Raw genomic sequence first — 51,119 nt, 5'->3', positions numbered from 1 at the left:
GTGATCCCGACCCCGCCCGCCCTGCTTGACACCGGGCAGACGCAATTGCGCCATGAGGGCAAGAGCTGGCGGATCGAACGGGTGGCGGGCACCGGCCGTGCGCTGGCGATGCTGGTGGATATCGAGGCCGAACGTCGCGCGGCGGAAGCCCATGCCGACAACGAGATGATCGATATTCTCGGCCACGAGCTGCTTAACGGCCTGTCGCCGATCGTATCGCTGGCCGACAGCGCGCAGGTGGCGGCCGAACGGGGCGATGCGCGGCTACCGGCAATCCTGGCGACGCTGACCCGGCGGATCGAGGGGCTGGAACGCTTCACACGGGCGTATCGGATGCTCGCCAGGCTGCCCGATCCGGTGCGGGCCATGGTGGATATGGGAGAACTCGTCGGCGATCTCTCTCGTCTGTTCGCCGAGCGTTTCGGCGACCGGGTGACGCTGTCGGTCGACATGCCCGAGGCCGCGACCGGCTGGTGCGACCGCGACCAGATGACTCAAGGGCTATGGGCGCTGCTCCACAATGCGGCCGAAGCCGCCTTGGCCGGGACGGTCGACCCGGCGGTGACGCTGGCCGTCGCCGGGCAGGCGGACCGGCTGGTGATACGCGTATCGGACAGCGGCCAAGGCGTCCCCGCGCCCGAGCGGGCACGGATTTTCCGTCCCTTCCACACCACCAAGCCGGAGGGTTCGGGCATCGGCCTGACGCTGGCCCGCCGGATCGCGCAGGGACATGGCGGGGAACTGACCTTGCTGCCGGTGGCGGTGACGACGTTCGAGTGGGTCGTGCCGGACGTCAGCTTTCCGCGCCGGCAAGCGGAGGTGCCACCGCAAAGCGCCAGCGAAGGGATATCCCACTATTGAAACGGGGAGATCGCTCCACCGGCTTCGCTCGTCTCTGACATCCCGCCGATCATTCATCCAGCGCTTCAGCAACCCGCAAGGCCAAGCCGATGGATCGGCTCATAAAACCCGTTTAACGGGTTGAACGCCCCTCGCTCCGCATGTCATGCTGCGACCTCGCGCGATTCGCGTTGGCATTGCCCCTCGCCTTTCGCTGATATGCCGGTCGTGCCGCCTTGTCGCCATGGCCACTCCAACCGCTGCACCCGAAAGGTCCCCGATTGGACATCGTCACACTCAGCCTGTTCCTGCTTCTCGCCGTGGTGTTGAGCGGGGTCGTCTCCCGCCTCCTGCCCTCGGCCCTCCCCCGCCCGCTCGTCCAGATCGCCCTCGGCGCGGTGATCGGTGGCATCGCGCAGATCCGCGTCGAACTCGACCCCGAAATCTTCTTCCTGCTCTTCGTGCCGCCGCTCCTCTTCCTCGACGGCTGGCGCATTCCGAAGGACGAGCTGTTCCGCGACGCGGGTGCGATCCTGGGATTGGCGCTGGGGCTGGTATTCCTGACGGTGCTGGGCATGGGGCTGTTCATCCACTGGATGATCCCCGCCATGCCCTATGCGGTCGCCTTCGCGCTCGCCGCCGTGGTGTCGCCGACCGACCCGATTGCGGTGTCCGCCATCGCGCAGAAGGTGCCGATCCCCAAGCGCATGATGCACATATTGGAGGGGGAGTCGCTGCTGAACGACGCCTCGGGTCTGGTCTGTCTGCGCTTCGCGGTCGCCGCCGCGCTGACCGGGGCCTTTTCGCTGACCCATGCCGCGCTGACCTTCGCCTGGATGGCGGTGTCGGGAGTCGGTCTGGGCGTCGCCATCGCCTGGGGTACGATCACTGCCAAGAGCCTGTTCGCAAGGCGTTTCGGCGACGATAGCGGATCGAATATCCTGGTCAGTCTGCTGATCCCCTTCGCCGCCTATCTGGTCGCCGAGCATGTCGAGAGCTCGGGCGTGCTGGCGGCGGCGGCGGCGGGCATCGCCATGTCCTTCACCAACGTGTCGTCGGGGGTGAAGGCCGCGACCCGCATCCGGCGGCAGGCGGTGTGGGACATGCTGCAGTTCACGCTGAACGGCATCATCTTCGTGCTGCTGGGCGAGCAACTGCCGCAAGTCTTCGCGGGCGCGCGCGATACGGTGATGCTGACCGGGCATGACTCGTTGTGGTGGCTGGGCCTGTATGTGCTGGCGATCGTCGCGGGACTGGCGGCGCTTCGCTTCGCCTGGACCTGGGTCGCGCTGCGCCTGACCCTGTTCCGGCAGCGCGGGACTCCGGGCCGCACCAGCCCGCCGCGCCGGGTCATCACCGCCATGTCGGTGGCGGGTGCGCGCGGCGCGATCACGCTGGCGGGTGCGCTGACCCTGCCGCTGACGCTGGGGGACGGCACGCCTTTCCCGGCACGCGATCTGGTGATCTTCCTGGCGTGCGGCGTCATCCTGTCCTCGCTGGTCATCGCCAGCCTGACCCTGCCGCTGCTGCTGCGCGGCCTCGCCCTGCCCGTTCAGGACGGCATGAGCGAACTGGACCACACCCGCGTCGCCGCCGCCAAGGCCGCCATCGCCGAGTTGGAGCGGCTCCAGCACGAGATGGCCGAGGGTCGCGACGATGCCGACCAGTATGTCGAGATCGCCTCCCGCCTGATGGACGGCTATCGCAGCCGGATCGACACGCTGGAGGGCGATGTCGATCCCGATGCCAAGCGACTGGAGGATGTCGAAAGGCGGATGCGGCTGGCCGCGATCCGGGCCGAGCGGCGGGTCGTGTTCGACCTGCTCAACGCGCGCGCCATCGGGTCGGAGACCGCGCAGCGGCTGGGGCGCGAGCTCGATCTGGTCGATACCCGTCTGTCGGCGCAAAGCTGACGGCCTTCGATCTTTCGCCTTGCGTCGGGCGGCGAATTATCGTGTCTCGTCAATGGGGTTTGCATCGATAAGGGGATAAGATGCGGGGGGAAGAAATGCTGGGGGAAAAGGCGAAGGCCTGTCTGAACTGCGGCACGGCGCTGGTCGGCCATTACTGTCACGCCTGTGGCCAGTCGTCGCACATCCACCGCACCTTGGGCGCGTGGTGGCATGATTTCAGCCACGGTGTCCTGCATATCGAGGGGCAGGTGTGGCGGACGATGGCGATGCTGGTCGCCAAGCCCGGTGAACTGACCCGCCGCTATATCGCGGGCGAGCGACGGCGTTTCCTGTCCCCGCTGGCGCTTTATCTGTTCAGTGTCTTCCTCTTGTACATTGCCTATTCGGCCCTGGGGGGCTTCGCGACCTTCCATGCGCCCGGCACGCAGGAGGCCGCGACCGAACTGCGCGCCGAGGTCGCCAAGGTCGACCAGCGGATCGCGGTGATCGACCGCGATCGCGCCGCAGCCGTCGCCGCCAAACGTGACACCGCCCTGCTCGACAAGGAGCGGGCGGAACTGGTCGACCAGAAGCAAAGCATGGACTTCACCGCCAGAGCCATGACGCTGGGCGCTGGAAACCAAACCAGTTCCAGCCAGGATGAGCATCGGGAGCAGGTCATCACCGGCTGGAAATCGCTGGATGCCAAGATCGTCCATGCCATTCGCGATCCCGAATTCCTCCTCTTCAAGATGGAGGCGAACGGTTACAAATTCTCCTGGGCGCTGATCCTGCTGTCGATGCCGTTCATGCGCCTCTTCTTCCTGTGGAAGCGCGGGCTGGCGATGTTCGACCATGCGGTGTTCGTCACCTATTCGCTCAGCTTCGTCAGCCTGCTGATGGTGTCGATGATCCTGTGGACGAAGCTGGCGCATCTGCCGGGGGTGGCACTGCTGATGCTCGCCTTTCCCGTGCATCTCTTCCTCCAGATTCGCGGGGCCTATCGCCTGGGTCCGGTATCGGGTCTGCTGATGACGCTGGTCGTCTCGGTCATGGCGACAGTCGTTTTGCTGATCTGGATCATCGGCCTGCTGGCGTTGGGCATGGCGCATTGATCCGCCAATCCATTGCAGACGCAATGGGATAGACGATCGCACCAGAAAAGAGGTGGACGCCCCCCGTTCACCTCGCCATGATACCAAAACATACCATGAGAATACCGGCGCACGACAAGCCGGTGATGACGGGGGTGACGGATGGCGAGAAAGAGCCTGGCGCGATCGGGGACCTGCCCCGCTGTCGTCGCGCGTCCGCGCTATGCGCCCTTTTCTGGTCCAAGCCATAGTCCTGCATCCTGCACGCGGTCGGCCCGACCCGGCGCAGCGATGCCGCTTTCGGGGAAATCGCTGTGAAACATCGTCTCGGTCTGATCCTGGCCGCGCTCGCCCTGCCCTTCCCCGCCCTGGCCGCCCCGAAGACGGTGGCGACGCTCGACCGGTGGCAGGTGCGGATCGATCCGAAGGACGCCGCCGCCGCCAGCGCGCATCCCCAGGCGGCGAACTGGCTGGCCGCGACCGTGCCTGGCAGCGTGCAGCAGGACCTGATCGCCGCCAACATCGTGCCCGATCCCTATAAGGGTGCGAACGAGGCCCCGATCCAGTGGGCGGGCCTGACCGGGTGGCAGTATCGCACCAGTCTGGACGTGACACCGGAGATGCTGCGCCGCGATCACCTGGACCTGGTGTTCGACGGGCTCGACACCTTCGCGACCGTGACGGTCAATGGCCAGCGCCTGCTGTCGGCGGACAATGCGCACCGTCGCTGGCGCGCGGATGCCAAGCCGCTGCTGAAGGCGGGCGCGAACGAGATCGTCGTCACCTTCGCCTCGCCGATCAAGACGCTCCAGCCGATGGTGCTGGCCGAGAAGCATCCGCTGCCCGGCGAATATGACTCGCCCTATGGTGACGAGCCCAAGGGCGTTCAGACCTCGCCCTATATCCGCAAGCCGAAATACCAATATGGCTGGGACTGGGCGCCGCGGATCGTCGATATCGGTATCTGGCGTGCGGTCCGCCTGGAGGCGTGGGATGCCGCGCGGATCGACAATCTCCGCATCGAGCAGGAGGCGCTGACCGATGCCGAGGCGCGCATCCTCGCCCGTGCCTCGGTCGTCGCGGACCGCGCGCAGACGGGGCGGATGGACGTGACCGTTACCGGCCCCGACGGCAAGCGCATCCGGGTGCGCCGCGATGTCGCGCTCCAGCCGGGCGATAATGACGTGGTCGTCCCCGTCGCGATCACCAAACCGCAGCGCTGGCAGCCGGTCGGCTTCGGCGCGCATCCGCTCTATAGCGTGAACGCCGCGCTCGCCGGGGCCGATGCGATCGAGAAGCGTACCGGCCTGCGCACGGTCGAGCTGGTCCGCAAGGACGGCAGCTTCGGTCTGAAGATCAACGGCAATGTGATCTTCGCCAAAGGCACCAACGTCATTCCCTTCGACGCCTTCCCGTCGCGCGTCGCCGCCGCCACCGAGCGCCAGATGCTGGAAAAGGCGGTTGCGGCGAACATGAACATCGTCCGCATCTGGGGCGGCGGCTATTATCCCGAACACAGCTTCTACGACGCCGCCGACGAACTGGGCCTGATGGTCTGGCAGGACTTCATGTTCGGCGGCGCGGTCACGCCCCCCGACGCCAAGTTCCGCGAGAATGTTCGGGTCGAGGCCGAAGAACAGGTCGCGCGCCTGCAATCGCACCCCTCGCTGGTCATCTGGGCGGGCAACAACGAAGTGCTGTCGGGCTGGGAAAACTGGTCGGATCGCAAGGCATTCAAGAAGGCGGTCGGCCCCGACGAGCAGGAACGGATCGGAACCGGCATGGCCGTGCTGTTCGACCGCGTGCTGCGCGATGCGGTCATCAAGAATTCGCCCGGCATCCCCTATTGGCCGGGCTCGCCCTCGACCGATTATGAGGGGCCGACCGACACCGACAAGGACGGCGACCGCCATTTCTGGGACGTTTGGTCGGGCTCCAAGCCGGTCGAGCGCTATACCGACAGCTGCCCGCGCTTCATGTCGGAATATGGCTTCCAGGCTTTCCCGGACCTGTCGACCATCGCGACCTTCGCCGATCCGGCGGACTTCCGCATCGACAGCCCGGTGATGAAGGCGCACCAGAAGTTCCTGGCTGGCGAGGGCAATGAGCGCATCACCTTCTACCTGAAGCAGAATCTGCGCGACCCGCGCGATTTCGCCGATCTGGTCTATCTGTCCCAGGCAATGCAGGCGCGCGCCATCGGCTTGGCCGCGCGGCACCACCGCGCCTGCCGCCCGGTGACGCTGGGTTCGCTCTATTGGCAGCTCAACGACAGCTGGCCCGCGATCAGCTGGTCGAGCATCGATTGGACCGGCCATGACAAGATGCTCCAGCACGAGGTCCGCCGCTTCTTCGCGCCCCAGACCATCGTCGCGGAGACCAAGCCTGGCGCGACGCGGATCGCCTTGGTGTCCGACGCCACGACGCCCAAGCCGCTCGGCTGGCGCGTCACCGGCTATGGCATGGACGGCCGCAAGCTGGGCTCGCAAAGCGGCAGCGTGACCATGGCCGCCGCTTCCGCCAGCGATGTCGCGACGATCCCCGACGCGACGCTGTTCGCGGGTGCCGCGCCGGAAAGCAGCTACGGCGTCGCCGAACTATTTGACGGCGACAAGGTTGTCGCCCGCCAGATCATCGAGCGGAAGGTGCCGCGCGACATGCTCTACCCCGCGCCGGGCATCATCGCGCGCTGGGCGGGCAAGCAACTGACGCTGACCGCGCGCAATCTCGCGCGGCAGGTGCAGGTCAATTTCGGCACCACCGCCGCCGAACCGTCCGACGACGGTTTCGACCTGTTGCCTGGCGAGAGCATCACGCTCACCATTCAAAGCGACGCGGACGCCGCCACCCTGGCGCGCGAGCTCAAAATCTACACCCTCGGTCCGAAGGACGCCCAGTGATCCCGTTCCTCCTCCTCGCCGCCGCCGGTCAGGCCGCCACCCCCGCCCTTCCCCCGGAAGCGCAGAAGCTGACCGTCGCGCAAAAGGCGGCGCAGCTGGTCAACGAAGCCCCCGCCGAGCCCGCGCTGAACCTTCCCGCCTATGACTGGTGGAGCGAGGGACTGCACGGCATCGCGCGCAACGGGCCGTCGACCGTATTCCCGCAGGCGATGGGCATGGCCGCGACCTGGGACCCCACGCTGATCCAGAAGGTCGGCGATGTCGTCGCGGTCGAGGCACGCGCCAAGTTCAACTCGCAGCCGCTGAACGCCGATCGCGGCCTGTACCAGGGGCTGACCATCTGGTCGCCCAACATCAACATCTTCCGCGATCCGCGCTGGGGCCGGGGCCAGGAGACCTATGGTGAGGACCCGTTCCTCACCAGCCGCATCGGCATCGCCTTCGTGCGCGGCCTGCAAGGCCCGGACCTGAAGCATCCCAAGGTCATCGCGACCGTCAAGCATATGGCGGTCCATTCCGGTCCGGAGGGCGGGCGCGACAGCTTCGACGTGATGGTGTCCCCGCGCGATCTGGAGGCGACCTACCTCCCCGCCTTCCGCGCGACCGTGACCGAGGGCAAGGCGCTGTCGCTAATGTGCGCCTATAACGCGATCCACGGCACGCCGGTCTGCGCCAACCCGATGCTGCTGACCCAGCGGCTGCGCACCGACTGGGGCTTTAACGGCCTCGTCGTGTCGGACTGCGATGCAGTCGGCAATATCTGGATGTTCCACCATGCGCAGCCTGATGCACCGGCAGCGGCGGCGGCCGCCTTGCGCGCGGGTACCGACCTGAACTGCGGCACCGCCTATCGCTCGCTGCCCCAGGCGGTGGAGCGCGGCCTGATCACCGAGGGCGAGATCGACACCGCGCTGGCCCGCGCGCTGGCGGTGCGGCGGATGCTGACCGTGGACAGCCCCTGGAACCGGATCAAGGCAAGCGAGGTCGGCACCCCCGCCCACCGCGCGCTGGCGCTGGAGACGGCGCGCAAGGGCATCATCCTGCTCGACAACCCGAACGATATGCTGCCGCTGAAGGGCAAGAAGGTCGCCGTGTTCGGCGCCGACGCCGATGATCTGGGCGTGCTGGAGGGCAATTATCACGGCACCGCGATCAACCCCGTCACCCCGCTCGACGGCATCCGCGCGAAGTTCGGCCGCGATGTCCGCTATGCGCAGGGCTCGGTGCTGGCCGAGGGTGCGTTCGTCGGCGTGCCCGAAACCGCGCTGTCGGCGAACGGCAAGCCCGGCCTGACCGTCGAGACGATGGGTGCGAACGGCCAGTGGTCGGTCGCGGGTCAGGATCGCCGCATCGACTTCAACTATACCAAGACCGCACCCTTCCAGCGTCGCTGGACAGGTACGCTGACCCCGCCGGGGCCGGGCCAGTACAAGCTCCGCCTCGACGGCCCCGCCTGCTGGCACGCCTGCCCCGCGCATGACGCGGTGAAGCTCTACATCGACGACCAGCTGGTCGTGGACGATGTGATCGGCGGCAAGAAGCTGGAAACCACCATCGACGGCTCGGCCCCGCGCCGTATCCGGGTCGAGATCGACCATAAGGGCGGTGACGAAGGCCTGCGCCTGCAATGGCTGCCGCCCGCCGAAGCACTGACCGCCGAGGCGCTGAAGGTCGCCGGAACCGCCGATGTGCTGATCGCGGTCGTCGGCCTGTCGCCCGATCTGGAGGGCGAGGCACTGGGCGTCTCGGTCCCCGGCTTCGCAGGCGGCGACCGGACCGAGGTCGTCCTGCCCGAGCCGCAGCGCAAGCTGCTCGCCGCGCTCCAGGCGACCGGCAAGCCCGTGGTCGCGGTCATCATGTCTGGTTCGGCGGTGTCGCTGGGCGACTTCAAGCCCGCCGCGACGCTGGCCGCCTTCTATCCGGGCACCGAAGGCGGCACCGCGCTGGCCGAGATCCTCAGCGGTGACGTCAACCCGTCGGGCCGCCTGCCCGTCACCATCTACAGTTCGACCGCCGACCTGCCCGCCTTTGCCGATTACGGCATGAAGGAGCGCACCTATCGCTACTTCACCGGCAAGCCCGCCTGGGGCTTCGGACACGGCCTGAGCTATACGAAGTTCGATTATGGCCAGCCGACCGTCACCGCCAGCGTCGCGGTGGGCCAGCCGGTCGATGTCGCGGTGCAGCTGCGCAACATCGGCCAGCGCGCCGGAGAGGAAGTGACCCAGGCCTATCTGGTTCCGCCCGCCACCGACGAGAAGCTGGTGCTGACCGACCCCGTGCTGCAACGCCAGCTGGTCGGCTTCACCCGCGTCGCACTCAAGCCCGGTCAGGCGGGCACGGCGCGCTTCACCATCGATCCGCGCATGATGAGCCAGGTGTGGCGCGACGGCACCCGCCGCATCCTGCCCGGCACCTACAAGCTCTATATCGGCGGCGGCCAGCCGGGTGACGGCGCAGGCCAGTGGACCCAGTTCACCGTGACCGGCACCGCGCAGGACCTGCCGAAATGACCCCGAACCGTCGTGAACTGATCGCCGGGGGCGCGGCCCTCGCCGCCACCCCGGCCTTCGCCGCCGCGCCGTCGCTTATCAGCAAGCGCCCGCCCGTCGCTGAGCGCCGTTTCGCGTCGAAGGCGGTCGAGGCGGAGATCACCCGCATCTCGAAGATGATCGCCGATCCCGAACTCCGCTGGATGTTCGGCAACTGCTATCCCAACACGCTCGACACCACCGTGCTGTCGCTGGGCGAGGTGAACGGCAAGGCGGATGCCTTCGTCATCACGGGCGACATCCCCTGCCTGTGGCTGCGGGACTCGGCGGCGCAGCTGCGGCCCTATCTGCATCTGGTGAAGCGCGATCCGGCGCTGGGGCGGCTGTTCCGCGGGCTGATCGGGCGGCAGGCGCGGTCGATCCTAATCGACCCTTACGCCAATGCCTTCATGCAGGACCCGACCGCTAAGACCAACCTCAGCTGGGCGTTGAAGGACGATACCGAGATGAAGCCCGGCGTCGCCGAGCGGAAGTGGGAGATCGACTCGCTCTGCTACGCGATCCGGCTGGCGCATGACTATTGGCGTGAGACGGGCGACACGACGCCGTTCGATGCCGAGTGGAAAGCCTCGGCACGGGCCATCGTGAAGACCTTTCGCGAGCAGCAACGGAAAGAAGGCCCCGGTCCCTATCGCTTCCGCCGCTCCGCGCCCGAGCCGACCGAGACGCTGTATCGCGGCTATGGCCTGCCGACGCGGCCCAACGGCATGATCCATTCGGGCTTCCGCCCCTCGGACGATGCCTGTCTCTACGGCCAGTTCGTTCCTGCCAACCTATTCGCGATGACGACGCTGCGCGAGCTGGCGGCGCTGTCGAACGCGGTCGGCGAGCCCGCACTGGCGCAGGACGCCACCGCGCTGGCCGCCGAGGTGGAAGGCGCACTCAAGCAGTTCGGCACGATGACGCTGCCGAGCGGCGAGCGCGTCTGGGCCTATGAGGTCGACGGCTATGGCAATGCCGTCTTCATGGACGACGCCAATGTGCCGTCGCTGTCGGGCTTGGCCTATCTCCGCTGCGTCGATGTGGCCGATCCGCTGTGGCACCGGACGGTCGCGGCATGCTGGAGCAAGGCCAATCCCTGGTATTTCGAGGGCAAGGCGCTGACCGGTATCGGCGGTCCACATACCGGGCCGGGCCAGGTCTGGCCGATGTCGATCATCACCCGCGCGCTGACTTCGAGCGACCCTGCGCTGCTGCGGTCGAGCCTGTCGATGATCCGTGGGTCGCATGGCGGTACGGGCTTCATTCACGAAGGGGTCGATATCGACGATCCCGCCAAGTTCACACGCGACTGGTTCGCCTGGGCCAATGGCCTGTTCGGCGAGCTGGTCGTCCATGTCGCGGCCACCCGGCCGGAAGTATTGCGGGAGACGTTCGCATGATTTTGACCCGCCGCTCGCTCCTCGCCGGGACCGCGATCGCCAGCCTGCCGATCGGAAGCGTCGGCGCCGCCGTGCCGATGCCGGTCGCGCGTCCCAATCTGTTCGTCGGCACCGGCGGTGATGGCCATACCTATCCGGGCGCGGTGATGCCCTTCGGCATGGTGCAGCTCAGCCCCGATACCGATGTCGAGCGCTGGGATACCTGTTCGGGCTATCACCTTGGTGACGGCTCGATCATGGGGTTCAGCCATACGCATCTGTCGGGCACCGGCATCGGCGACATGCTCGACGTCCTAGTCGTGCCGACGCGCGGCGAGCTGAAGCTGGTGCCAGGGCCGCTGTCGGACCCCGATGCAGGGTATCGCCAGCGTTACTCGGACGAACAGGCGCAGCCTGGCTATTATCGGGTGAAGCTCGAATCCGGCGTGCTCGCCGAACTGACCGTCACCGAGCGGACCGGTTGGCATCGCTACACCTATCCCAAGGGGCCGGGCCATGTGCTGGTCGACCTGTCGCACCTCGTCCTTGACAAGAGCGACGCCAAGCCGCTCATTACCGACGCCGAACTGACCATCGAGCCCGACGGCACGATCACCGGCACCCGCCGCGTGTTCCGCTGGGCCAAGGGACGGCGCATCTTCTTTGCGATGCAGCTGTCGAAGAAGCCGACCCGCATCCAGCTTTACGGCGACGGCGACACGCCCGCGAACGGCACCGCCGTCAAGGGCAACCGCCTGAAGGCCGCGCTGTTCTTCGACGAACTCGGCGATGCGCCGCTGCTGATCCGCTGCGGCATCTCGGCGGTCGACGTGGCGGGCGCCAAGGCGAACCTGATGGCCGAGGCGAAGCATTGGGACTTCGACCGCACCCGCCGGGCGGCCATGACCCGCTGGGCTGAGGCGCTGGGCGGTGTCCGCGTCGAGGGCGGAACGTCGGACCAACAGGCGATCATGGCCTCCGCCAATTACCACACGCTCGTCGCACCGACGCTCTTCTCCGACGTGAACGGCCGCTATGTCGGGCTGGACGGAAAGGTGCACACCGCCCCCGCCGGGCAGTTCGCCTATAGCACCTTCTCCACCTGGGACACCTACCGGGCGCTCCACCCCTGGCTGATCCTGACCCAGCCCGCCCAGGCCAAGAAGCTGATCGACGATATCATCCGCCAGACGCAGCAAAGCGCCTATGGCCCGCCGGTCTGGACGCTGCAGGGCAAGGAGACGGGGATCATGATTGGCTGGCACGGCACGCCGATCATGGCCGAGGCGATGGTGAAGGGCATTCCCGCCGATTATGCCGCCGCCTGGCCCGGCATCGCCAAGCGCAGCTTCGACTTCTCCGCGCCCGACATGGACAATAGCAAGGGCCGCGACCTGTACGACTCCAAGGGCTATGTCCCCGCCGACGTCTGGTTCGAGAGCGTCAGCCGGACGCAGGAATATGCCTATGACGACTGGGCCGCGTCGCACATCGCGCGTCGCGTCGGCCAGACGGCGCAGGCCGACCGGCTGCTCAAGCGCTCGGGCAACTGGCGCAACGTCATCGATCCGTCGATCAATTTCGCGCGACCCCGGTTCAGCGACGGCAGCTGGTGGAAGGATTACGACCCCGTCCAGCTCGGCCATATGCCCAAGCCGTGGTGGCGCGATTATACCGAGGCGAATGGCTGGCAGGCGACGTTCCTCAACCAGCATGACGTCTATGGCCTGATCCGTCACATGGGCGGTGACGCCAAGTTCGAGGCGAAGCTGGATGAGTTGTTCAGTGCTCCGTCCACGCTGCCGAAGAACGCGCCGCCGGACATTTCCGGCCTGGTCGGCCAATATGCTCATGGCAATGAGCCGGACCAGCATGCGGCCTATCTCTACTCCTATGTCGGCGCGCCCTGGAAAACCCAGCGCATGGTCCGCCGCCTGCTGACCGAGATGTACAAGAACGCGCCCGACGGCATCATCGGCAATGACGATTGCGGCCAGATGAGCGCGTGGTTCCTGTTCTCCGCGCTTGGCTTCTATCCGGTCGATCCGGTCAGCGGTGCCTATGTCTTCGGCGGACCGCTGTTCGACCGGGCACAGCTGATGGTCGGCGGCAACAAGACGCTGGTCGTGGAGGCGAAGGGCAATGGCCCGGATACGCCTTATGTCCAATCGGTGACCTGGAACGGTCGCCCCTGGACGAAGAGCTGGATCGACCATGCCACCCTGGCGAAGGGCGGCACCCTGTCCTTCACCATGGGGGCTCAGCCCAATCCCGCCTTTGGCCGCGATCTTAAGGATCGCCCGCCGTCCTTCGACCACCAGCCCGCCTGATCCCTCCCGGAGCCGAATTGAAGATGACCGATTTCTCCCGCCGCGCCGTTCTCGCCTCCGGGCTGGTCGCCTCCGCCGCGCCCGCCTTCGCGCAAAAGGGGGCGGCTGCGCCTGCTCCCTATGGCGCGGTCCCCTCGGCGCGGCAGTGGCGCTGGCATCAGCGCGAGCAGTACGCCTTCATCCACTTCGCGATGAACACCTTCACCGACAAGGAATGGGGTTATGGCGACGAAGACCCCAAGATGTTCAATCCGAGCGACTTCAGCGCGGACCAGATCGTCGGGGCCGCCAAGGCGGGCAATCTGAAGGGCATCATCCTGACGGCGAAGCATCATGACGGCTTCTGCCTCTGGCCGACCAAGCTGACCGAGCATTGCATCCGCAACTCGCCCTACAAGAACGGCCAGGGCGATATCGTCCGCGAGATGTCGGACGCCTGCAAGCGCGCCGGGCTGGCCTTCGGCATCTATCTCTCGCCCTGGGATCGCAACCGGGCCGACTATGCCCGTCCGTCCTATGTCGAATATTTCCGCAAGCAGGTGGTCGAACTTTGCACCGGCTATGGCGAACTGTTCGAATTCTGGTTCGACGGGGCCAATGGCGGCGACGGCTATTATGGCGGCGCACGCGAGACGCGACAGATCGACGCGCCCAAATATTATAACTGGCCGTCGATCATCGCGCTGGTCCACCAGTATCAGCCGATGGCCTGCACCTTCGATCCGCTGGGTGCCGATATCCGCTGGGTCGGCAATGAGGACGGGATTGCGGGCGATCCCTGCTGGCCGACCATGCCCAACCACCCGTACGTCCAGTCGGAGGGCAATTCGGGCGTGCGCGGGGCTCCGCTGTGGTGGCCTGCCGAGACCAACACCTCGATCCGGCCCGGCTGGTTCTATCATGCCGACGAGGACTCAAAGGTCCGCTCGCCGGAAAACCTGGTCGGCTATTTCGACACGTCGGTGGCGCGCGGCACCAACATGAACCTGAACCTGCCGCCCGACCGGCGCGGGCGTATTCCCGATCAGGACGTGAAGATCCTGAAGAGCTTCGGCGACGCCATCCGCGCCAGCTTCGCGACCGATCTGGCGCAGGGCGCGGTGGCCAGCGCCAGCCATGTGCGCGGCAAGGGCTATGAGGCCGCCAAGGTGCTCGACGGCCAGCGCGACACCTATTGGTCCGCGCCGGACGGCGTGACCACGCCCAGCCTGACGCTCGACCTGCCACCGGGTCGCCGTTTCGACCTGATCCGCATCCGCGAATATCTGCCGCTTGGGCTACGCGTCACGCGCTTCGCGGTCGATGCGGAAGTGAACGGCCGGTGGCAGCAACTGGCCGAACATGAGTGCATCAGCGCGCAGCGGATCATCCGCCTGCCCCAGCCGATCACCGCACGCCGCGTCCGCCTGCGCATCGTCGACGCGCCGGTCTGCCCCGCGATCAGTGAAGTCTCGCTGTTTCAGAGCGTCGCGCCGGTCCCCGTCCCCGCCATCGTGTCGAGCGACCCGACCGTGCTGGCGACGACCGACTGGACAATCGTCTCCGCCACCGCGCCGGGGGCCGAGAAGCTGCTCGACAACGACGCCAAGACCATCTGGGTGCAGCCCGCGCCAGTGGCGGGCAAGCCCGCCAGCGTCACGGTCGACATGGGCCAGGTGCGCGATGTCGCAGGCTTCAGCCTGACCCCCTCGCGCCAGGTCATGATCGACGCCGCCCCGCCGCGTGGTTACGTTGCGGAGACGAGCGTCGACGGCAAGAGCTGGACCCCAGCCGGCGCGGGCGAATTCTCGAACATCGCCTATGCGCTCTCCACCCAGCGCCTGCCCTTCACCGGCGTCCGGCCCGTCCGCTATCTGCGGCTGACCTTCGCGGAAATGTCCAAGCCCGCCGCCAAGCTGGCCATTGCGGGGATCGGCGGCTTCACCAAGCGCTGAGCTACCCTCACATCCTGACCATCCCGGCGGAGGCCGGGGTCCAGCGGCACGACGATGGAGTGACATACCGACGCCGACCCGACTGGATCCCGGCCGTCGCCGGGATGGGGCTTGGGTTTTGTGGGGACCCGGTCGAATAAAAATCCGCCGAAACGGGATGGTATTTGCCTTTTGTGCGTTGCAACATGACGCGACGCAGAAGGAGGTATGCCATGACCGACCGTCTCGAACCCCATCTCCCGCCCCGCCCCCGCATCGCCCTCGCCCTGCAAGGCGGCGGCGCGCACGGTGCCTATGGCTGGGGCGTGGTCGAGCGCCTGCTCGACGAGGATATCGAGATCGTCGGGGTCAGCGGCGCCAGCGCCGGGGCGATCAACGGTGCGGCGATCGTCTCGGGCTATGCGACCGGGGGCGCGGTTGAGGCGAAGGCGGCGCTGGAGCGCTTATGGGGCCATGTCGCCGATGCATCGCCGCTCGCTCCGCTCGATGTCGGCGCGCTGGGCGGTCCGTTCTTCGAGCCGCTGCTGCGCAAATCGCTGGACATCGCCAAGCTCTCCAGCCGCTATGTCGCGCCCTTCCTGCCCGGCGTGCGCGATATGCGTGCGCTGCGACAGGCGGTCGCGGAAAGCATCGACCTGGACCTGCTCGGCCGCCAGACGCAGCTGCCCTTCTATGTCGCGGCGACGCATATCGCGAGCGGATCGGCACGGCTGTTCACCGGTGAGGATGTGACGCTGGACGCGCTGATGGCCTCGGCCTGTCTGCCCGATCTGTTCGCGGCGGTGGAGATAGAGGGCGAGCAATATTGGGACGGCGGCTTCACCGCCAATCCCGCGCTGGAGCCGCTGCTGACCGAGGCGATCGGCGCGACCGACATGATGATCGTCCAGATCACGCCCTTCACCGTCGAGGATGTCGGCGGATCGGTGGGAGAGGTGATGCGGCGGGTCAGCGACATCAGCTTCAACGCGTGTCTGCGCCGCGACCTGCGCGCCCTGTCGGAAATCCAGGATGTCGCCCGCGCCGAAACCTCACGCGATCCCCGGATGCAAGCGATCGCACGGGTCAACCTGCACCTGCTGTCGCCGCCGCCCGAACTGGCGGGACCATCGGGGACGAGCAAGGTCGACACACGCTGGTCGGCGCTTCAGGACTTGCGCGCGATGGGCCGTGCGCAAGCCGAAGAGTGGCTGGCCGCCCATCGCGACATGCTGGGCCGGGCATCGTCCTTCAGGGGATTGCCCGAGGACATGTTGCGGTCCTGAACCGCTTTTCCATTTTTGATCGCTCCGGCGGAACACTGGCCGCAGGCACCTGTTGAGGCAGGCCGGGATAGCCCGACCAGCGACAACAGGACAGGAGCGCCCGACATGGCCAGGTTCCAAGGCAAGATCGTGATCGTCACCGGCGCGGCCTCGGGCATTGGCGAAGGCGCGGCCCGCCGCTTTGCGCAGGAAGGCGCCACGCTGGTGCTGGGCGATACGGATGGTGCGGGTCTGCAGAAACTGGCAGGCGATCTCGCCCCCGCGACGGTTGCGACGCGAGAAACCGATGTGTCCAGCATGGCCGATTGCGAGGCGCTGGTCGCATTGGCCATCGAACGGTTCGGGCGGATCGACATTCTGGTCAGCAATGCCGGGGTCGATCATCTCGGCAAGCTCGACGAAGGCGACTTCTCGGCCTTTGCGAAGGTGATCGAGACCGATCTTTACGGCGTGGTGCAGATGGCCCGCGCCGCGATCGACGCTTTGCGTCAGTCGAAAGGCTGCATCATCAACATGTCCTCGGTCTCCGGGCTCGGCGGCGACTGGAACCACAGCTTCTATTGCGCGGCCAAGGGGGCCGTGACCAACTTCACCCGCGCGCTGGCGATGGACGAGGCGGCGAACGGCGTGCGCGTGAATGCGGTCAATCCGTCCCTGACCTACACCGCCCTGACGGCGGGGATGAAGGAACAGCCCGAGCTGATCGCCAAGTTCGAGGAACGCATTCCGATGGGCCGCGGCGCGCAGCCCGAGGATATCGCAGGGGCCATCGCTTTTCTGGCGAGCGAGGACGCACGCTTCATCACCGGCGTGAACCTGCCCGTGGACGGCGGCCTGAGCGCATCCAACGGGCAGCCGCCGTTGAGCTAATGTTCGCAATTATTGATATCGATCAAGATGAGGTCAATACAAATGACACTCACGTCAATCGAATGCAATCTTTCCGCTATCCGATTGGGAGCCAATCAATATTTATAACGTTGTCGCTCCATAACGAAAGGGGCGAGATTGTTTATCCTGCATCTGGCACTTGGTGGGTGTCTGAAATCGCCACCTGTCCATTATGGCATCACCGCCGATACGGGCGGCCATATCGCCTATATCCTGGATGCCGCCGCCGCGCAGGCCAATAATATTGATACACATCAAGTGTCCATCGTCACCCGGCTCTTCGAGGAGCCGGGATTACCGCTTGACCACGCCCGTGCCACCGAATGGCTTTCACCCAAGCTGAGCATCGACCGGATCGCCACCGCCAATCGCCGCTATCTGGAAAAGGACGCACTGGCCGACGATCTTGCCGCCTTCACCGAAGCATTCTGCGCGCATCTCGCCCGACTGCCGCGCCTGCCCGACGTGATCCATGCGCATTTCTCCGACGCCGCCGCCGTCGCGGCCGAGGCGCGGCGGCGCTTCGCCATTCCCTTCGTCTATACCCCGCATGCGCTGGGCATCGACAAGCGCCGTCATCACGGCCCCTCGCCCGCGCTGGACGGTCGCATCGCCGCCGAACGTACCGCCATCGCGAGTGCCGATGCGCTGATCGTCTCGACGGAGGACGAGGCCGAGCGCCAAGTCCAGGCCTATGGCATTCCCGCTGGCGGACGAATCCACCGCATCGCGCCCGGCGTGCCGAACCATGAGGGCGGTCGTCCCGGTTGCCCGACGCTCGCAGATCGTCTGGGCGAATGGCTCGACGAACCTTCCAAGCCGATCCTCCTCGCCATCGCGCGCCCTGTCGCCAAGAAGAATCTGGGCGCGCTTGCCCGCGCCTATGCCGCCTCGCCTGCATTACGCGACGTGGCCAATCTGGTAATCCTGGCGGGGCAGCATGACGGCCCAGGGTCGGCCGAGGAGCGCGCCGTGCTGGCCGAGTTGCTGGCGCTTGCCGACAGCCCCGAACTGCATGGTCGTTTCGCCCTGCCGCCACGGCATGACGGACATGACGTCGCGGCGCTCTATGAGCGTGCAGCGGCGGGCGGTGTGTTCGTCAATGCAGCCCTACACGAGCCCTTCGGCCTGACCCTGATCGAAGCGGCGGCGGCGGGCGTGCCCGTAGTCGCGACGCGGCATGGCGGCCCCAGCGAGATCGTCGCCGCGCTGGACCATGGCCTGCTGGTCGAACCGCGCGACGAAGACGCCATCGCCGCCGCCTGCCTGACCATCCTGACCGATCCCGATACCCATCGGCGCATGAGCGCGAATGGCCGGTCGGGCTCCACCCTCTATGCCTGGGATCGCTACGCCATGGAATCCACCGCGCTCTATGCCCATCTGCCGCGCACCCCCGGCCTGCTGGCCAGCGATATCGACCATACGCTGACCGGATGCCGGGTCGGCGCGCATGATTTCGCGACATGGCGTCAGGCGAGCGACCTGCCCTTCGTCGTCGCGACCGGACGCTCCTTTGCGATGGCGCGGATCATCCTGTCGCAATGGGGCATTCCCGAGCCGGACGCCTTCATCACCGATGTCGGCACGCGCATCATGCTGAAGGGCCAGCGCGGATGGCAGGAATGTCCCGTCTTCGCCGCACGCCTGGACGAGGGATGGGACCGCAAGGCTGTTGTCGCCGCGCTCAAGCCGTTGCGCCTGCGCCCCCAGCCCCGCGACACGGCGGGACCGCACAAGGTCAGCTATTTCGGCACGGCCGAGGATGCCGCGCGCGTCCGTGAGACGCTGGCCGAACAGGGACTTTCCGCCAAGACCGTCTTCTCGCACGGGCGATTGATCGACGTGCTGGCTCCGCTGGGCGGCAAGGCGGCGGCGGTGGCCGCCTATGCCAAGCGGCTCGACCTGCCGATGGGGGCGTGCATCGCGGCCGGGGACAGCGGCAACGATGTCGACATGCTCGATGCCTGCGGCCATGCGATCGTCGTCGGCAATGCCGGGCACGAACTGGCCGACCTGCCCGAGCGCGACGGCCTGATGCGGGTCACCGCGCACCATGCCAATGGCGTGATGGAGGGGCTGGAAAAGCTGGGCCTGACCGCGCCTATGCCGACCCAGGCGACGGCGGCGTGAACCGTCCCTTCGGTTATTTCGTCCATCACCAGGGGCGCGGCCATGCCGAACGCTGCGCCGCCATCCTGAACGCGCTGCCGCCCGAGCGGCCCGTCACCATCTTCTGCGCGCGCGACGACATCTTCCCCCCGCTGCCGCCGCAGGTCGAGATCGTCACCATTCCGTCGCTCTTCGAGCCGACCGGGCTGGAGGCGGGCACGATGGACGCGGTGCCGACGCCGGAGACGCTGCACTGCGCGCCGCTCGGCTGGCCCGGCATTCGGCATGCCATGGCCGTGATCGCGGGCTGGTTCGACCGCGCCGACCCCGCGCTGATGATCTGCGACGTATCCGCCGAGATCGCGCAGCTGGCGCGGATCTGCTCAGTCCCACATGTAAAGATCCTCCAGCATGGCGACCGCAGCGATGCCGGGCACCGCGCCGCCTATGACGGCGCCGCCGGATTGCTCGCCGCGTTCGACGAGGCGCTGGCCCAGCCCGAATGGGACGCCGCCATGCGCGCGAAGACCTGCTTCGTCGGCGGGCTGGGCGTCGACACCCGTATCCCCGAGCGCGAGCTGGCGCGCCAGCGGATCGGCGTCGGCGCGGACGAGGAAATGATCCTGGTCCTGTCGGGCGGCGGCGGCGGCGGTTTCGCGCAGGCGCCGCTCGGCGTTGGCGCGCGCAGCCGCCCCGGCGCCCGCTGGATCACCATCGGCCCGGTCGCGCGCGACTGGCATGCGACAGAGCCCGCCAATATCGAGCATCGTGGCTGGGTCGACAATCCGGCCGACCATGTCGCCGCCGCCGACCTCGTCATCGCCTCGACCGGCAACACCACCTGCCAGCAGATCCTGGCCGCCGCCCGGCCGTGGCTCGCCATTCCCGAATGGCGCTATTTCGACGAGCAGCATCGCAAGGCGGAGGCGCTGGCCACGGCCGGTGTCGCCTGTGTCCGACCGCATCTGCCGTCCTCGGCCCAGTCCTGGACCTCGGCGCTGGCCGAAACCCTCAGCCAGCACTGCGCCGTCCTGCAGCGCGCGATGATCGCCGACGCGCCCGCCCAGACCGCCGCCGACTGGCTGGAGGCGCTGTCGACGCGACTCTGGCCGACCGACCTCACCCATTCCCTTTCCCAATCCACCGGAGCCTCTTCATGATCTCGGTCGTCACGCTCGCCGGGGGCCGCCCCGAACATCTGCGCAACGTCGTGATCGGCCTGACGCGCCAGACGATGCTCCCCGCCGAGCTGATCGTCGCGGTCATTCAGGACACGCCCTACGACCTGCCGGAGGCGCCCTTCCCCATCCGCCAGATGATGGTCTCCGGCCCGCGCCTGCCGCTGGCCACCGCGCGCAACGCGGCGGCCGAGGCGGCGGTCGGCGACAAGCTGGTCTTCCTCGATATGGACTGCATTCCGACACCCGAACTGCTGGCCGATTATGACCGCTATCTGGATCAGGAAGACGGGCTGCTGATGGGCGAGGTGATGTACCTGCCCGGCGGCGCGACGGCGGGCGACTGGCGGTATGAGAGCTTCGCCAAGGTCGCGGTACGCCATTCCGACCGGCGCGGCCCGCCACCGAAAGGGATCGAGCGGTGCGAGGATTATCGCTGTTTCTGGTCGCTCAATTTCGCGATGCGCCGCGACACCTTCCTCGGCACCGGCGGGTTCGACGAGCGCTATGCGGGCTATGGCGGCGAGGATACCGATTTCGGCAAGGTGGTGGACAAGGCAGGCGTGCCCATCGCCTGGATCAAGGGCGGCCTCGCCTATCACCAATATCACCCGCACCACATGCCGCCGGTCCATCATATCGACAGCGTGGTCCGCAATGCCGAGCTGTTCGAGGCGAAATGGGGATACCGCACCATGGGCCACTGGCTGCACGCCTTCCGCCTGATGGGCCTGATCGACGACACGCCCGGCCGCCCGATCCGGATCCTGCGCCGCCCTGACGAAGACGACCTGGCGCTGACCGGGCAGCAGAGCCATCAGCCCTATGCCAATACCGCCAGCGTCATCCGCCTGCTGGAGGAGCGCGCCGGCAAGCCCCGCGTCGCGGCATGAAGATCGCGCTGCTCGCCCATGTCCGCCAGCCCATCCGTCAACCGTTCCTGGGCGGCATGGAAGCCCATGGCTGGTATCTGGCCGAGGGGCTGGCGGCGCGCGGGCATGAGGTGGTGCTGTTCGCCAGCGGCGACAGCGACCCGCGCTTCACGCTCGATCCGGTCCTGCCGGTCCATTACGAAGCCGTCTTCCCCTGGGCCGAACATCGCGGCAAGCCCGAGCTGATCGCGCATGTCGATGCGGGCTATGCCGCCGCTTGCGACCGGATCGCACGCGGCGGCTTCGACGTGGTGCACAACAACAGCCTGCATCGTTTTCCGCTGGAGCAGCGCCGGACCGCGCGAACGCCGACCGTCACCTCGCTGCATGTGCCACCCTATGACGCGCTCCACCATTTCGTGTCGATCAGCCCCAGCCCGACCCATAAGCTGACCGTCACCTCCGCCCGGCAATTGCAGGCCTGGTGGCCGAACGGCGCGCCGCCCGAAGCCTCCGTGCTGCACAATGCCATCGCCCCCGACGCCTGGCCCTTTGTCGAGCAGGGCAATGGCGAGGCGGTGTGGTGCGGGCGGATCACCCCCAATAAGGGCACGCATCTCGCCATTCGTGCCGCGCGGGAAGCGGGCGTCGCGTTGACCTTGTTCGGCGCGGTCGAGGACCCGGACTATTTCGCCACCGAGGTCGAGCCGTTGCTGGACGGCGGCATTCGTTATGGCGGGCATCTGGACGGGGCGGCGCTGGCACGGGAACTGGGGCGGGCCTCGGTATTCCTGTTCACCCCCTGCTGGAATGAGCCATTCGGCCTGGTCGCGATCGAGGCCATGGCGTGCGGCCTGCCGGTCGCGGCCTTCGATGCGGGCGCGGCGCGCGAGGTCGTGGGCGAGGCCGGATGCATCGCCCCCGCCGGGGATGTCACCGCGTTGGCCGACGCCCTGATCCGCGCCATGGCCATTTCGCGCAGCACCGCCCGCCGCCGGGTGGAGACGCATTTCGCCCGCGACCTGTGGCTGGACCGTTGCGAGGCGCTGTATGCCAGTGTCCGCAGTGCCTCGCCAAGCGCCATCGCGGCGTGAGCGAGGATGTGATCGCAGGCCAGCGAGAGGCGCTGCTCGACCTGTATCGCCGTCACGTCACGCCGGGAGAGCCCTATGCGCTGGTCGATTTCCCCGACCATCCCAATGTCGGCGACAGCGCGATCTGGCTGGGCGAGATCGCTTTGCTCCACGCGATCGGCGCGGGCGATCCGGCCTCTATCTCGCGCTGGGACGATTTCGACGAAGCGGCCTTCCGCACGGCCTGTCCGACCGGCCCGATCCTGATCCATGGCGGCGGCAATCTGGGCGACATCTGGCCGCATCACCAGCATTTTCGCGAATATCTGATCGAACGCTTTCCCGATCGCCGGATCGTCCAGCTGCCCCAGTCGATCCACTTCCGCGACGAAGCCCATCGCGACCGGTTCGCCGCACTCGTCAAAGGCCACCCGGATTTTCACCTGTACGTCCGCGACATGGCGAGCCTCGACCTGGCCCGCCGGCATTTCGATTGCCCCAGCACACTGGCCCCCGACTCCGCCTTCGGCCTGGGCAGCGTCGCGCGCCCCGTCTCGGCGGATTGCCGCGCACTGATGCTGCTCCGCTCCGACGCGGAACGCGCGACGCGTGACGACGCACCCTTGCTGGCCCTTGCGGATACGGTGGCCCTGGACTGGCTCGACGAACCGACCGTCACGGCGTCGGCGCCGACCGAGCGGGCACGGGAGCGCATCGAACGCGGGTTGACGCTGCTCGCGCGCGGCGAGCGGATCGTTACAGATCGGCTGCACGGCCATATCCTGGCGTTGCTGCTCGGCATTCCCCACGTCGTGCTGGACAATGACTATGGCAAGGTCGGCGCCTATATCGCCGCCTGGACGGCGGAAAGTCCGCTCGTCCGACAGGCGCGATCTCCGCAGGAGGCGGCGGAGCTGGTCGCGGGATGATCGATATCAGCCTGCTGATCTGCACCCGCAACCGCAGCCGCAGCCTGGCCGCCACGCTCGCCTCGGTCGATGCCGCCGCCCGGCATCCGGGCAGCGGAACGATCGAGTTGATCCTTGTCGACAACGGCTCGACCGATGCCACGGCGGCGGTGGTCCGGCACTGGGCGATCGACCGGCCCTTTACGGTGCGGTTGCTGTCGGAGCCGCAGCCGGGCCTGGCCCGTGCCCGCAATCGGGCGCTTCGGGCGGCGCGGGGGCGGATCGTCGCGATGACCGACGATGACTGCATGCTGCACCCCGATTACTTCGCGCATATGGCCCAGGCCTTTGCCGACCAGCCTGCCCCCGTCATCATCGGCGGGCGTATCCTGCGCGGCGATCCCGCCGACCTGATGCTGACCGTCAAGCTGGAGGATCATCCGATGATCGCCGAGCCGGGCAGCTTTCCCGGCGGCTTCGTCATGGGTGCCAATCTGGCCTTCACCGCCGAGGTCGGCCGCGTGGTCGGGCCGTTCGACGAGCGTTTCGGGGCGGGCGCGCCGTTCCGCGCCGCCGAGGATACCGACTTCCTGTTGCGTGCCCAGGCGATGGGTATTTCGATCCGTTACGACCCCCGCTTCGTCGTCGACCACCATCATGGCCGTCGACGGGAGGACGAAGCCATCGCGCTGCTGGCGGGATACGGCTTTGGCGACGGAGCGCTCTATGCCAAGCACGTCTTGACCGACCGCCGGGTCCGCCGCTGGATGGTGCAGGACGTCCGCAACCTTGGCGAGCGCCTTGCCGGGCCGGTGCCGACGATCCGGCATTTCCACGCCTTTCGTTTGCGCCACGTGCTGGCTGGCCTGGCCGCCTATGCCCGCGTCGCCGTCAGAAATCCGCGCTCAGCCTGATCCCCACGGTGCGCGGCCGCAGCGGTGTCGAGACATTGCGCCGCCCAAGCAGGAACGGATTGCCATAGGCGAAGCGATTGCCCCGCTCGTCGAGCAGATTGTCGAGCGTCAGCGCCAGCGCATAGCCGCCCCGCCGGGCGCTCAGCCCCAGATTGGCGACGCCATAGCCCCCCTGCCGGACATCGAACATATCGCCGACGCCCAGCACCGACGGGCCGACAAAGGCCAGCTCGCCACGTGTCGACAGGATCGTGTCGCGCCCCAGGGCGACATCACGAACCAGTCCCAGCCGCGCCGAGACGCTCGGCGTCTCGGGCAGGCGGCGATTGCCGGCACGGCTGAGCAAGGCGGTCGAGCCCGTCACTTCATTGTCGGTCACGAACACCGCGCCCGTCAGGTGCCAGTCGGGCTGCGGCACCCACTCGACCCAGCCTTCCAGCGCATCGACGCGCGCGTCGCCGATATTGCTCGTCACCGGCTGTCCTGCGCGGTTGAGCAGGTCGGCCTGGATCGCCTTCCAACGCGCATGGGACAGGCTGACCGATGCCGACAGACCGGTCGTCCCGCGCCGGACATGGCGCAGGCCAGCCTCGACCATCTGGATCGAGTCCGACTCGAAGTTCGCGACCCGGCCGACGCCCGCCGCGACCGCCAGGCCGCCGGTGCGGAAGCCCGACTGATAGCGCCCGAACGCCGTCCAGTCGCCGCCCAGCGCCCAGGCAAAACCAAAGGTCGGATCGACGCGCGTGGTCGACCGGCCACGCACGAAATTCTTCGATCGCGGCGTGATCGACGGTTCGCCATCGACCCGCGCGGCGGTCACCCGCCCGCCCAGCGTCAGCGACAGGCGACCGGTGACGGGATGCGTCGCCTCTCCGAAAATGGCGCCGGTGCGCGTGACGTTGGTCACGCCGATCACCGGTCTGATGCCTTGGCGGATGGTCAGCGAGCGCCCCATCACCGACTGATCCGACACCAGATTGACGCCGACCACCCAGGATCCACCGCCGGGCCGTCGTCGTGATATACGGGTTTCGTGCGAAAACAGCGTCTTGTCGCCGTTCAACAGATAGGTTTCGTGCGGCACCACCGGGCTGGCGTCGAATTGTTCGAAGGATGAGCCGCTGACGATGCCGGTGGCGGAGACGAATTGCAGGCCGCTCGCCCAGCTTTTGGACAGGAGCAGCCGCCCGAACCGCATATCGCTCCAGGAAGGTTGGGCCGTCGCCGAGCGGCTGGCCAGCACATCCTCGCTCAGCACATATTGCGCGTCGCGCGACACGATCGACTGGGTGCCGCCGCCCAGTTCGGCGCGCCAGCCGTCCCCGACATTCCAGGCCAGCGTGCCACGCAGGCCGCTGGTCAGCACCCGGTTGATGTCGCGCGCGCCGGTCCGCAGATTGTCGATATAGCCGCCGTCGACCGCATGATAGCCGACCAGCCGGACACCCAGCGTATCGGGCAGCAGCACCTTGTTGGCGACCGCCGCCATATCCCCGCTCGGCGCCCCGCCCCGGGTCGACGCGCCGCCCCATTCGATCCGCCCGCCGTCGCGGGTCAGCGACACCGGGTTGGAGGTCAGGCGGACGATCCCCCCGATCGCGCCCGAGCCGTGCAGCGCCCCCTGCGGTCCCTCGGCGATTTCGACCTCGCCGATGTCATAGAGTTTCAACCCCGGATCCGGCCCGGCAAAGGCGACCTGCACCTCGTCGAGATAGAGGCTGGCGGTCGACTCGGTCGCGCCGTTGAAGCTGCTGTCGGCGATGCCGCGGATGAACAGCTTGTTGCGCCCCGGTCCCAGCGCGGTGGTCTGAAGGATCGGCGTCTGTCCCGCGACGTCGCTGAGGTCGATCGATCCGTTGGGCAACGCGACACCGCGCCCGATCACCGACACGCTGCCGGGATAGCGGCCCAGTTCAGTGCCCTGCTTGCTGGCGGTCACGATGATGTCGCCCGTCCGGCCTGCAGGCGGCGAGATGGCGGGCGGGGGGCGGCTGACCGATGGGCGACGGGGCGATCCGACGATACGGAAACTGACCGCGTCGATCGCGATGGCGCGGTAGCCGGTTCCGCGCAGCAGCTGCGCCAGGGCTCTGGCGGGCGGCGCGCCGGTGGTCAGTGCGCGGGTGCGGACCTCATTCAGGCGGGGATCGGTGGCGACGACGGTGATGCCGCCCTGCCGCGCCAGCTCACGCAGCGCGAAATCCAGCCTTGCGGGGGCCAGCACGATCCGGCGGGATGCGGTTACATCGGGGGTCTGCGCCCGACCGGCGGCAGGCAAGGCAAGGGCGACCGCGACCAACAGGCCGCGTTCAATAAACCCCGTCCGACGCCCGCAAAATCCAGTCCCCACCGCTCTGGCGCCACTCCGCTCCGATCAGCTTCGCAAGACGTGGAACGTCCCGGCTGGCGTCCCCCGTCACGCGGACCAGCCCGGTGACGCTGCGTTTCGCCAACGGCCCCTCCACCGCGATCCGCATGCCATAGGCGGATTGCAATCGTGCGGCAATCGCGTCGACCGTCTCTCCGTCCAGATCCAGCAGGCCGCGACGCCACCCCCCGACCATCGCCGGATCGACTTGGACACGGCGCAGGCTGCCCTGCGCCTCGTCCAGCCGTGCCCCCTGCCCGGCGGTCAACTGCACCGCCTGCCCCCGGGGCGCGAGCGCGACCGCCCCTTCGGCGACCGTCACGTCCAGCCGAGCCCCCTCACGCCGGACGTCGAACACGGTCCCCACATCGCGGATGGCGACGTCGCCCGAGCGGAGTTCGAAAGGAGCGGAGGCGTCGTGCCGGACACGGAACAGCGCCTGTCCGCTTTCCAGCGTCGCGACCCGCGTGTCGTTGCGGTCGAGCCGAAGCCGCGATCCCCCCGCCATTTCGACCTGCGTGCCGTCGTTCAGGGCAATGACCCGCGTTTCGCCCGGCCGGGTCTGCTCGACCCGGATGTCGGGGCGCGTCTGCATCAGCACAGGCCCTGCGACCAGCGCGACGGCCGCGGCAACGCCGCCCATCAACCACCAACGACCCCACCCCCTGTTGTCGTTGGCCGCAACCGGCGTTTCGGTCATGACGGGTTTCGGCTCGGCCACCGGCGCGACCAGCAGGGCATCGGCCATCGCCACCGCGTCATAGGCGCGCGCGTTCTCCGGGCTGTCCTCCAGCCAGGTCGCAAAGGCATCCCATTCGGCCGCGCTCATGTCGCGCTGCCGGACGTGCCAGTCGATCGCCTGTTCCTCCCGCGTCACTCGTCCCCGCTCCTTCCACTGTCAGGACGACGCCGACACGCCCGATCCGCACCCTCCGCATGACGATTTTCTTGCAAAAATTGATAGGCACGGCGCAGCAGCTTTTCGACGGCGCTGACGGTAATGCCCATCTGCTCGGCAATGTCGCGTTGCGGGCGTTCCTCGAAGCGGAACAGGGTGAAGGCTTCGCGCATCCGGTCGGGCATCCGGGCGATCATCGCATGGGCCTGGGCCAGTTCGCTGCGGCCCGCCGCGATCCGTTCGGGATCGGCATATTCGGCGGATTGCGGCTGCACCTCTTCCCACGCGCCGTCCCGCACGCCGCGCCGCGCGGCGGCGATACGGCGGTCGGTCGCCATATTGGTCGCCATGCGGCAGAGAAAGGGAATGGGCTGCTCGATCTGTCCGGCATCCAGCCCCGACACGCGCAGCCAGAGGTCCTGAAGCGCGTCCTCCGCCTCGTCGGGTGAGCCGAGCCGGGCGGCGAGCAGGCGACGCAGCAGCGGGCGCGCCTCCATGAACCGGCCTTCCAGACCCTGATTACCCAAAGACCGCCCTCGTGTCAGGCGGCGAAGGCCAACCCGCGTTGCGCCGCCATGTCAGACACCGAAACGGCGCGCAAGACATCGGCTTCGTCGCGCCGCGCCGCCGCGATCGCGTCGCCCGCCCGCTTGCCCGCGCCGGGATGGCACATCACCAGATGCTCCGCCCCGCCCTGATCGAGGAAACGCGGCAACGCCTCGGCAAAGCGGCCGTCAAAGCCGTAATGCCCGGCGAAGCCCCGGTTGCAGTGCAGCCCCGCTGCCTTTGCGGCACGGGTCAGGCCGCGCGAGTGATAGGCGCTGCCGATCGCCTTGCCCCGCCATGGCCGTCCGAGCAGCCCGACCAGCCGATCCTCGCAGGTGCGCACCCAGGCTCCGGGCGCGCGCCGCCGCGTGATCGCCAGCACGATCGGGCGGACACCGGGCAGCGCGTGCGAATGCTGATGCCCGTCGACAAAGGCGGGCAGACGGTTCATCGCCGCCTCGAACCGGTCGAACTGCGCCTCGACCTCGCGGGTGATCTCCGCAGCGTCGAGTTTGCCCTTCGCGGCCAGCCGGGTCAGCGGATCGATCCCCGGCATCACCCCGTCGCGGGTGAACCCATTGGGATGGATAGGCGCTTCCTCGGTCAGGGTCAGGTGCAGGCCGATCTGCGCGGCCTGCGGCACGGATCGCAGCATCACACTGTCCTCCATCCAGTTCGGACGAAGGGTCATGCAGCTTGTCGCGTTCAGTTTGCCCGAGCGGAGCAGCTCGGCGATGACCAGACTGTCTTCGGTGGAAAAGGCGAAATCGTCAGCGCAGAGAATAAGCCGGTTCACCCACGACCCCCGCCAGTTGCTGATAGGCCCGCTCGCGCATCCGCTCTGTCGTGAGCCGCCGCGCGCGCAGTCGCTTCGCAAGGAAATCGTAGAAGAACCAGTCCCCCGCGAACGGCGCGGCGACGCTGTAGACCAGCCGCTCGGTCAGCGTCCAGCGGATCGACTCCCGATCGCGCTCCCGGTCCGAGGGGACGCACCAGAAACCATCGGCATAGGCCATGGTGCCATGGCGCATCACGCGGTGGATGACCTCATGATCCTCCAGCACGAAATTCCAGCGGCGCGCATCGAACCCGCCCGCCGCCTTCAGCGCCTCGGTCCGGAACGCCTGGCCCGCGCCGCCCGCATGGCACTGGCGCGGCAGGAAACGCGCGGCCAACCGGATCGCGGCGGACTCGCGACGACGCTCCGCCTCTCCGTCCTGCGGCGCGATGAAATAGGCCCCGGCGACGACGCAGCCGGGCTTTTCCAACAGGTCTTGGGCCTGCGCCAGATAATCGGCCGGGTAATAGGTGTCGGCGTCGCAGGTCGCGACGAAACGCGTGTGCACATATTCGAGCCCGAGGTGCAGCGCGTTGATCTTGCCCGGCAAACCCTGGTGAAGCAGGATATGGTCCAGCCCCAGCCGCTCGCAGGTCTCGGTCGCCACCCGCGCGCTGGCGTCGAGCGAGCCGTTGTCGACCAGCACGAGCCGGAACCGCAGCGTCTGGGCCGCCAGGCTTTCCAGCGTGGCCGCCAGATCGCGCTCCTCGTTGAAGAAGGGCACGACGACGGTCCAGCACGGCGCGACATAGGCACCCGTCCGTTCCGTCTTCCCGGCCTGGGCCCAGGCCCTGGCATTCCGCCAGGCCGCGCCTTCCGCATCGAGCAGCATTAACCCCACCCCGCCTAAAAAACGACCAAACCACCCGGTGGCCGAAGCCCCCGTCCGGCGGCGGCCGTAGCCGCAACCGGAGGTGTTCATGGCTAAGACGGAGCAGTCCCTGTAAAACCGGACATGGCCGCTGAAAAAATTTTCACCCGACCGGGAACCATGTCGATTTTCTTTGCGAAAGCCCCGGTGTCGATGACATGGACGGCGTCGCACCGGGCCGGGTCCGCAGGACTTCGCTCCGCCCGTCGCCCTCCTCCAACAGGGTTGCTGATGACGGAAATGACACCCGCCCGCCCCGCCTTTTCGACGCCGCAAGGCCTCAAGCTGTTTCTGAACCGGCCCATCGGCGCGGCGCTGGCCCTGCTGGCCTTTGCGATGCTGACCCGGATGCGGGATTTTGGCAATCCGGTCGCCCATGTCGATGAGCAATATTATCTGCTGGTCGGCGACCGCATCCTGCACGGCGCACGGCTCTATATCGATCTGTGGGACCGCAAGCCGCCAGGGCTATTCCTGTTGTTCTCCGGATTCAGCCTGCTGCCCGGTGACGGGCTCCTGGCCTATCAGCTGATCGGCACGCTCTGCACCGCCGCGACCGGCTGGCTGATCTGGCTGGCCGCGCGGCGCATGGGCCTCGGCTTTCCGGCGGGACTGGCGGCGGGTGCGGCCTATATCCTGTGGTTGCCGCTGCTCAGCGGCGGAAGCGGCCAGTCGCCGGTCTTCTACAATCTGGCGATGACCGCCGCTGCCGTGCTGACGCTGGAACTGCCGCGTCTGGCCGACCAGCGAGCGGTTGGCGCGATCATCGTCAGCGGCGCCATCGCCTGTCTGCTGGCGGGTATCGCGATCCAGATCAAATATACACCGCTGGTCGAGGGCGCGTTTTTCGGCCTCGCGCATCTCTGGTATCTCTGGCGGGCGCGGGCGAATGTCGTGGTCGTGGTGTCGTCGGCGCTGGCCTGGATGCTACTCGGGCTTTTGCCGACGGGGCTGGTCGTCCTGTCTTTCTGGCTGGGCGATGCGGCGGCATTCGACGCCTTCTGGTTCGCCAATTTCACCTCGATCACGCTGCGGCGCGGCTATCCGGCGGCCAAGATCATCGGGCGGCTGGCGGGAATCGGGGGGCAGCTGTTGCCGCTGATCGCCTGTGCGGTCTATAGCTGGCGCAGGGGGCCCAGGCATCCGGCGCTGATGCTGACCCGCATCTGGCTGGGCTTCGCGCTCGTCGCCTTTGCGATGATCGGGGCGTTCTTCGATCATTATGCCCTGCCGCTGGTCGCACCGCTGGCGCTCGCCGCTGCCCCGGCCTTTGCCCTCAACCGAAAGGCGGTGGCTGCGGTGTTCGCGATCGGGGCCGGGTTGTTCGTTTTCCACTCCGCCACCAACGACCCCGGCGAGGGCGACGGCATCCGCCGCATGGCGCGGGTGATGGCGGCGGTGGACGGGCGCGAATGCCCTTATGTCTTCGCAGGAGACTCGAGCCTCTACCATCTGTCGGGCGGCTGTATCCCGACCGCCTACGCCTTCCCCTCCTCGCTGGCCTATGAGGCGGAACGCGGCGCGATCGGGATCGACGAAAGCGCCGAGGTCGCCCGCATCCTCGCCCGCCGTCCGCCCGCCATCGTGACGCTCGACGATCCCTTCTCGCCCTGGAATGCCGCGACGCAGGCTCAGGTTTCCGGCGCTCTGGCACACGACTATCGACTGGTCATGGCGGTCCCGCGCGAGGAACGGCATGAGCTGCTCTACGTCCGCCGCGACCTGCCCATTCCGCCAGCGAAATAAAAGGCACGGTCGCGGTTGTTTTCGCCATCGCCCCCGCCCATCTCGCGCACCGGATCAAGCTGGAGCTACGAGCCATGAGCGACGACGCCTATACCCCGCCCGCCATCTGGACCTGGGACAAGGAGAGCGGCGGCCGCTTCGCCGCGATCAACCGCCCCGTCGCAGGCGCCACGCATGACAAGGACCTGCCGGTCGGCGCGCATCCGCTCCAGCTTTATTCGATGGGCACGCCCAACGGGGTGAAGGTCACCATCCTGCTGGAAGAATTGCTCGCCGCAGGGCACGCAGAGGCGGAGTATGACGCCTGGCTGATCAGCATCGCCGATGGCGATCAGTTCGGCAGCGGCTTCGTCGCGGTCAATCCCAATTCCAAGATCCCCGCGCTGGTCGACCGGCGTGGGTCCGAGCCGCTCGCCATCTTCGAATCCGGCGCGATCATGGTCCATCTGGCCGAGAGCTTCGGTGCGTTCCTGCCGACCGATCCGGCCGCTAGGGCGCGCGTCCTGTCCTGGCTGTTCTGGCAGATGGGCAGCGCGCCGTTCCTGGGCGGCGGCTTCGGCCATTTCTACGCCTATGCGCCGGTGAAGATCGAATATGCGATCGACCGCTATGCGATGGAGGCCAAGCGCCAGCTCGACGTGCTGAACCGCCAACTGGAGCATAACGCATTCGTCGCCGGCGACGAATACAGCATCGCCGACATGGCGATCTGGCCCTGGTACGGGCAGTTGGTGCTGGGTCGCCTTTATGACGCTGCCGAATTCCTTCAGGTACAGGACTATGCCCATGTCCTTCGTTGGGCGCGCGAGATCGATGCCCGTCCTGCCGTAAAGCGCGGGCGGATGGTCAACCGCACCTTCGGCGAGCCATCCGAGCAGCTGCGCGAACGGCATGACGCCAGCGATTTCGACACGAAGACGGCCGACAGACTGGGCTGAACACTCGATCCTCCCCTGCAAGGGGAGGTGGCAGCCCGAAGGGCTGCTGGAGGGGGCGTCCGCAAAGCGCATCATGTGCCGCACACCCCCTCCACCATGCCGTACATGGTCCCCCTCCCCGCAAGCGGGGAGGATGTGTAACGTGACGCCCGCATGTCATCTGCCGCGAATGGCTTGATCCCCGCCGCCGTCTGCGCCTTAAGTCCCCGCCATGCTCCCTCGCCTTCCCCTCCTACGCCCGCTGATGGCGCTGACGCTCGCGGCGGCCGCTTTGGTCGAAAGCCCGCTTTGCGCCGCCGACCCCGCGCCTTTCGACCTGCCGGGACCTGCCCTGCGCATTGCGGTGACGCGCGGCGACCGCACCCTGCCCATCGCCCAGGTGCCCAATCTTGCCACCGGCGACCGGCTGACGATCGAGGCGGACCTGCCCCGCGACCAGCGGGCGCATTACATCCTCTTCTCCGCCTTCCTAAGCGGCGCGACCAACCCGCCGCCCAAGGACTGGGTGAAGTCCGCCGAAACCTGGAAACCCAAGGACAAGGATCGCCGCCTGACCCTGACCGTGCCCAAGGGCGCACGGCAGATGGCGCTGTTCCTGGTACCGGAGACGGGCGGCGCATCGGGCACGATCGTCGACGCGGTGCGCGACCGGCCGGGTGAGTTCGTCCGCGCGGTGCAGGATTTGAACCAGGCCTCGCTCGACCGTTCGCGGCTGAACGCCTTTGTCGCGGCGATCCGCGCGCAGGAGAACAGCCACCCCGAGTTCCTGCGCACCCTCGCGCCCGCCCTGTCCAACAGCCTGGCGATCAAGCTCAACCCCGATTGCCTGGCCAAGGTGATCGAGTTGCAGGCGGCCTGTCTGCTCGAAAACCAGGAAAATCTGGTGCTGGCCGACATCCATAGCAGCTCGATGACCGACACGCTGATCGGGGCGCCGACCGATCTGGCACTACAGGTCAGCTACACGCGCGAGGCCGGGCTGGGCTATTACAGCCCCTATATCGCGGTGGTCCGCGACATCGCACGGGTGTTCGGCGCGTTCGGCAATCCGCAATTCGGCTATCTACCCACGCTGGCGACGCGTGACGGCGACCGGATGGCGCTGCTGCTCAATGCGGCTCCCTCCTTCGCCAAGCCGAAATCGGTGCTGGTTGCCGCCATGCCCGCCATCGACGCGGTCAGCCCGCCACGCCTGCGCGTCACCGGCGACGTGCCGCTCTGCGGAGCGCGGCCCGGCCTCGTCCTGCCGGTCGAGGGCGCGCCGCTGATCTATTCGACGGCGTTTGCGCGCGACATGATGGTGTCGATCACCACCGCCGACGGCAAGCGGCTCGACCTGCCCGTCCGCGCGCGGGCCGATCGCGGGGGCTATGTCCTGACCGATCCGCTGCCTGTGGGCGCCTTGTCGGGGAAGGTGTCCGCCAAGCTGCACGGTGCCTGGGGTTTCGATAGCTTTGAAGGCCCCAGCTTCACGCTGCAATTCCCGGGCAGCGGGGAGTGGCGCGCCGACGATGGCGGACAGAGCCTGGTCGTCGGGCGCGACAACAGCGTCGCCTTGACCGGCCCGGCCGCCGCCTGCGTGACCGGCGTGACGATGCGCAACGGCTCGGGCGCACCGCAGCCGGTGCCCTTCACCTTGCGCGGGGCGGATGGGATCAACGTCACCCTGCCGCTCAAGTCCGCGCGGTCGGGGGAGGTCACGCTGGAGGTGCAGCGGATCGGCGACGCCGCCCCACGCACGGTCGCCTTGCGCGCCTTCTCGCCCGCCAGCCGGATCGACACGGTGACGCTGGCGAAGGGAGACCGCTTCGCGACGCTGACCGGACAAAGGCTGGACGAGATTGCCGGGGTCGAGATCGGCGATGTCCGCCTATCGCCCGATAGCGTGACTCGCGAAGGCGATACCGACCGGCTGGTCGTCACCGCCGCCGATGGCCGCCTGCCGTCGGGCACCAGCGCGAAGATCAGGCTGACCGATGGGCGCACCCTGTCGGTGCCCATCACCGCCGCGCCGCCGCGCCCCGCCGCGACGCTGATCGCGCGCAGCCTGACGCCCAAGGCGGCGGCGGGCGCGGTCACGCTGGCGACCAAGGACGAGACGATCCTGCCCGATGATAGCCGCCTGACCTTCTCGGTCCGCGCGGCCGAGGGCCTGCGACTGGCCCCGACCGACGCGATCGAGGTTGCTACGGCCGATGGCAGCGCGTCGGTGATGCTGGAGGGCGGACGCGACGTCCGGCTGTCCTCGCCCGACATCGCGGTGGCGACGCTCGACCCGGCGCGGCTGGGTCCGGCGGCGGCGGGGGGCTTGCGCTATCGGATCGTGCGCGGGGGCATCAAGGGCGACTGGAGCCCGCTGGCCACGCTGGTCCGCTTGCCGGGGATCGACGCGATCACCTGTGCCGCCGATGGATGCCAGATGGCGGGGCGCGACCTGTTCCTGATCGACCGGGTGGCGGCGAGTGCCGATATGGCCGGAGCCGTGAGCGTCCCGCCGGGGTTTACGGCGTCGCGGTTGGCGGTGCCTCAGGCGCAGAACGGGTTGCTGTACGTCACGCTGCGGGATGCGCCGGCGGTGGTGTTTACCTTGGCGCAGAGGTCATAGGGTTTCCCTTGGCCTTCGACTTCGCTCAGGCTGAACGGGGTTTGGGGTTTTGGGGCCTTGTACCGAAAGCCGGTCACGCTGAGCGAAGTCGAAGCGCACGCCCCTAACCCGGCCACGAAAAACGGATATTGTCCTCTCGCAAACCATCCAGGACCACCGGCATTCCGCCTGAGCGGATCATCCATTCCACCCGGTGGTCGCGATATTCGCGTCGTCGTCCGCCGCTGCGGTAATGGTCGGCCGCCTGCGCCATAAGCGCCGCCGCCACATCGAACTCGGCAAAGGTTTCGGCAACCGCAGGACGCGCCGACACCCGCTCATGCCACAGCGCCAGCGGCGATCCCGCCACCGGCCCGAGCCCGTAATGAACCGAGCGGTTGACCATCGGCGCGACCGCGGCATCGGCCCGTCCGAACGCCTCGCCGCCGAACCACGGCGCGTCCCCCAATCGCTGCGTCAGCCACGCCTGGAGCACCCGCGTATCGGTCGCCGCGACATGGCGCATATCGGCCGCCAGCGCCCCCTCGGCCCGGCGGAACCACAGGATCTCGCCATAGCCCCAGTTCACCGCCTCATAGGAGCCGTCGACAATCTCCTCGACCTCGCGCTGGCGGGCGCGGGCGAGCGGGTCGCGCGGCATCAGCGGCGTCCCGGGCCAGCGTTCGTCGAGATAGTCGAGAATGATCGTGGAATCGAAGATCGACTGCCCGCCCTCGACGATCAGCACCGGAACTTCGGTGCGGGGATTGGCAGCGGCAAAGGCCGTGTCCTGCCGTCCTGTCCCGAAGTCATCCGGCAGCACGCGGGTAAAGGCGATGCCCTTTTCGCGCAGGGCGATCTTCACCTTCTGCCCATAGGAGGACAACGGATGATCGTAGAGGATCACACCGCCGCGCCGTCGCGCCGTTCGAGCGCCAGGCGTAGCGCGTGCACCTCGGCCTTAAGCGCCTTGAGGTCATCGACCTCCATCCCCGACCGGGCGATCAGTTCCTCGCCCAGGCAGCCGCACCGATCGCGCATGTCGCGCCCGGCGGGGGTCAGGCTGACCCGCACCTGCCGCTCGTCCTGCGGATCGCGTCCGCGCACCAGCAGCCCGGCGGCCTCCAGCCGCTTGATCAGCGGCGTGACCGTGCTGGACTCCAGCGACAGGCGGTGGGCGATCGCACCGATCGTCCGTCCATCCTCCTCCCACAGGACATGCAGCGCCAGATATTGCGGGTAGGTCAGGCCGAGCTGGTCGAGCATCGGCTTGTAGCTGCGCTGGATCGCCATGTTGGCGGCATAGACCGCAAAACACAGCTGTTCGTCGAGCGGCCATGGGGCCGACATTCGCCATCTCCCTTTAGATGCAAATGCATATCACGATAAAAGAAGCGCTGGACAAGCCTGTTCCGTGACGCCATATATTTATCGCGATAAGGATTATCGGAGACATCACCATGACGATCGACGTGAAGTACCAGACCCAGGCCCGTGCGACGGGTGGCCGCGATGGCCATGCCGCTACTCCTGACGGCACGCTCGACGTCAAGCTGTCGACGCCCAAGGAACTGGGCGGCGCGGGCGGTGACGGCACCAACCCGGAACAGCTGTTCGCGGCAGGCTATTCGGCCTGTTTCATCGGCGCGCTGAAGGTGGCGGGCCAGCAGCTGAAGGTGAAGATTCCCGATGACGTCGCCGTGTCGGCCAAGGTCGGCATCGGTCCGCGCGCGGCGGGCGGGTTTGGCATCACCGCCGACCTGACCGTCGAACTGCCGGGCATCGACCGCGCCGAAGCCGAGAAGCTGGTCGAGGCCGCGCACCAGATCTGCCCCTATTCGAACGCCACGCGCGGCAATGTGGATGTCGGCCTGACGCTGGCCTGACATCCGTCCATACTCCCTGAACCTTCCCGGCGCGGTCTGATCTCCCTAAAGACTGCGCCGGTTTTGTGTCAGGCGGAGTCGCGCACGATCAGGCGGGGCGGCATTTCCAGCCCCGGTGCGGCGGCCCCGTCCAGCCGCGCGAACAGCGCCTCGACCATCGCCCTCGCCCCCGCCTCCAGATCCTGTCGGATCGTGGTCAGCCGGGGGATGGCACGCTCGGCCAGTGGTAGGTCGTCAAAGCCGGTCACCGCGACATCGCCCGGCACCGAGCGCCCCCCGGCGACCAGCGCCGCCATCGTCGCCAGCGCGATCATGTCCGACGCCGCGACGATGCCGTCGATCCCCTGCCCTTCGCGCGTCATGCGTGCCAGATTGGCCGCGATCTGGTCGGGCATCAGATCGGGCGCGAGCGCCACGTCGAGTTGCTGCGGCGGCTTCAGTCCGGCATCGGCCATCGCATCGCACAGCCCCGCATGGCGCTGCGCCAGTTCCAGCGTGCGGACCTCGCCCATGAAGGCGATGCGCCGCCGCCCCGTCGCGATCAGATGCTCGCCCGCCAGCCGCCCGCCCAGCCGGTTGTCGACGCCGACCGCGCAGTGATGCTGTCCCGGCATGGTGCTGCCCCAGACGACCAGCGGCCGATAGGTCTCGGCCACCGCCTCGATCACCGAAAGCTGGTCCGACTGGCCGATCAGCAGCACGCCGTCGACCATGCCCGACCGGGTGATCCGCGACAGCCAGTCGTCGTCGTCGGGAATGATCCGCGACAGCATCACGTCATGGTCGCGCGCGGCCAGTTCGTCGGCGAGATGACCGAGCAGCGTCATGAAGAAGGGATCGGACAATCGCTGCCGCCGCTCATGGCCCAGCGGGATGGCGACGCCGATCACGCCGGTGCGTTGCGCGCGCAGGCGGCGGGCCATCTGGTTGATCTGGAAATTATGCTCGGCGGCCAGCGCCTCGATCCGCGCCCGCGTCTCGGCATTGACCACGCTCTTGCCCGCCAGCGCGCGGCTGACGGTGCCGGGCGACACGCCCGCCAGCCGGGCAATGTCCTTCAGGGTGCGGGCGGGTGGGGACGCATCGGTCATGGCCAGCCTCCTGAAACGAAAATGAGGCGGATGCCAAGTGGCACCCGCCCCAAGGGGAGTGGATCAGAAGCGGTAGCGGACCGAGGCCGTCACCGTGCGCCCGTAAAGCGCGGTATTGTTGAACACGCCCTGCGTCGCCGACAGGACCGGGAAGATGCCGCCGCCGCCACGGAAGCCCAGCTTGTCGAAGATGTTGTTGGCGTTCAGGCCCAGCTCCAGCTTGTCCATCGGCCGCACGGTTATGAAGCCGTTAAAGAAGGTCGAGCCCTTGATGGTGTAGAGGTTGAAGTCGTCCGACTTGGTGCTGGTCTGGCCGTTCATGCTGACGCCGAACGCGATCGGACCGGCGTCATAGGAGGGCGACACCACGAACAGGAAGTCGGGCAGGCCACCGGGCTTCTTGCCGACCAGCCCCGGCGTCGCGCTGCTGGTGATCTTCGAGTTCGCATAGGTCGCGTCGACCGCCAGGTGGAAGTCGCCGTACGTCACGCGGCTCGTGAACTCGATACCGTAGGAGCGATAGCCGTTCGAGATGTTCGGATTGTTGTTCGGCGCCGGGTTGTTGATCCGGGTGAAGTCGTAATTGTTCTCGGTCAGGGTCGAGTGGAAGCCGGTGACTTCGACCGAATAGGATGCCCCCCCCAGCCCGCCGCGCTGCTTCAGGCCGATTTCCTGCTGGTTGAGGAAGTTGACCGAGGTCGCCTGCCCCTGTGCGTTCAGCGAGCCGTCGGCGTTGAAGTTGCCCGACAGGACACGACGGTCGGCGTTGAAGCGACCGCCACGGCTGGCGCGGGCAAAGACGCTGGTCTTGCTGTCAAAGGCATAGAGCGCGCCGACCGACCAGCTGACATAGCCATCGGTGTAGTTGATCTTCTCCACGTTCGGGCTGAGCACCAGCGAAGGGATCAGCGCCGAGCCCAGCGCGTCGGTCACGCGGGTCGTCGGACCGGCGACGCCGCCCTGCGCGGTGCCTTCGCCATGCACGCTGTCATAGCGGATCGAGGCGTCGAGGTTCAGCCCGCCGACCTCGTAACCCGCCTGCAGGAAGGGCGCGACATCGGTATAGGTCAGGTCGACACGGCGCGCGCAGCAGCTGCCCCAATTGTCGTTGAACCCGGCCTGGCCCGCGGCGGTCAGCTGCGTGCCGGTGGTCGAGAACAGGTCGAGCGGCGCGGCGTTATTCCCGTTCAGCTCGCTATACTGGCGGTTGACATGCCAGTCCTGGACGATGTTCTGCCGCATCACGAACAGACCGGCGGTCAGCCGCGCCTTGCCCGGCCCGACATCGAACTTGCCGTTCAGCGTCAGGTTGTTGGCGAAATTGTCCATGTTCTTCATGAACACGTTGATGTTCGGGTTGTTGTTCACATAGGGACCCGTGAACAACTGGCCCGTGTTCGGCCCGGCCGCATAGCGGACAGAACTCACCGTCTGGCCGTTGACGGTCGAACCGATCAACCCGCCCGTCCCGGTCAGCGTCTGCACGTTGATGAACTGGGTAGTGAAGTTGCCGCTGATCCACTGGTAACGGATCGTGTCGTCCAGCGAGATATTGTCGGCGATGTCGTAATGCACCTGACCGCTGATGCCGGTCACGCGCGGGTGGATGCCCTGCACCTCGGCCGTCTTCACGCCGCCATTGTCATAGTCCAGATACTGGAAGTTACGGTTGTAGATCGTATAGGCCGACCCCGACCGCCCGTCGAAATTGGGGAGCGGGGTGAAGCCCGTCACCCGGTCGCCGTCCAGCGTGGCCAGCGTCGGCGTGGTGGTGTTGGTCGGGGCCTGTTCGTCCAGCCGCTTGAAGTACAGGCGAATGAAGCCGCGATTGTCGGGCAGATCCTTGGTGATGTTCGCCTTGATCTGATAGCCGCGCAGGATGTTGAAATTCTCGTTGGTGTAGCCGCCGCCGTTGCGCGCATAGCCGCCGATGTGGAAGCGCGTCGTCTCGTCGATCGGGCCGCCATAGTCGAAATCGACGCGGTGTTCGCGGAAACCCAGGCCGTTGGAATAGGCGATCTGGCCGCCTTGCACGTCACCGGTCTTGCTGATGAAGTTGATGACCGCGCCCGGCGCCTGGCTGGCGAAGGTCGAGGCCGAACCGCCGCGCACCGCCTCAACCGTCTTGATGTTCTGGTCGAAGCGCAGCCAATAGTCGTTGTTGCCGAAGTTGATGTCGCCGAACAGGACGTCGGGCAGACCGTCTTCTTGCAGCGAGACATATTCCGAGCCGCCGGTCGACACCGGGATGCCACGCACGCCGATATTGGCGTTGCCGCCCGGACCCGCCGTATCGCTGGGCTGAAGGCCGGGGATGTTGCGCAGGATTTCCGCGGTCGAACGCGGGGTGAAGTTCTGGATCGCCTCCTGGCTGACCTGCGACACCGAGATCGAACTGCGGAAACGCGAACGCTCGCCGCTAGTCGCGGTGACGACGATGTCTTCGCTGGACGCGCCGGCATCGGGGGTGGCACCCTCCTGGGTCGCCGGGGTCGGGGCCTGGGCCGTCTGCGCGAAGGCCGGTGCACTCACCAGCGCCATCGCCAAGGCTGCCATCGATCCGCAGGACCGCAGAACGCTCGTCGTCATATCCCTCTCCTGATTCGCCCCGGTGTCCGGGATGTCGTGCATGTTGGATAACATACGCGCAATCGTTTGCAACGGATCATTGCAAACCATTGCAAAGAAATTTACCTATCTGTGATCGAGAAAGCACAGCGGCGCGCGTGCCGCCGACCGGCTAAGAGTGCGAAGGACCATAAGTGTCCGAAGGAGAGATGGCGATGACGACCCCTTCCCCCGATGCGATCCGGTCGGTCGTGATCGTCGGCGGCGGCACGGCGGGCTGGATGACGGCGGCCGCACTGGCCCATGCTATGCCCCATGGCCTGTCGATCACACTGGTCGAATCGGACGCCATCGGCACGGTCGGCGTCGGCGAGGCGACCATTCCGCCGATCCGCCTGTTCAACCAGACGCTCGGCATCGACGAGGCCGAGTTCCTGCGCGAGACCAAGGGCAGCTTCAAGCTGGGCATCGAGTTCGTCGGCTGGGGACGCGCGGGGCATCGCTATTTCCATCCCTTTGGCACACACGGCAAATCCTTCGATCTGGTGGCGGTGCACCAGCATTGGCTGGCGGCGGGTGGCCCCGACAGCGACATCGCCTTCGACGACCTGTCCATGGCCTGGGGCGCGGGGAAGCGCGGGCGCTTCGCCCAACCCATGGCCGATCCGCGCAGCGTCGCCTCGACCTTCGACTATGCCTATCACTTCGACGCCGGACTCTATGCGCGCTTCCTGCGCCGCTATGCCGAGGCGCGCGGCGTGGTGCGGGTCGAGGGGAAGATCGCGGGCCATGCGTTGGAGGACACGCTCGGCCATGTCGCCTCGGTCACGCTGGACGATGGCCGGGTGCTGGCGGGGGACCTGTTCGTCGACTGCTCGGGCTTTCGCGGGCTGCTGATCGAGGAGGCGCTGGGCACCGGCTATGAGGAGTGGGCGCACTGGCTGCCCTGCGACCGGGCGGTGGCGATGCCGTGCGCGACCGGCGGCGACGGGCTGACGCCCTATACCCGCTCGACCGCGCGCGAGGCCGGATGGCAATGGCGCATCCCGCTTCAGCATCGGACGGGCAACGGCTATGTCTATTGCAGCCGCCATATCTCCGACGACCAAGCCACCGCGACGCTGATGGCGAACCTCGACGGTCAGGCGCTGGGCGATCCGCGTTTCCTTCGCTTCACGACCGGGCGACGCAAGCTGATGTGGAACCGCAACGTCGTCGCCATCGGCCTGTCGAGCGGCTTCATGGAGCCGCTCGAGTCAACCAGTATCCATCTGATCCAGGCGGGCATCGCCAAGCTGCTCGCCTATTTCCCCACAAAGGCGTTCGAGCCTGCCGGGATCGCCGAATATAACCGCGTCGCGATCACCGAATATGAGCGAATCCGCGACTTCCTGATCCTGCACTACAAGCTGACCGAGCGGACGGATTCGGCTTTGTGGCGGGATTGCGCGGGGATGGATATTCCCGACACGCTGGCGATGAAGATCGACCATTTCCGCGCCGCCGGGCGACTGGTCGCGCGCGACATGGACCTGTTCGGCCCGGCCAGCTGGGCCGCAGTGCATATCGGGCAGTTCAACATGCCCGAGGGGCTGGACCCGCTATTAGCCTATGGCGATCCCGCGCAGAGCCGGGTGTTCGTGGCGAAACTGGCCGGCGCGATCGGGCAGATGGCGGAGTCGATGCCGACCCATGCGCAATGGCTGACGAAGATCGGGGCGACACAATAATTCCTCCCCTTGCAGGGGAGGTGGCAGGCCGAAGGCCTGACGGAGGGGTGTCCCGCTCTCGAGAGGGTTACACCCCTCGACCATGCTACGCATGGTCCCCCTCCCCGTTCCGGGGAGGGTTTAAAGCCCCTCGCCCCCGACCCATTGCGCATGCGCCAATCGCCGCGCGAGTTCCCAATTCTGCTGGCGCAGGTCCGGCACCGCCACGACCTCCCACAGCCCGCCGCGCGTCATCGGGCCGATGCAGTAAAGCCGGTCGTCTACACCGCCATTCGCCGCCACAACATGGCTCTGCGCATCGACCTCCAGCCCGATACGAAGCGCATCCGGGCGGATCATCCCCTCGCCGATCAGCTGCCGGATCAGCGGCTCGCGCGAACGAAGCAGATCGCCTTGCGGACCAGTACAATTGACGATCCGCGCGACTTTCAGCGTCTCGATCGCATCGCTCCCGCGCGGCCGCCAATGGACCAGCGCCCCCTGCCCGTCCGGCTCCACGCGCACCAGCTTGCCGCCCGCGATCGACAGCCGCCCCGCCTCAACCAACCCGTCCACCCGGTCCGCGACCGAGGGTGCGAGGCGGTGGCGGTGCACGTCCCAATAGGGCCTTACATGCCGCAGGAAGCGTGCCCGCGTCGCACCATCCGCCGCGCCCCACATCATCTGCGTCACCGGGCGAAGCGCATCGACCGCACCGCGCCAGCCCTGTTCCTGCGCCGCGCAGCGGATATGCCGGACCAGCGCCGACAGGCTGGCGGCGGGGCGTTCGCGCAGGGGAGCCACAGGCGGTGTCTCGGCATGACGGCGCGGGGCCAGTCCGCGACGCGACATGGCGATGGTCCGCCCTCCGAACCCGCTGGCGTCCAGCAGCAACGCCGCATCGATCGCGGTCAGCCCGCTGCCGACCAGCAACACCCGGTCGTCTTCGCTCAACCCTTCGGCGATATCGCCAGCCCAGGGGTCCTCGCGATAACAGCCTTCCGCCAGCAAAGCCGGATCGATCCCCGGCGGCGTGTGCGGCGGCAGGTTGCCCAGCGCCAGCACCACCGCATCCGCCGCCAGCTCTTCGCCCTCCGCCATCTTCAGGCGATAGCCTTGCCCGGCCCGCTCCAGCGCCACCACCTCGCCGCTCGCCAGGGTCAGCCGCGCCGGGTCCGCCGCGATCGTCTCCATCAACAGGTCGCGCAGATAATCGCCATAGACGCGGCGGGGCACGAAGGTCTTGGCATCCCCCGTCCCGCGCGCGACCAGCCAGCGGACGAAATGATCGGGATCGTCGCGCAGCGCGCTCATATTGCCCGCACGTACGTTCAGCAGATGCTCGGCATGCGCCGCGCTATAGGCGACGCCGCGCGCCAGCTGGTTGGCCCGCCGCTCGATCAGCGTCGCGCGCGGTCCGCCATGGCGGACCAGATTAATGGCCAGCAACGTGCCCGCAAAGCCGCCGCCGATGATCGCGACATGCTCGATTCCTGCATCCATCAACCGGCCCATCCCTTCGTGATCGCCACCGCCGAGGCCCTAATCCTATCGCGGCCGATCTTCACGCAGATTTGAGTATACGATTTTGAAAGCAGTCGTTAGGCTCCGATGCTTCTGATCGAGGAGTGGGTGGGTCGATGCGGTCGTGCTGGCGGATGTCCGGATTTTTGGTTTCGCTGTCGTCGATCACTTTGGCGGCCCCGCTTATGGCCCAGACGCCGGTGCCCGTGCCGCCGTCCGACACCTCGTCGTCCACTATGCCAGCCGCCGCGCCGTCCGGCGCCTTGTCTGTCGCGGGAATTTTCGGCCCAGGAGCGGTGCGCACCGAGTCCGTTCGTGCCAGCCGCTGGGGCAAGGACGGCGAAAGCTATCTCGCGCTCGAGGACGCGCCCAAGGGCGGGCAGGATATCGTCCGCTATGCGATCGCCGACGGACGGCGGCAGGTCGAGGTCGCCGCCGCCGATCTGGTCCCGCCGGGGGCACGTGCGCCGCTTGGCATCGACAGCTATGAATGGTCGCCCAACCATCGCTGGCTGCTGATCCAGACCAACGGCAAGCGCTTCCGCCGGACCAATGCGCTGTCCGACTACTGGTTATACGACACCACGACCAAGCGGCTGCACCGGATCGGCGGCGATGCCGCCCCCTCGACCCTGCTCTACGCGACCGTCTCGCCGGACAGCCGCCGTATCGCCTATGTCCGGGGCAACAACATCTATGTCGAACCGATCGAGGGCGGCGCGCCTGTCGCATCGACGAAAGACGGCGACGACTATGTCGTCAACGGGCTGGCCGACTGGGTCTATGAGGAGGAGTTCGGCGTCCACCGCGCGTTCGAGTGGAGCCCGGATTCCCAGCGCATCGCCTTTCTCCGCTTCGATACGAAGGGCGTCGGCACCTTCGACATGGTGAAGAACACCGGCGGCCAATATTCTCAGGTGATCCCGCTGCAATATCCCAAGGCGGGAACGACCAACTCGGCGGTGACGACCGGCGTGATCGATGTCGCCGATGGCGCGACCCGCTGGTTCAAGCTGACGGGGGATCCGCGCCAGAATTACGTGCCCCAGATCAGCTGGGCGGGCGGCCCCGACGCCCTGTTCATCCAGCAGTCCAACCGGCTCCAGAACACCTACAACGTCCTGCTCGGCGATCCCGCGACCGGCGCGGTCAAGCCGATCATGGTCGAAAAGGACGCCGCCTGGGTCGAGGCCAATCCCGCCCCCGAATGGCTGAACGGCGGGCGCAGCTTCACCTGGCTGTCCGAACGCGATGGTTGGCGGCACCTCTACACCATCGACCGGGCAAGCGGCCGCGCGACGTTGCGTACGCCGGGCAAGTTCGATGTGGTCGAGCTGCTGAACGTCGATGAAAAGGCGGGTTATGCCTGGTTCATCGCCTCGCCCGACAATCCGACCCAGCGTTACCTCTATCGCACCACCCTGTCGGGCACGCCCAAGGTCGAGCGGCTGACCCCGGCGAACCAGCCGGGCACGCACAGCTACGACATCGCGCCGGGTGAGCATTGGGCGCTGCACACCGTATCGCGCTTCGACGCACCGCCGGTGACGGACATGCTCGACATGACCCGCCAGCAGCCGCTGCGCACGCTGGCCGCCAATGCGCCGCTGGCGAGGCTGGTGAAGGACACAGGCCTGCCCGCGACCGAATTCTTCCGCGTCGATATCGGCGGCGGCACGCAGCTCGACGGCTGGCTGATCAAGCCGCCGGGCTTCGATCCGACCAAGCGCTATCCGATCCTCTATTTCGTCTATGGCGAACCCTGGGGGCAGACGGTCGCGGACCGCTGGGCCGGGTCGCAGGGGCTGTGGCACCGGATGCTGGCGCAAAAGGGCTATCTGGTCGCCAGTCTCGACCCGCGCGGGACTGCTACGCCGCGAGGGCATGACTGGCGCAAGATCATCTATCGCCAGGTCGGCATCCTCGCCTCGGCCGATTATGCGGCGGGCGTGCAGAAGATGCTGGCCACCCGGCCCTATATCGACCCCGCCCGGATCGGCATCTGGGGCTGGAGCGGCGGCGGCGCGATGACCCAGAATGCGCTGTTTCGTTACCCGGACCTCTACAAGATCGGCATCGCGGTGGCGGGGCCGACCGACATGACGCTCTATGATACCATCTATCAGGAGCGCTATATGGGCCTGCCGCAGGACAATGTGGAAGGGTACAGGAACGGCTCGCCGATCACCTTCGCAGACCGGCTGAAGGGCAATCTGCTGCTGATCCACGGCACGCTGGACGACAATGTCCATTACCAGAACCAGGATCAGCTGGTCGACCGCCTGATCCACTTCAACAAGCCGTTCACGATGATGGCCTATCCCGACCGCAGCCACGGCATCTATGAGGGCGAGAATACCAGCATCCACCTCTATTCGCTGATGACCCGCTATCTGGAGACGAACCTGCCGCCCGGCGGGCGGTGAGTGGATCAGGAGACCCAAAGCATCCGGGGCTTGCCGTCACGCCGCCAGCCTTGGGGCGTGCGGATGTAGCGGCTTCGCGTGGCGGAGCCGCACAGCCCCGTGCATGTGCACAGGACTTCCACCGTCGCCGAACGGCCATCGGTCGCGATGATGGGCGAACCGATCGCATAGATATAGGCGGCGATAGGGCGCGGTCCCGGGAGCGGGGCATGGATATCGGCCCGCCGCCGGGCATCGTCGTTCACCATGCGGTAGCCACTCGGCAATACGGTACGAAGGTCCGGGCATAGCTTCATGAGGCCGCTGCGCTCCGGGTCAGTTTCGAGATAGGTTTCGTCTCCGGCCCAAGGCCGCATGTCCGCCAATATGGCCCGCCCGACATCGCAGACCGATTTCGACGGCGCAGGTTGGGCGGCCATCGGCGCGATCAGCAGACTGACGATCGTGAACAGCATGGACAGGTCCTCTTCGAACCGGACGATCAACCGTCGCACGTCTTCGTGCAAGAGGTTTGCCCGGTCGGCCGCCCGTTCAAGCGCAAGAGCGCGGTCCTAGCCAAGCGCGACGAAACGCCCTGACCTCCCATTATTTTGCCCTGACGCCGTTCATCGATCATCGTTGCAATCGTTTGTTGCAATCCGTGATGCGGTACGCCATGATGGCCTCGACGCGGCAAGCCAGCGATAGACTATAGGCCCACCCCCGCGTGCGAGAGGACCCGCATGACCCCCTCTACTCCTGCCGGAATCATGGCCTTGGCCAAGCCCCGCCTCTCGCTGACCCGCATCCTGGAGATGAATCTGGGCTTCCTTGGCCTGCAATTCAGCTTCGGGCTGCAACAGGGGAACATGGCGCCGATCTACAGCTATCTCGGCGCGTCCGAGGCGCAGATTCCGCTGTTGCAGATGGCCGGGCCGATGACGGGCCTGCTGATCCAGCCGCTGATCGGCGCGATGAGCGACCGGACGGACAGCCGCTGGGGACGCCGCACGCCCTATTTCCTGATCGGGGCGGTGCTGTGCGCGCTGGGGCTGTTCTTCATGCCGCTCAGTTCGTCGCTGCTGATGGCGGTGTCGCTGCTCTGGATTCTCGACGCGGGCAACAACATCACCATGGAGCCGTACCGTGCCTATGTCTCCGACCGGCTCGACGGGTCGCAGCATAATATCGGCTTCCTGACGCAGAGCGCCTTTACCGGGCTGGCGCAGATGCTCGCCTTCCTCACCCCTTCGATCCTGGTCTGGGCGGGGATGAACCCGGACTGGGTGGATGGGCACAACATCCCCTATACGGCGCGCGTGGTCTTCATGATCGGCGCGGTGCTGTCCTTCGCCACCATCGTCTGGTCGATCAAGCGGGTGCCCGAATTGCCGCTGGCGCCCGAAGAACGCGCGCGCATCGCCGCTGCGCCCAAGGGCATCGGTGCCACGCTGAAGGAAATCGGCGACGCGATCCGCGACATGCCGCTGCCGATGCGCAAGCTGGCGTTGATGAGCCTTTTCCAATGGTATGCGATGATGGCCTATTGGAATTACGTGATCTACGCGATCGGCCGGTCGGTCTATGGCACGGCGGACGTGACGTCATCCGGTTTCCATGCCGCGGTGCTGACCAATGGCGAGGTCGCCGCCTTCTATAACGGTGTCGCCTTCGTCGCGGCCTTTGCGATGGTGCCGCTGGCCAAGCGGATCGGCGCCGCGCCGCTCCATGCCGCCTGTCTCGTCATCACCGGCATCGGCATGATGGTGCTGCCGCACATGACCAGCAAGGCGATGCTGTTCCTGCCAGCCATCGGCATCGGCCTGGGCTGGGCAAGCATGATGGGCAATCCCTATGTCATCCTGGCAGGCTCGATCCCGCCCGAGCGGACGGGTGTCTATATGGGCATCTTCAACATGATGATCGTCATCCCGATGCTGATCTTCGGCGTGACGCTGCCGCTCTTCTATAAAAGCTGGCTGGGCGGCGATCCGCGCAACGTGCTGACGCTGTGCGGCGTGCTGATGCTGATGGCCGCCGTCTCCGTCTATACGGTGCGCGCCCGCAATGCGCAGGGTCTGCCGCTCGGCGCCGCCCCGCAAGCCTGATCCCCCTTTTTCCGATTTCTCCCTGAGGTATCATGACCGAAACCCCCGCCCCTGCCCATTGGTCCGCCGACGCGCTGGCCGGGATCGCTGCGCAGACCGACGCGCGCCTGCCGGTGTTCACCGCCGCCGATGTCGTGCCGATCCTGCCCGACCATGATTTCTGGGACATGTGGCAGATCGCCTATGCCGATGGCCGCACCGCCTTTTTCGCCGGACGCAGCTGGTGGTTCTTCCTGGCGACGCCGCGCCTGTCGGATCCCGAGATGCGCCATGACGAAGCCCGCATCCGCCTGACCAGCTATGGGACGGACGGCTGGCGCGATCACGGCGTGACCTTTGCCGACGGCTTCACGCCGGGCAGCCGCGAATGGTCGGGTTCGGCGGTGCTTGGCGAGGACGACACGACGCTGACCATGTATTTCACCGCCTCCGGACGGCGCGGCCAGCCCCGCACCTTCGAGCAGCGGTTGTTCGAGACGCAGGGCCGCTTCATCGTCGAGGGCGATACCGCCCGCACGGAGGGCTGGAGCGAGCCGGTGGAAAGCGTCGCGGCGGACGGTCATCACTATATCGTCGCCAACCAGGCCGAGCCGGAAAATGGCGGCATCAAGGGATTTCGCGATCCCGGCTATTTCCGCGACCCGGCGGACGGCGCGGAGTATCTGCTGTTCGTCGGCTCGGCAGGCTGGGTGAAGCAGGATATCGACGGCGTGGTCGGTGTCGCCAAGCGTGAGGGCGACCGCTGGACCATCCAGCCGCCGCTAATCGAATCGCTTGGCGTCAATGCCGAGCTGGAGCGGCCGCACATCATCGTCCGCGATGGCCTGTATTACTGCTTCTGGTCGACCCAGGGGAAGCGCTTCGCCCCCGGCCTCGGCGCGCCGACGGGGCTCTATGCCATGGTCGCCGACAGCTTTGCGGGACCATGGCGACCGGTCAACGGCACCGGGCTGGTCGCCGGCAATCCGGTGGAAGAGCCGACCCAGGCCTATTGCTGGTGGGTCACGGGCGAAGGCGATGTCACCAGCTTCGTCGATTATTGGGGCACGGAAGGCCGCGACGCGGGCGGCGACGTCGCGCTTCGCCGGGAGCGGTTCGGCGGGACGGCCGCCCCCTGGTTCAGGCTGGCGTTCGATGGCGATCGGGTGACGATCGCCTGATCGATGACCATTGCTCCCCATGATCGGGGAGCAATGGCCTCAGGCCGTTTCGCGAAGCACCAGTTCGGGATCGAGCACGACCGAACCCGCCTCGTCCCCGCCGATGCGGGCGAACAGCGCGTCGACCATTGCCTTCGCACCTGCCGCGATGTCCTGGCGAATGGTGGTGATGCGCGGCACCGCCTGCGCGGCGAGCGGCAGGTCGTCATAGCCGATGACGGGCAAGGTATCGGGCACCGCGATCGCGCGGTCGGCGAGTACCCTCACGGCGGTCATCGCGATCATGTCCGACGCCGCGACGATCCCGTCGATCGCGACGGTCCCTCCGCCCTGCTCCAGCAGCACATCGATATGGGCGGCGATTTCCTGCTCCATCACCTCGGAGGCGAGATGGGTGGAAAGCTGGACCGGGCCGCCGTCCAGCCCGGCCTCGGCCATGGCGCGCGCCAGGCCGTCATGGCGCTGGCGAATCTCGGGGGCGCTGATATCGCCCAGAAAGGCGATACGACGGGCACCCCGTTCGATCAGCCGTCGTCCCGCCAGATAGCCCCCCTTGGCATTGTCGGTGCCGACCGCCGCATGGACCTGATCCGGCAGGTTGACGCCCCAGGCGACGAGCGGACGATAGCGGCTGGCGACCCGCTCGATCGCATCATATTGGTTCGACTGGCCGATCAACAGCACGCCGTCGACCATGCCGCTATCGACCACGCGGTCCAGCCAGTCGGGCGCATCCGGGATCACGCGCGACAGCATCACGTCATAGCCATTCTCCGTCAGCGCATCGGCCAGATGGCCCAGCATGGTCATGAAGAACGGGTCGGACAGATGCTGGCGCCGGTCATGCCCTAGCGGAACGACGATGCCAATCACGCCGGTGCGGCGGGTCCGCAGACGGCTGGCCATTTGATTGGGGCGAAAGCCGTGCAGGTCGGCGAGCGCCTGGATCCGCGTCCGTGTCTCGGCATTGACCAGCGACTTGCCCGCCAGCGCGCGCGAGACGGTGCCGGGCGAGACGCCCGCCATTTCCGCCAGATCCGCGATCGTCCGCACCCGGCGACCGCCCCCTCCCGTAATATTGTCTGTCATATGCGAATGGTAGCCAAAGCTTCATCGCGCTAACAAGCAGGCAACGGAAATTGCAGCCTTTTCCTCACATAGATCAACGATATTCGGCGCTGACGTCCATTTTTAGGCCATGTAGCGCTACCACGTGCCTCCCCCGACATTGCGGAACACCGACGATCCGCATCCAGCGTGGCCCGCCCGGCGGGTGAATCCGGGCATCGATGGTAAAGCCACGCCGATGACGGATCGCATAGGCGCGCAGGCGCTCGACCGCCGACAAGGATTCGGATCGGTAAAGGGGTAGTACGCCAAGCCGATCCAGAGGGCGATCCCGCTGCCAGTCGAAGAGGTCATAGACGCCCGTCGACCAGTGAAGTCCTTCGGAGGACAGATCGCAGGACCAGCGGCCCATGCCATGCGCGGCAAGCCAGGCATCATCGGCCTCGGTCAAAGCCGGATCGGGGGCGCATAATTGCCCCAGGTCGAAACGCACGCCACGCTCGAACAAGGGCCAGCTATGGTTCAGCGCGAGCGGTTCGGCTGGCTTCATATGGCACTCCACGACAGGGCGTAGAGGCTATGCCTAAAGTCCTAATCCGGATTTAACACCATCGGAGTGCGCGACGACAGGTCTCCCCACCCCGCCCGGAGCGGGGAGACCGGCCGGTCAGACCTATGTCTCTTATACCCAT

General features: G+C 67.1%; 38 protein-coding genes. 24 read left to right on the top strand and 14 right to left on the bottom strand.

All coding sequences use genetic code 11. The features are described from left to right. The 16 genes from NS355_RS10385 to NS355_RS10310 all read left to right on the top strand — a co-directional run. Positions 1–861: sensor histidine kinase (locus NS355_RS10385; protein WP_153008186.1), on the top strand; the 861-nt coding region annotated here is incomplete at its 5' end. Positions 862–1,121: 260 nt separating this feature from the next. Then, the gene (locus NS355_RS10380) at positions 1,122–2,753 is read left to right on the top strand and encodes a Na+/H+ antiporter (RefSeq protein WP_058745645.1); all 1,632 of its coding nucleotides are present in this window, start codon (positions 1,122–1,124) and stop codon (positions 2,751–2,753) included. An 80-nt stretch (positions 2,754–2,833) separates the two neighbouring features. Then, entirely contained in the window at positions 2,834–3,847 is a 1,014-nt protein-coding gene (locus NS355_RS10375) for a DUF3667 domain-containing protein (RefSeq protein ID WP_084787829.1), read from the top strand. Between the two features lie 293 nt (positions 3,848–4,140). Beyond that, positions 4,141–6,726, top strand: a complete 2,586-nt coding sequence (locus tag NS355_RS10370) for a beta-mannosidase (protein ID WP_058745643.1) — start codon at positions 4,141–4,143, stop codon at positions 6,724–6,726. Beyond that, positions 6,723–9,239, top strand: coding sequence for a glycoside hydrolase family 3 C-terminal domain-containing protein (locus tag NS355_RS10365; RefSeq protein WP_058745642.1), 2,517 nt, complete (start codon positions 6,723–6,725; stop codon positions 9,237–9,239). Before NS355_RS10370 ends, NS355_RS10365 begins: the two co-directional genes overlap by 4 nt. Then, the gene (locus tag NS355_RS10360) at positions 9,236–10,660 is read left to right on the top strand and encodes a glycoside hydrolase family 125 protein (protein ID WP_058745641.1); all 1,425 of its coding nucleotides are present in this window, start codon (positions 9,236–9,238) and stop codon (positions 10,658–10,660) included. Before NS355_RS10365 ends, NS355_RS10360 begins: the two co-directional genes overlap by 4 nt. Further along, positions 10,657–12,969: a GH92 family glycosyl hydrolase gene (locus NS355_RS10355; RefSeq protein ID WP_058745640.1), complete on the top strand. Its 2,313-nt coding sequence runs from the start codon at positions 10,657–10,659 to the stop codon at positions 12,967–12,969. Before NS355_RS10360 ends, NS355_RS10355 begins: the two co-directional genes overlap by 4 nt. A gap of 23 nt (positions 12,970–12,992) precedes the next feature. Beyond that, positions 12,993–14,903: an alpha-L-fucosidase gene (locus tag NS355_RS10350; RefSeq protein ID WP_058745652.1), complete on the top strand. Its 1,911-nt coding sequence runs from the start codon at positions 12,993–12,995 to the stop codon at positions 14,901–14,903. A gap of 212 nt (positions 14,904–15,115) precedes the next feature. Then, on the top strand, positions 15,116–16,168 hold the full coding sequence (locus tag NS355_RS10345) for a patatin-like phospholipase family protein (RefSeq protein ID WP_058745639.1): 1,053 nt from the start codon (positions 15,116–15,118) through the stop codon (positions 16,166–16,168). Between the two features lie 105 nt (positions 16,169–16,273). Further along, complete coding sequence (locus tag NS355_RS10340) at positions 16,274–17,038, top strand: SDR family NAD(P)-dependent oxidoreductase (protein WP_058745638.1); 765 nt, start codon at positions 16,274–16,276, stop codon at positions 17,036–17,038. A 138-nt stretch (positions 17,039–17,176) separates the two neighbouring features. Continuing rightward, the gene (locus tag NS355_RS10335; protein ID WP_058745637.1) at positions 17,177–19,192 is read left to right on the top strand and encodes an HAD-IIB family hydrolase; all 2,016 of its coding nucleotides are present in this window, start codon (positions 17,177–17,179) and stop codon (positions 19,190–19,192) included. Then, positions 19,189–20,331 (top strand): glycosyltransferase, encoded by a 1,143-nt coding sequence (locus NS355_RS10330; RefSeq protein WP_058745636.1) that lies wholly within the window; start codon positions 19,189–19,191, stop codon positions 20,329–20,331. Before NS355_RS10335 ends, NS355_RS10330 begins: the two co-directional genes overlap by 4 nt. Continuing rightward, positions 20,328–21,242: a galactosyltransferase-related protein gene (locus NS355_RS10325; RefSeq protein ID WP_058745635.1), complete on the top strand. Its 915-nt coding sequence runs from the start codon at positions 20,328–20,330 to the stop codon at positions 21,240–21,242. Before NS355_RS10330 ends, NS355_RS10325 begins: the two co-directional genes overlap by 4 nt. Beyond that, the gene (locus NS355_RS10320) at positions 21,239–22,315 is read left to right on the top strand and encodes a glycosyltransferase (protein WP_058745634.1); all 1,077 of its coding nucleotides are present in this window, start codon (positions 21,239–21,241) and stop codon (positions 22,313–22,315) included. Before NS355_RS10325 ends, NS355_RS10320 begins: the two co-directional genes overlap by 4 nt. Then, positions 22,312–23,223, top strand: coding sequence for a polysaccharide pyruvyl transferase family protein (locus NS355_RS10315; protein WP_058745633.1), 912 nt, complete (start codon positions 22,312–22,314; stop codon positions 23,221–23,223). Before NS355_RS10320 ends, NS355_RS10315 begins: the two co-directional genes overlap by 4 nt. After that, positions 23,220–24,116 (top strand): glycosyltransferase family 2 protein, encoded by an 897-nt coding sequence (locus NS355_RS10310; protein WP_058745632.1) that lies wholly within the window; start codon positions 23,220–23,222, stop codon positions 24,114–24,116. The genes NS355_RS10315 and NS355_RS10310 overlap by 4 nt, the downstream gene beginning before the upstream one ends. Here the strand turns inward: NS355_RS10310 and NS355_RS10305 are convergent. From NS355_RS10305 to NS355_RS10285, 5 genes are read right to left on the bottom strand one after another with little or no spacing between them, the layout of a single operon-like run. After that, a complete protein-coding gene (locus NS355_RS10305; protein WP_058745631.1) occupies positions 24,094–26,418 on the bottom strand; it encodes a TonB-dependent receptor in 2,325 nt (774 codons plus the stop codon). The two genes, NS355_RS10310 and NS355_RS10305, sit on opposite strands and share 23 nt — an antisense overlap. Before the next feature lie 10 nt (positions 26,419–26,428). After that, positions 26,429–27,364, bottom strand: a complete 936-nt coding sequence (locus tag NS355_RS10300) for a FecR family protein (protein WP_058745630.1) — start codon at positions 27,362–27,364, stop codon at positions 26,429–26,431. Further along, positions 27,361–27,912 carry an RNA polymerase sigma factor gene (locus tag NS355_RS10295; protein WP_244489646.1) on the bottom strand — a complete coding sequence of 184 codons (552 nt, stop codon included), beginning with the start codon at positions 27,910–27,912 and terminating at the stop codon, positions 27,361–27,363. The genes NS355_RS10300 and NS355_RS10295 overlap by 4 nt, the downstream gene beginning before the upstream one ends. Before the next feature lie 14 nt (positions 27,913–27,926). Then, positions 27,927–28,727 carry a ChbG/HpnK family deacetylase gene (locus tag NS355_RS10290; protein ID WP_058745628.1) on the bottom strand — a complete coding sequence of 267 codons (801 nt, stop codon included), beginning with the start codon at positions 28,725–28,727 and terminating at the stop codon, positions 27,927–27,929. Continuing rightward, on the bottom strand, positions 28,702–29,601 hold the full coding sequence (locus tag NS355_RS10285) for a glycosyltransferase family 2 protein (protein ID WP_084787825.1): 900 nt from the start codon (positions 29,599–29,601) through the stop codon (positions 28,702–28,704). The genes NS355_RS10290 and NS355_RS10285 overlap by 26 nt, the downstream gene beginning before the upstream one ends. 270 nt (positions 29,602–29,871) lie before the next feature. Between NS355_RS10285 and NS355_RS10280 the strand changes: the two genes are divergently transcribed. The 3 genes from NS355_RS10280 (at position 29,872) to NS355_RS10270 (ending at position 34,929) form a co-directional block, all read left to right on the top strand. Next, positions 29,872–31,386, top strand: coding sequence for an ArnT family glycosyltransferase (locus NS355_RS10280; RefSeq protein WP_244489645.1), 1,515 nt, complete (start codon positions 29,872–29,874; stop codon positions 31,384–31,386). A gap of 74 nt (positions 31,387–31,460) precedes the next feature. Further along, complete coding sequence (gene yghU, locus NS355_RS10275; protein ID WP_058745627.1) at positions 31,461–32,324, top strand: glutathione-dependent disulfide-bond oxidoreductase; 864 nt, start codon at positions 31,461–31,463, stop codon at positions 32,322–32,324. A gap of 244 nt (positions 32,325–32,568) precedes the next feature. Continuing rightward, positions 32,569–34,929, top strand: coding sequence for a hypothetical protein (locus tag NS355_RS10270; RefSeq protein ID WP_244489644.1), 2,361 nt, complete (start codon positions 32,569–32,571; stop codon positions 34,927–34,929). 103 nt (positions 34,930–35,032) lie between these two features. Here the strand turns inward: NS355_RS10270 and NS355_RS10265 are convergent, their stop codons facing one another. Together NS355_RS10265 and NS355_RS10260 are read right to left on the bottom strand one after the other, a co-directional pair. Beyond that, positions 35,033–35,815, bottom strand: coding sequence for a glutathione S-transferase family protein (locus NS355_RS10265; RefSeq protein WP_058745625.1), 783 nt, complete (start codon positions 35,813–35,815; stop codon positions 35,033–35,035). Then, entirely contained in the window at positions 35,812–36,258 is a 447-nt protein-coding gene (locus NS355_RS10260; RefSeq protein WP_058745624.1) for a MarR family winged helix-turn-helix transcriptional regulator, read from the bottom strand. The genes NS355_RS10265 and NS355_RS10260 overlap by 4 nt, the downstream gene beginning before the upstream one ends. 110 nt (positions 36,259–36,368) lie before the next feature. On the opposite strand from NS355_RS10260, the gene NS355_RS10255 reads away from it, so the two are divergent. Next, on the top strand, positions 36,369–36,794 hold the full coding sequence (locus NS355_RS10255) for an organic hydroperoxide resistance protein (RefSeq protein ID WP_058745623.1): 426 nt from the start codon (positions 36,369–36,371) through the stop codon (positions 36,792–36,794). A gap of 68 nt (positions 36,795–36,862) precedes the next feature. Here the strand turns inward: NS355_RS10255 and NS355_RS10250 are convergent, their stop codons facing one another. Together NS355_RS10250 and NS355_RS10245 are read right to left on the bottom strand one after the other, a co-directional pair. Beyond that, positions 36,863–37,885: a LacI family DNA-binding transcriptional regulator gene (locus NS355_RS10250; RefSeq protein WP_058745622.1), complete on the bottom strand. Its 1,023-nt coding sequence runs from the start codon at positions 37,883–37,885 to the stop codon at positions 36,863–36,865. Between the two features lie 63 nt (positions 37,886–37,948). Next, the gene (locus NS355_RS10245) at positions 37,949–40,474 is read right to left on the bottom strand and encodes a TonB-dependent receptor domain-containing protein (protein ID WP_058745649.1); all 2,526 of its coding nucleotides are present in this window, start codon (positions 40,472–40,474) and stop codon (positions 37,949–37,951) included. 194 nt (positions 40,475–40,668) lie between these two features. Between NS355_RS10245 and NS355_RS10240 the strand changes: the two genes are divergently transcribed. After that, positions 40,669–42,183 (top strand): tryptophan halogenase family protein, encoded by a 1,515-nt coding sequence (locus tag NS355_RS10240; protein ID WP_058745648.1) that lies wholly within the window; start codon positions 40,669–40,671, stop codon positions 42,181–42,183. A 120-nt stretch (positions 42,184–42,303) separates the two neighbouring features. Here NS355_RS10240 and NS355_RS10235 read toward each other — a convergent pair whose 3' ends face one another. Together NS355_RS10235 and NS355_RS19325 are read right to left on the bottom strand one after the other, a co-directional pair. Next, on the bottom strand, positions 42,304–43,665 hold the full coding sequence (locus NS355_RS10235; protein WP_058745647.1) for an FAD/NAD(P)-binding protein: 1,362 nt from the start codon (positions 43,663–43,665) through the stop codon (positions 42,304–42,306). Between the two features lie 61 nt (positions 43,666–43,726). Beyond that, positions 43,727–43,990, bottom strand: a complete 264-nt coding sequence (locus tag NS355_RS19325; protein WP_244489643.1) for a hypothetical protein — start codon at positions 43,988–43,990, stop codon at positions 43,727–43,729. Here NS355_RS19325 and NS355_RS10230 point away from each other — a divergent pair. Further along, on the top strand, positions 43,983–46,112 hold the full coding sequence (locus NS355_RS10230) for a S9 family peptidase (protein WP_244489642.1): 2,130 nt from the start codon (positions 43,983–43,985) through the stop codon (positions 46,110–46,112). The two genes, NS355_RS19325 and NS355_RS10230, sit on opposite strands and share 8 nt — an antisense overlap. Positions 46,113–46,117: 5 nt before the next feature. Here the strand turns inward: NS355_RS10230 and NS355_RS10225 are convergent, their stop codons facing one another. Further along, entirely contained in the window at positions 46,118–46,606 is a 489-nt protein-coding gene (locus tag NS355_RS10225) for a hypothetical protein (RefSeq protein WP_209445062.1), read from the bottom strand. Positions 46,607–46,834: 228 nt separating this feature from the next. Between NS355_RS10225 and NS355_RS10220 the strand changes: the two genes are divergently transcribed. After that, a complete protein-coding gene (locus NS355_RS10220) occupies positions 46,835–48,199 on the top strand; it encodes an MFS transporter (RefSeq protein ID WP_244489641.1) in 1,365 nt (454 codons plus the stop codon). A 32-nt stretch (positions 48,200–48,231) separates the two neighbouring features. Beyond that, positions 48,232–49,359: a glycoside hydrolase family 68 protein gene (locus NS355_RS10215; protein WP_058745618.1), complete on the top strand. Its 1,128-nt coding sequence runs from the start codon at positions 48,232–48,234 to the stop codon at positions 49,357–49,359. A 39-nt stretch (positions 49,360–49,398) separates the two neighbouring features. On the opposite strand, the gene NS355_RS10210 is transcribed toward NS355_RS10215, so the two are convergent. Then, positions 49,399–50,448 (bottom strand): LacI family DNA-binding transcriptional regulator, encoded by a 1,050-nt coding sequence (locus tag NS355_RS10210; RefSeq protein ID WP_058745617.1) that lies wholly within the window; start codon positions 50,446–50,448, stop codon positions 49,399–49,401. 73 nt (positions 50,449–50,521) lie between these two features. Beyond that, positions 50,522–50,977: a hypothetical protein gene (locus NS355_RS10205; RefSeq protein WP_058745616.1), complete on the bottom strand. Its 456-nt coding sequence runs from the start codon at positions 50,975–50,977 to the stop codon at positions 50,522–50,524. Positions 50,978–51,119 lie beyond the last annotated feature (142 nt).

The organism is Sphingomonas yabuuchiae, from assembly GCF_001477495.1.
Taxonomy (GTDB): domain Bacteria; phylum Pseudomonadota; class Alphaproteobacteria; order Sphingomonadales; family Sphingomonadaceae; genus Sphingomonas; species Sphingomonas yabuuchiae_A.
Note: the sequence above shows the minus strand (reverse complement) of the source record. Positions and strands in the feature narration are given on the sequence as shown.

Excerpts from the sequence above, each read along its gene's own strand:
- NS355_RS10375 (WP_084787829.1), top strand. The coding sequence starts at position 2,834 with ATGCGGGGGGAAGAAATGCTGGGGGAAAAGGCGAAGGCCTGTCTGAAC.
- NS355_RS10360 (WP_058745641.1), top strand. The coding sequence starts at position 9,236 with ATGACCCCGAACCGTCGTGAACTGATCGCCGGGGGCGCGGCCCTCGCC.
- NS355_RS10355 (WP_058745640.1), top strand. The coding sequence starts at position 10,657 with ATGATTTTGACCCGCCGCTCGCTCCTCGCCGGGACCGCGATCGCCAGC.
- NS355_RS10350 (WP_058745652.1), top strand. The coding sequence starts at position 12,993 with ATGACCGATTTCTCCCGCCGCGCCGTTCTCGCCTCCGGGCTGGTCGCC.
- NS355_RS10345 (WP_058745639.1), top strand. The coding sequence starts at position 15,116 with ATGACCGACCGTCTCGAACCCCATCTCCCGCCCCGCCCCCGCATCGCC.
- NS355_RS10340 (WP_058745638.1), top strand. The coding sequence starts at position 16,274 with ATGGCCAGGTTCCAAGGCAAGATCGTGATCGTCACCGGCGCGGCCTCG.
- NS355_RS10325 (WP_058745635.1), top strand. The coding sequence starts at position 20,328 with ATGATCTCGGTCGTCACGCTCGCCGGGGGCCGCCCCGAACATCTGCGC.
- NS355_RS10320 (WP_058745634.1), top strand. The coding sequence starts at position 21,239 with ATGAAGATCGCGCTGCTCGCCCATGTCCGCCAGCCCATCCGTCAACCG.
- NS355_RS10310 (WP_058745632.1), top strand. The coding sequence starts at position 23,220 with ATGATCGATATCAGCCTGCTGATCTGCACCCGCAACCGCAGCCGCAGC.
- NS355_RS10285 (WP_084787825.1), bottom strand. The coding sequence starts at position 29,601 with ATGCTGCTCGATGCGGAAGGCGCGGCCTGGCGGAATGCCAGGGCCTGG.
- NS355_RS10280 (WP_244489645.1), top strand. The coding sequence starts at position 29,872 with ATGACGGAAATGACACCCGCCCGCCCCGCCTTTTCGACGCCGCAAGGC.
- yghU (WP_058745627.1), top strand. The coding sequence starts at position 31,461 with ATGAGCGACGACGCCTATACCCCGCCCGCCATCTGGACCTGGGACAAG.
- NS355_RS10270 (WP_244489644.1), top strand. The coding sequence starts at position 32,569 with ATGGCGCTGACGCTCGCGGCGGCCGCTTTGGTCGAAAGCCCGCTTTGC.
- NS355_RS10260 (WP_058745624.1), bottom strand. The coding sequence starts at position 36,258 with ATGTCGGCCCCATGGCCGCTCGACGAACAGCTGTGTTTTGCGGTCTAT.
- NS355_RS10255 (WP_058745623.1), top strand. The coding sequence starts at position 36,369 with ATGACGATCGACGTGAAGTACCAGACCCAGGCCCGTGCGACGGGTGGC.
- NS355_RS10250 (WP_058745622.1), bottom strand. The coding sequence starts at position 37,885 with ATGACCGATGCGTCCCCACCCGCCCGCACCCTGAAGGACATTGCCCGG.
- NS355_RS10245 (WP_058745649.1), bottom strand. The coding sequence starts at position 40,474 with ATGACGACGAGCGTTCTGCGGTCCTGCGGATCGATGGCAGCCTTGGCG.
- NS355_RS10240 (WP_058745648.1), top strand. The coding sequence starts at position 40,669 with ATGACGACCCCTTCCCCCGATGCGATCCGGTCGGTCGTGATCGTCGGC.
- NS355_RS10235 (WP_058745647.1), bottom strand. The coding sequence starts at position 43,665 with ATGGATGCAGGAATCGAGCATGTCGCGATCATCGGCGGCGGCTTTGCG.
- NS355_RS10220 (WP_244489641.1), top strand. The coding sequence starts at position 46,835 with ATGACCCCCTCTACTCCTGCCGGAATCATGGCCTTGGCCAAGCCCCGC.
- NS355_RS10215 (WP_058745618.1), top strand. The coding sequence starts at position 48,232 with ATGACCGAAACCCCCGCCCCTGCCCATTGGTCCGCCGACGCGCTGGCC.
- NS355_RS10210 (WP_058745617.1), bottom strand. The coding sequence starts at position 50,448 with ATGACAGACAATATTACGGGAGGGGGCGGTCGCCGGGTGCGGACGATC.
- NS355_RS10205 (WP_058745616.1), bottom strand. The coding sequence starts at position 50,977 with ATGAAGCCAGCCGAACCGCTCGCGCTGAACCATAGCTGGCCCTTGTTC.